Source organism: Nonomuraea sp. MTCD27 (assembly GCF_041950495.1).
Classification (GTDB): Bacteria; Actinomycetota; Actinomycetes; order Streptosporangiales; family Streptosporangiaceae; genus Nonomuraea.
In genome coordinates, this window is the sequence record NZ_JBGNUW010000006.1 from 1 (window position 1) to 57,335 (window position 57,335).

The window sequence follows — 57,335 nt, forward strand, 5'->3', positions numbered from 1 at the left end:
CCACCCCCTCCGCCCCCACGCACTCCGGCCCCACGCACTCCGACACCCCGCACTCCGGCCCCGCCGCGCTCCCCGACCCCAGCGGGCCCGGCGCCGCCGACCCGGCCGGCCCCGCCGACCCGGCCGGCCCTGCCGACCCCGCCGCCCGCCTCGTCCTCCCGGACGGGGAGGACGAGCGCGAGCGGGCGGAGTGGGTGCCGATGCTGCGCGTCCAGGGGCTGATCGAGGAGCAGGCCATCACCTCGGCCACCACGTCGGCGGCCCTGCTCCACGTCCTGGCCGACCTCCTCCAGGCCCGCGCCTCCCACTGACCGCGCCGGAGCCGCCCGGCTTTCCGCGGGTGCCGCGTGTCCGCAGGCTGACCGCCTGCGGACCTCCCACCGCACGCCGCTCCTCCCTCGGAAGGGACAGCGCGGGCAGGCGCGGTGACGTGCGGAGGGCCGGGCCCGGCGCTAGTCCTTGGCCGGTTCCGGGACCGGTTCCGGAACCGGTTCCGGGCGGCTCGCCCCGGCCGCGGCCGCCCGGAGGCGGTCCCGGCGGTTGGCCATCAGGCTGGTGATGGTGACCGTGACCAGCACGAACACGATGACCGCGAGCGAGGCCAGGGTGGGGATCTCCGGGAGCTGCGGCCAGACGCCGTGCCCCCAGTGCAGGATCAGCTTGACCCCGATGAAGGCCAGGATGACGCTGAGCCCGTGGTTCAGGTGGCGCAGCTTGGTCAGCACGCCCTGGAGCACGAAGTACAGCGCCCGCAGGCCCAGCAGGGCGAAGGCGTTGGTGGCGAAGACGAGGAACGGGTCCTCGGTGACGCCGTACACGGCCGGTACGGAGTCCACGGCGAAGACGATGTCCGTGGCCAGGATCGCGACCGCCGCCAGCGCCAGCGGGGTGAGCGCCAGCCGGCCCTTCTCACGGACGAGCAGCCGGGAACCCCGGTAGTCCTCGGTGACCGGCATGAAGCGCCGTACCAGCCGGACCGTGCGCATGGAGGAGATGTCCACCTCCTGCTCGCTCCCGGCCAGCACGTCCTTGAGGATCTTGCCGGCGGTGACGATCAGGATCGCCCCGAACAGCAGGAACGCCCACGTGCCGCTCTGCAGCGCGGCGGCGCCCAGCGCGATGAAGATCACGCGTAGCACCAGTGCCCCGACGATGCCGTACAGCAGCACCCGCCTGGCCAGCGCCGACGGCACCGCGAACGCGGACAGCAGCAACATGAAGACGAACAGGTTGTCGACCGACAGCGACTTCTCCACCACGAACCCGGTGAAGAACTCCACCGCCGTGCCCCCACCGAAGTCCAGCCACAGGTAGACCCCGAAGATCACCGGTAGCAGCAGGTAGAAGACCGACCAGCCCACCGCGTCCCGGATGCGCTCCTCGCGCTGACGGCGGGTGAGCAGCAGGTCCAGCAACAGCAGCAGCACCAGAACCGCCACCGTGATGGACCAGAGAGCCGGAGAAGCGATGGTACGCAGCTCGACGGCATGCGAAAACGTCCCCGCGGACATGGGAAACCTCCCTCGAACGCACTTATCCCGTTCGAGGTCTCCTTCACCCATGCGGGCAGCCGTCCGGGGACGCGCGGGACGTCCGTACTGACCGGGCCGACTCTTGCGAAGTACTCCCCTCGCGCGTTCAGACTAGATGAAACCCGGACATGCCTCCACCCCGAGATCGTGTCACGCGAAGCGGTCGGCGAAGGCGGCCCGGTTCGCGGACTCCGGCGTTCGGTCCCACACCGCGAACACCACCTGGTCGAACACCGCCGCGTACGCACCCGTGAGGTGCTCGTGGAAGGCCCCGGCCACCTCGCGCGGGTCGTTGCGGAACACCCCGCAGCCCCAGGCCCCGAGCACGAGCCGGCGCGCGCCGTGGTGGGCGGCCACGGCCAGCACGCGCCCGGCGCGCTCGCGCAGCGCCCGCAGGACGCTCTCGCCCCGGCCGGGGTCGCGGCGCAGCACCTGCCCGGCGTTGGGCGCCGGGGAGGTCAGGAACGACACCGGGTACGGCTCCCGCAGCAGCCGCCCGTCGTCGCCCCGGTGCACGGGCACGTCGGGGGACCAGATGACGCGGTGGCTGTAGAGCAGGTCGGTGGCGGCGCGGTGCGCGGCGTAGTAGTCGGGGGCCTGGAGCAGGCAGGGGTACAGGAGGCTGTGCCGGCACAGGTCCTCCTCCTGGGCCGTGGCCCCTCCGAGGTAGCCGCCGCCCGGGTTGCGGGCCGAGGCGAAGTTGAGCACCGCGACGCGTCCCTCCCCGCCCGGGTCGAGGTGCAGCCGCCGGGCGGCCTGGAGGCTGCCCTCGGCGGTCACCTCGAAGGACGTGCGCAGGCCGGGCCGCGGAGCGGGCGGGTCGAAGCGCGCGTCGGGCGCGTAACTCACGGTGCCGTCGATCGCCGCCTTCAGCGCCGGTCCCACGACGACGAGATCGCCGTCGCCGGTCGTGTACCCGCCCGTGTCGACGATCTCCGCGTTGGCGTCCGCGATCTCGCGCAGTCTGCGCCGTCTTCTGTCCACGCGTCCGCATGCTAGGACGCGACCGGCTCCCGCGCCGAACGGTTTTCGCGATCCGCCTTCCGACCGCCGCACGGGACGCGGTGCCACAACTCGACGTCAGAGACGGAGCTGCTGCGATGACCGTGGAGGACCGCTTCGGCCAAGGCCTTGACGAGGAGCGCAGGAACCGGGTGCTCGGCACCTTCAGCGAGACCGTGACCGACCCGGTCTCGGACTGGGCGACCGACTTCTCCCACGTGGATCCCGTATGGGGCGCCGCTGGCTCATGACCTTCGCGCGGACTCCTCCGGGGCGCGGAGCCCGGCGATGATGCGGTCGAGGTCGGCCAGGTCGCCGGGGTCCAGGGCGAGCAGGGAGCGCGGCGGGCGGGCCAGGATGCGCTCGGCCTCCTCGGCGGCGGCCCTGCCCGCCGGGGTGAGGGCGACGATCTTGCTGCGGCGGTCGTCCGGGGAGACGCTGCGGGTCACGTAGCCGCGCTGCTCCAGGTCGTCCACCATCAGCGTGGTGTACGGCTTGTCGGTGGACAGGTCGGCGGTCAGCTCCCGCATGGTCATCGGCCCGGCCAGCAGGTGACGCAGCGCCTTGACCCGGAAGAAGCTCATGCCGAGCGTCTCGGCCACCTCCTTGCGGCGGTCCTCCTGCCGCAGGACGAGGTCGTACATGCCGGCCCAGACGCGGGCCACCGCCTCCTGGTCGAGGGCATCGCTCATGGGGTGTCCGCCGTTCTGTCGGGAGCGTGGGCGAGGCGTTCAGCGGTGCGGGCGGCGCTGCCATGGGCCCAGCCGGTCGTGGTCAGGATACCGAGCAGTACGACGGCCGCCCCGCACCCGACGATGATCCACCAGCCGACGCGGCTGGCCGCCGGGAACCCGGTGGCGAACGAGCCGGACACCGCCGAGGTGACCAGCGAGCCGATGACCGCGACGCCGAGCGACTGCCCGATCTGGCGGCTGGTGGAGGCCACGGCCGCGGCCACCCCGGCCTGGGCGCGCGGCATGCCGGACACGGCGGTGTTGGTGATCGGCGCGTTCACCATGCCGAAGCCCAGCCCGAACAGCACGTACGCGGCCATGAGCCGCCAGGTGGGCGTGTCCGCCGCGAGCCCCGTCATGATCAGCCCGCTGGCCGCCATGGTGGCCCCGGCCAGCACCAGCGGCACGCGGGTCCCGGCGTTCGCGACGATCCGGCCCGACAGCGGCGCGCAGACCACGGTCAGCGCGGCCATGGGCACCGTGTAGAGCCCGGCGTGCAGGGCGGACAGGCCCAGCACGTCCTGAAGGTAGAGGGTGTTGACGAACAGGAACCCGCCCAGCGCGGCGAACGCGCACACGGCGATGACGGTGGCCCCCGAGAACGGCGCGCTGCGGAAGAAGCGCAGGTCGATCAGGGGCTCGGCGCGGCGCAGCTCGTACGGCACCAGGCAGGCCAGCGCCAGCGCCGCGACCGCGAAGCAGCCCAGCGTCCGCGGCGAGCTCCAGCCGGCCTCCGGCGCCTCGATGAAGGCGTACGTCATGGTGGCCAGCGCCACGATGACCAGCACCTGCCCGATCGGGTCCACCCGGCGCGGGCGCGGCGCGCGCGACTCCGGCACGAACAGCGCGCACAGCACGAACGCGGCCACCCCCACCGGGATGTTGATCCAGAAGATCGCCTGCCAGCCGACCGAGTCCACCAGCGAGCCGCCGACCAGCGGGCCCAGCGCCATGCTGACGCCGACCACCCCGCCCCACACGCCGATGGCCCGCGCCCGCTCGCGCGGCTCGGTGAAGGTGTTCGTGATGATCGACATGGCGACCGGGTTGAGCATGGAGCCGCCGACGGCCTGCAGCGCCCGCGCCGCGATCAGCCAGCCCAGGCTGGGCGCGAGCGAGCACATGAGCGAGCCAAGCGTGAACAGCACCAGGCCCGTCTGGAACGTACGGCGCCGGCCGACCCGGTCCCCGGTCGAGCCGGCCAGCATGAGCAGGCTCGCCAGCACCACCGTGTAGGCGTCGATGATCCACTGCAGGCCGGAGACGGAGGCGTTCAGGTCACGGCGGATGGCGGGCAGCGCGATGTTCACGATCGTGTTGTCCAGGCCGACGATGAACAGGCTCATGCAGCAGATGGCCAGGACGAGCATCCGCCGGCGGGGGCCGAGTCCGGTGGTCGACGCGGGCGAGGCGGACACCCGTCTGGTTATATGCATATAACGATTATATTCGCATAACTAAGTAGATGTCCAAATTACCCCAGGCACGATGCCGGCCGCGGCGCCCCGGCCCGGCCGGCCGGGCCGTGGCGGCGGCGGTCACTCGCGGGCGGCGATGACCGAGATGGCGCTCCGCCGCAATGCCGACCGGGCCGGCAGGAGGGTCGCGACCAGGCCCAGGACGGCCGCGAGCGCGACGATGGTCAGGTAGACGAGCGGCGGGGCGGCGAACGCGGGGGTTCCGGTGAGCGCCAGGCTGGAGGTCACCAGCGTGGTCGCGGCGATGAGCGTGCCGAGGAAGACCGCGATGGCCACGGTGATCGCGGCCTCCGTTCCGATCATCGTCAGCACCTGACGCCGCGTCGATCCCGCGAGTCGCAGCGCCGCGAACTCGCGGCTCCGGGCGGCCGTCGCCGCGGCCAGCGTGTTCACCACGGATATCGCCGTATAGAGGCCGATGAGCATGATGAACACGTAGACGGCGGTGGTCTGGGAGTCACCGCCCTTCCCGGCCTCCGCGAGGTAGGCCTCCCGGGAGAACGCGACCAGCGTGGGATGGTGCTCCGCGAGCGCGCCGAGCCTGTCTCGCGTCAGCGAGTCGTCGCCCTCGACGTAGACCGCCGCCGCGAGCGCTCCGGGTGCGTGGCGGGTGGCCAGGGCGGCGGGGACGAGCACGTCGCTCAGGCCGAGGCTCCGACCGTAAGTGGCCACGAGCCGCAGGTCTTTACGGGTGCCGTCCGGCAGCGCCACCGGCAACGTGTCGCCCACCTGCCAGCCGTTCTCCCCGGCCGCGTCCGAACTCGCCGCGATGCTGTCGCCGACGAGCGCGTCGAGGTCGCCGTGGCGCACGTCGAGATCCAGCAGCGCCGCCAGCCCGGCGGGTGCGACGGCGAGCGCCATGAGGGTGCGGGTCTGAACAGGACCACCGGCTCCCATGCCGAGGCGCACCGGGATCGGGGTCGTCGCCGCGACGGCGGTCACACCGGGGAGGCGGGCGGCGTCCCGGGTGACGGCGGGAGGCAGGCCCTGCCCGTCCGCCGAGGCGAGCACGTGATCGGCCCGGACACGCAGCCGGCTCTCCTGGAGGCTGATCATCTGCATGGTCAGCGGCATGAAGATCATGACGCAGGTGAACGTCACAGCCAGGGTGATCGGAATGCTCGCCGAGGCGATCCGCCGTGGGTCGGCTCTGACGTTGTGGGCGGCGAGGGCCCCGGCTCCTCGCCCCAGGGCGAGGATCAGCGGTGCGACCAGGCGGACCACCGGCACGATGATCAACGGCCCGAGCAGCGTAACCGTGATCATGAGGGTGAACACGACCACGAAGGCATCGCCCGATCCCTTGGCCCCGCCGGTCGCGATGCTGTTGAGGACGACGAACACGCTCAGCACCAGGAAGCCGGCACCGGCGAGCAGCCGCGGCCGGGACAGGCGCCTGACCGGGACCGCCGCCTCACGCAGCGCCTCGGTCGGGCGTACCCGCGCGGCGCGTCCTCCCGCCGAGAGGGCGGCCAGCTGGGTGAGGCCGATCCCCACCACCGCCGCCACGACCACCGGGACGATCCCGTAGACGGGGCGGAAGCCCGCGGGGGCCACCCCCAAGGACACCAGCAGGCCGGCGAGCGGCCGGGACAGTGCCAGCCCGCCCGGCACACCCGCCGCCACGGCCACCACGGAGACCACGAGAGCCTCCGCGGCGATCATGCGGCGGATCTGCCGGCCGGTGGCACCCACCGCCCGCAGCAGCGCCATCTCCCGATGCCGCTGCGTGATGAGGAGGGCGAAGGTTCCGGCGACCACGAAGATCGCGACGAATCCCGCCACCGCGCTCATGATGCCGAGGAACGCGGCCGCCGTGACGTACGCGCCGGAATCGACGGACGGTTCCGCGCGGGAGGTGTCGCTGAGCACCAGGGTCCCGTCCCCGGCGGCCTTCCGGACGCGCGCGGCCAGCTGCGCGACGTCCGCTCCCGGCTGGGCGAACACGGCCACCGCGGCGGCCCGGGCGGGCTCTCCGGACAGGCGCGCAGCAGTTTGGTCGGTGAAGAAGACGGCGGGGTGGAGCGACCCGGGCACTCCCGGATCCGCGACACCGGCCACCCGGTAGCGGCGCGTGCCGTCGGCCGCCGTGACGACGTCCGCCGCGTCCCCGACGCCGAGGCCGGTACGGACGGCGACGCCGCCGTCCAGGACGAGCTCGTCGGGCGCGGCGGGCGCGTGTCCCGCCCGCAGCCGGTACGGCGTCAGCCGGGCACTGCTCCAGCCGTGCCCCCGGATGGCGCCGCCTGCCCGCACGCCGCTCGACGGCCCGCCCACCTTGACGACCTGGCTGTAGAACGAGACGTCGGTCACGACGTCGCGTACGCCGGTCACCTGTGCGACCCGATGGGCGACCTCGAGGGGAAGCGGCGGAGGCGGCAGCGTGTCACCGACGGGATCGGCTCCGACGTCCCAGGCCCGGCTGTCCGCGGGCGCCACGGACACGTGCGGGTCGCCGACGACGACCAGGGCGGCGGCGTGGAACCGATCGGTCCCCCCGTCCCCGGTCACGGCGGCCTGCAGCAGGAAGCCTCCCGTGGTGATGACGGTCACGGCGAGCACGACGGCCAGCAGCGAGCCCACGAAGCCGGCCTTGCGGGTGCGGGCGGTTCTCAGCGCGAGACGCAACACGGCTCACGCCTCCAGCCGGGACAACCACGCCGCGGTCCGCTCGGCCGTCGGAGCGGTCATCTCGTCCACGATGCCGCCGTCGACGAGGAAGACGACCCGGTCGGCGTACGCGGCGGCCCGTGGATCGTGCGTGACCATGACCAGGGTCCGGCCGAACACGTCCACGGCCTCCCTGAGCAGGCGGAGAACGTCGCGCCCCGCCCGGGTGTCGAGTGCCCCGGTCGGCTCGTCGGCGAAGATCACTTGCGGGCGGGTGACCAGCGCCCTGGCGATGGACACCCGCTGCTGCTGTCCGCCGGACAGCTCGGCGGGAAGATGATGCATCCGCTCCGCGAGACCCACCCGCTCAGCGATCTCGTCGACCCATTTCGCGTCCGCCCGTCCGCCGTTGAGCAGGAAAGGGAGCGTGATGTTCTGCCGGGCGGTGAGCGACGGGAGGAGATTGAACGACTGGAACACGAACCCGATGCTCTCCCGCCGGAACACGGTCAGCCGGTTCTCGGACAGCTTCGCGATGTCCACCCCCGCGAGGAGAACCGCTCCGGCATCCGGCCGTTCCAGACCGGCCGCACAGTGCATGAACGTGCTCTTTCCCGACCCGGAAGGGCCCATCAGCGCGGTGAAGGTGGCGTGCGGGAAGGCCATGGAGACGTCGCGCAGCGCGGTCACCGAGGTGGGACCCGTGCCGAACGACTTGGAGACATGCTGAAGGACCACGGGGAACCCCGGCCCGGCGGGCGGCACCGGATCCGGCACCTCGGGACGGGAAGGCTCGGCGGAGCGAGTCACAGACTGATCCTGTCGATAGGAAAATGCGCGAACAGCAGCAGGAAGTACAGCGCGACGCCCGCGGCCCTTGTCCTCCGCCCATGATCGACGTCTTCCGCCCATGATCGACTGAGCCGGGGCCCGCGGCCATCCGGGACAACCCTGAGGCCACCCCTGAACGGCCCCCGCCGCCCGCCGGCCCTTCCCCGCGAGGAGTTCGGACCGCACTATCAAGTCATGCGGATCACAGCCCTGTTGGCCCTGCTCTGCGCGGTCGCGTGCGGCTCCGCCGCCCCGGGGCTGCCGTCCGTACGGCCCTCACCGGCGCCAGGCGTGCAGGCCGAGGCCACGCGGCTGGTCGAGGCCGGATCGTCGGGCGCGGTGGTGCACGTCAGGAAGGGCGATCGGACGTGGCAGGCGGCGGCCGGGCAGGCGGACACGGGGGTGCCGATGCGGACGGATCATCGCTTCAGGATCGCGAGCATCACCAAGACGTTCACCGCGACGCTCGTTCTGCAGCAGGTGGAGGAGGGGCGGCTGGCCCTCACCGACCGGGTGGACGAACTGCTGCCGGGTGTCATCAGGACGAAGGCGACCGTGGCGGACCTGCTCCGGCACACCAGCGGCATCTCCGACTACCTGCGTGACGAGCGTTTCCTGAAGGACCTGGGCGACGGCGCCCACCTCCGGCACTGGCCACCCCGAGAACTGCTGAAATATGCGGATAAAGAGGCGCAGGGCTATTCCAACACCAACTTCATCCTGCTCGGCCTGATCCTGGAGAAGGTGTCCCGCAAGCCGTACCGGGAGCTGCTGAGCGAGCGCATCACGGGCCCGCACGGCCTGACCGCGACCGAGCTGCCCGCCGACGACCTGCCCAAGGATCTCGCGCACGGAAAGCACACCGACGGAGTGGACAACGCCGAGCTGGACTCGTCGATCTTTTGGACCGCGGGCGGGCTGATCTCGACCGCGGCCGACGTGTCGAGCTTCTACCACTGGGTGTTCAGCCAGGAGGTGGGCAGGCGGCTGCGGTCCGGCGGCTTCGGAATCTTCGCCGGGACGCTCGGCTGCGGACGGCGCGTCTTCAGCCATTCCGGGTGGATCTTCGGCTACAGCGGGATGGCGATGAGCAGCGCGGACGGTGAGACGGAGGTGGTCGTCCAGCTGGCTTCCGGCCGACCGGCCGACGCCATCGCCGCGGCCGAACGGCTCATGTGCGCCCCCTGACGACGACGCCGGAGCCGCTGTGACGACCGTGTGACTGGCGTGCCGGTAGCCTTCCGCTCCGGAACGGTGTCGCGGTCGGACAGACGGGAAAAGGGCGGATGAGGGTCCTGGTGGTCGAGGATCATGCGCGGCTGGCCGACTCGGTGGCGCGGGTGTTGCGGCGCGAGGGCATGGCGGTGGACGTCGTGTACGACGGGACGGCGGCGCTCGACCGCACCACCGAGGTGGACTACGACGTGATGGTCCTCGACCGCGACCTGCCGGGCCTGCACGGCGACGATGTGTGCCGGCAGCTGATGCGCGAGCCGCGGCGTACCCGGGTGCTGATGTTGACCGCGGCCGGGACCCTCGCCGACCGGGTGGCGGGGCTCACCATCGGGGCCGACGACTATCTGCCGAAACCGTTCGCCTACCCCGAGCTGGTGGCGCGCATCCGTGCGCTCGGCCGGCGGTCCCGGACCGCTGTGCCGCCCGTCCTCGTCCACGGTGACCTGGTGCTCGATCCGGCCCGGCGGCTGGCGACCCGGGCCGGGGCCCGGCTACCGCTCAACCCCAAGGAACTGGCCGTGCTGGAATACCTGCTCACCGAGCGAGGCCGGGTCGTCTCCGCCGAGGAGCTGCTGGAACGGGTGTGGGACGAGGCCGCCGACCCGTTCACCACGACGGTCAAGGCCACGATGAACCGCCTCAGGTCGAAGCTCGGTGAGCCACCGGTCATCGAGACCGTGCCCCGAGCGGGCTATCGCATCTGAACGGATGGGATCTCTCATGAGCCTGACGGCCAGGATCTCCGGCATACGGGTCCGTCTGCGGCTCACCCTGCTGTACAGCGTGCTGTTCCTGCTCTCCGGCGCCGTCCTGCTGGCCATCACCTATCTTCTCGTCACCCAGAGCGGGTGGGGCGTCCGGATGTCCACCTCCAGCTCGTCCCCCTCCGGCGATCGGAGCGTCAGCGACGTCATCGTGGGCCACGGCGTGCCCGAGAGCCCCCCGCTGACCGAAACGGAACGCGGCCTCGTCGAGGCGGCCCAGCAGCAGGCCGTGCAGCAACACGAGGAGTTCGGGCACCAGCTGCTCGTGAAGTCGGGCATCGCCCTGGCGATCATGTCGGTCCTCTCGGCAGCGCTGGGCTGGCTGGTGGCCGGGCGGGTGCTACGGCCATTGCGGACCATGACCGACAGCATCCAGCTCATCTCGGCGCGGAACGTGCAGGAGCGGCTGGCCTTCACCGGGCCGCGTGACGAGCTCAAGGACCTCGCGGACACCGTGGACGGGTTGCTCGGCCGGCTGGAGACGGCGCTCGACTCGCACAGGCGGTTCGTCGCCAACGCCGCACACGAGCTGCGGACGCCGTTGACGCTGGAGCACGCCCTGCTGGAGGAGGCCGTGCTCGATCCGGACGCGACGGTGGAGTCGTACCGGGCGCGCTTCGAGGACCTGGTGGTCGTCAGCGAGCAGCAGGCCCGGCTCCTGGAGTCGCTGCTGGTGCTGGCCACCAGCGAACGCGGCCTGGACCGGCTGGAGAGCGTGGACCTGTCAGAGCTCGCCGGCAGCGTGCTGCGCGCCACCCGGCCGAGGGCGTGCGAGCAGGGCCTGGCCGTCGTGGTACGAGCCCGACCGGCGCGGGTCACCGGTGATCCCGCCCTCGTCGAGCGGCTGGTGGCCAACCTGGTGGACAACGCGATGAGTCACAACGTCCCGGACGGCTGGATGGAGGTCGAAACCGGCATGGCGGGCGCGGACAGCTTCCTGTCGGTGACCAACACCGGGCCACCGGTCCCGCCGGAGATGGTGGACCGGTTGCTCGACCCGTTCCAGCGGCTCGACCGCACGGCGGACGACGGTCACCACGGCCTGGGGCTGTCCATCGTGCGGTCGATCGCCGTGGCGCACTCGGCCGGCCTGAGCGTGCGCGCCCGGCCGGAGGGCGGCCTCGCGATCCGGGTGGATTTCCCGGCGGAAAAGTCACCGGCGATATCCGGGTAGCTTCCGACCCTTTTCACATTCGCCCTGGTGGCGGCCATTTTTTCGTTCGAGCGGTTGGCCGCCCTTTTTGTGCCCGTGGTGTAACCGGCCGGCGCGTAGAAAAAGACGCATGACGACGATGACGAAAAGGCGGCGTCCCCTGTTGGCCATCTCCGCGGTCACACTGGCGCTCGCATGGGGAGCGACGGGTTGCGCCCAGGATGCGGAGCCGACGGTCGCCACGGCCGGTCCCAGCGCCCGGAGCACCGCGGGCGCGGGCGGTGACAGCGAGGCCTCGCCCATCAGGTTCTCCCGGTGCATGCGCGAGCAGGGCATCACGTGGTTCCCCGACCCGCAGCCGGACGGCGGTCTGGTGGTGAGCGAGCCCGAGGGCACCGACCGCAAGAAGGTCGAGGCCGCCGAGGAGGCGTGCAAGAAGTACAGCCCCCACGGCGGCAAGCCGGGCCGCACCGACGCCGAGGGCATCGCCAAGATGCGGCGGGCGTCGCAGTGCATGCGGGAGCACGGAGTCACGAACTACCCCGACCCCGACGCGAACGGCAACGTGCGCATCGACGAGAAGTCCGGGATCTCGCCCGGGGACCCGACGGTCAAGAAGGCGCAGCAGGAGTGCCAGAAGTACTTCCCGACCGGTAAGGACAGGTGATGGGCACACGGCGCACGGTGGGCGTGGTGGCCGGTGCGCTGGCGGTCGGCACGGTCGCCGCCGCGGTCACGGCCTTCAACCTGCCGGATCCGGACGACAGCCCCCGTTCGACCGGCGGCACGCCGGCGGCCACCGCCGAGATCACCAAGCAGACGCTGGTCGACCGGGAGAGCCATGACGGCGTCCTGGCTCACGGCGACAGCACGACGATCTCGTCACGGGGCAGCGGCACGATCACCGCGCTGCCCGCGGAGGGCACGACGATCTCCCGCGGGAAGGCGATCTTCCGCCTCGACGACAAGCCGGTCACCCTGCTGTACGGGTCGCTGCCGCCGTACCGCACGCTGAAGACGGGCGTCAAGGGTGCCGACGTCAAGCAGTTCGAGCAGAACCTGTGGGCGCTCGGCTACCGGGGCTTCACCCCGGACAGCACCTACAGCTGGGCGACCGCCTCCGTGGTCAAGGACTGGCAGGACGATCTCGGGATCAGGGAGACGGGCATGGTCGAGCCGGGCCAGATCGTGTACGCCGACGGCAGGGTCCGGGTGGACTCGCTGAGCCTGCAGAGAGGAGCGGTGGTCGGGCCGGGCACCGAGATCGAGCAGGTCACCGGCACCTCGCCGCTGGCCACGGTCGTACTGGACGCGAGCTCGGGACGGCTGGCCAAGCAGGGAGCCGCGGTGCGGATCGAACTCTCGGAGGGGAAGGTCGTCCCGGGGAAGATCGAAAAGGTGGCGACGATCGTGACCAAGGCCGACGACGGCCAGTCGAACACCACGAAGTTCCAGGCGACGATCGGCTTCGACGACGACGTCAAGAGCCAGGGCATGGCGGCCGTCAGCGTCGCCTTCACCGCCGGGCGGCGTCCGAACGTGCTGGCGGTTCCGGTGGCCGCGCTGGTCGCGCTCGCCGAGGGCGGGTACGGGGTGCAGCTCGTCGAGGCAGGCGGGACGCGTTTCGTGGCGGTGGAGACCGGGCTGTTCGCCGACGGCAAGGTGGAGATCACCGGGTCCGGACTCGAGGCGGGCATGAAGGTGGCGATGCCGTCGTGACCACCGCGGACGGCGCGGTCGGTCACCCCGTGATCGAGCTCGCCCATGTCAGCAAGAGCTATCCCGGTGGGGTCGCCGCGCTGCGTTCGGTGGACATGGTCGTCGGCTACGGCGAGCTGCTGGCGATCGTCGGACCGTCCGGGTCCGGCAAGTCCACGATGCTGAACCTGATCGGCACGCTGGACCGCCCGTCGTCGGGCACCGTGCGCATCGACGGGTACGACGTGGCGTCGCTGTCCGACCGGCAGCTGTCCGCGCTGCGCTCCCGGCGAGTCGGTTTCGTGTTCCAGCAGTTCCATCTCGCGCCGGGACGGGACGCGCTGGGCAACGTCGCCGACGGCCTGCTCTACACCGGCGCGGGCAAGCGGGATCGCGAGCAGCGTGCCGAGGCCGCGCTGACGCGTGTCGGACTGGGTGCGCGGCTGACCCACCGCCCGCACCAGCTCTCCGGCGGCGAGCGGCAGCGGGTCGCCATCGCCCGCGCCGTCGCGGGCGATCCACCGCTGCTGCTCGCCGACGAGCCGACCGGCAACCTGGACTCGGTCTCCGGCGCCGGGGTGATGGAGCTGCTGCACGAGCTGCACGAGGCGGGCACGACCATTCTGGTCATCACGCACGACCGGGAGATCGCCGACAGCCTGCCGCGGCAGGTGCGGATGCGCGACGGGCAGGTGGTCTGAGATGTCGCGTCCGACCGCCCTGCCCAGCTCCCCCGATCCGGTCGACGAGCGCCGCCGGAGCGTTCCCACTGGCGACCGCGAACGGGCCGAGAACGCCCTGCGGCCCGCCCGGCTGCGCCTGTCGGACCTGATCCGGCTGGGCGGGTACGGTCTGCGTTCGCGTCCGCTGCGCGCCGTGCTCTCGGCGCTGGGCATCGCGATCGGGATCGCGGCGATGATCGCGGTGGTGGGGATCTCCGCCTCCAGCCATGCCGACCTCGACCGGAAACTCGCGAAGCTCGGCACCGACATGTTGACCGTGTCACCCGGCAGGACGATGTTCGGCCGGCCGGCCACACTGCCTGACGAGTCGGTAGCGATGATCAGGCGGATCGGCCCGGTGCGATCGGCCACGGCGACCGGCGTGGTCGGCAACGTGCACGCCTACCGCAACGACCGCATCCCGGCGGCGCAGACCGGCGGCCTGTCCGTGGTCGCGGCCAAGCTCGATCTGCTCACCACGGTCGGCGCCGAGCTCGGCCAGGGAGTCTGGATCAACGCGGCGACCGAACGGTACCCGGCGGTGGTGCTCGGCGCGACAGCGGCCGAGCGGCTGGGGGACGGTCCCACCGTCTACATCGGCGGCCGGTCGTGGGTCGTGGTCGGCGTGCTGCGGAAGGTGACGCTGGCGCCGGAGCTCGACACGTCGGTGATCATGGGATGGCCGGCGGCCACGACGTACCTGGCCTTCGACGGGCACCCGACGACGGTTTACACGCGGTCGACGGAATCGCAGGTCGAGGCGGTGCGCGAGGTGCTCGCGGCCACGGCCGACCCGTCGGCGCCGAACGAGGTGGACGTGTCGAGGCCGTCCGACGTGCTGAGCCTGCGCCGCGCCACGAACGCGACGTTCACCTCGCTGCTGCTCGGGCTGGGGTCGGTCGCGCTGCTCGTGGGCGGGATCGGGGTCGCCAACACGATGGTCATCTCGGTGCTGGAACGCCGTTCGGAGATCGGCCTGCGCCGGGCGCTCGGCGCCACGAAGGGCCAGGTCCGAACGCAGTTCGTCGCGGAGTCGCTGCTGCTGTCGCTGATCGGCGGGGCGGCCGGCGCGCTGCTGGGCTTCCTGGTGACCGGAACCTACGCCACGACCCAGCAGTGGCCCACGGTCGTACCGTTGTGGGTCCTCGCCGGCGGAGTCGGCGCGACCGTGCTGATCGGCGCCGTCGCGGGCTTGTACCCGGCGATCCGCGCCTCCCGGCTGGCCCCGACGGAAGCGCTGGCGGCGACCTGACCCGCAGGCCATGAAACGATCCCCGCCCGGCGAAGCGGCTCCTCGTCGCCTGGACAGACCCATCGAGTCCGTCATCGACACGGCGCCGGCGGCCGAGGCGGCCACGGACGCGGCGGCCGAAGCCCGCGACCGCGGCCTGCCGTTGGAGCTCGGCCGGTGCCTGCTGGTGCTCGGCACGGCGCAACGCCGCGGCCGCCTGCGCCGCGCGGCGGCCCGCACCCTGAACGAGGCCACCGCGCTCTTCGTCGGCCTTGGAGCCCGATGCTGGGCGGACCTGGCGGCCACCCAGCAGGCTCGTCTCACCCACGCCGGCGACGGCGTCCTCACTCCGGCCGAGAAGCGGGTCGCCGAACTGGTCATCCTCGGCGGCACCAACGCGGAGATCGCCGCCACGATGATGATCAGCGTCAAGACGGTCGAGGCGAACCTCACCCGGATCTACCGCAAACTCGGTGTGCGCGGCCGTCTTGACCTGGCCAGACGCGGCATCACCTGAGTGCGGTGAGGTCGTCCGGAAGTGCGCTGATGAATGGCAACGGCTCCTGGCCAGGGGTTCGAGCCTGCTGACCGGGTCGGAGGGCGTACCGAACGGCCACCGATATGGCTCATGCGGCAGGCCCGGTGGTACCCGCCCGGGTACCACCGGGTCCGCGAGGCGCCGTCAGCCGGCTTCTAGAACGAAGAACAGGAAGCTCAGGAACCTCGTGCCGGTGATCTCGCGGAACTCCTCGGGGAACAGTTCGCGGGCCTCCGGCACAAACGGCGGTTCGCTGATGACGCTGATGCGAAAGCCAGCCGCGGTGAAGGCCTCGGTCATCGCGTGCAGCGGCCGGTCCCAGAAGCGCATCTGGGCGGTCTGCCCACCCATGGTCCATTCATCGGTCCGGATACGGGTCTCGAAGTACTTGGGCTTTTTCCCGGCCATGTGCTGCCAGAGGGTGATGCAGAAAGGATGCTCGACCGAGACGAGGAGTCGGCCGCCAGGCTTCAGCACGCGTCGAAGCTCGGCCAGTGTCGGTTCCCAGTCTTCCAGGTAGTGCAGCACCAGCGACGCGATGACGTCGTCGAAGGTGTCGTCGGGGAAGGGCAGCGGGCTGGCCAGGTCGGCGACCCGCAGGTCTGCGTCGGTGCCCAGCCGCTGTCGGGCCATCTCCAGCATCCCGGCGCTCGCGTCGATGCCGGTGACGATGGCGCCTCGATCGCGCAGCTCGGCGAACAGGGGGCCCGAGCCGCAGCCGGCGTCGAGGATGCGCCGGCCGGTCACGTCCCCGGCGAGTTCCAGCATCGCGGGACGCTCGTAGTACGCGTTCAGGAGGCTGGTCTCGTTCTCGGCCGTGTACCCCTCGGCGATGCTGTCGTAGTCGTTGAATCGGGACGGATGTGCAGTCTCAACGTGATCTTCCGGCATGGTGGGCATGCGGGCCATTGTGGCCCAGTAGTTTCGGCGGCACAGACATATGGCCCGTTTGCCGTGACTGAGCGCTTCAACCGGCGGACATCGCCGCCTTGCCCTCACCAGCGAAGACGCAGCAGATCGAGCCGGCCGAAGCAGCCCGTCCCCGCCAGGGAACGCGCGGAGCTCGCCGACTCAAGCGCAGTCCGCCATCTCCGCGGTGAAGGCGCAATGCCGAGCCAGGCGCCGCCGTACTCCTGCCGGTCACGTGACCATGGCAAGTTCGACGGCCGAGACGGGACGGAAGGTGGACAGCACCGCCACCAGGTCAGCCTCAGCGATACTCGAACCGTTGAGCATGACCAGCGCATCGCCCGACCTGGCGAAGACGGTGACCCAGGAGGACTCGGCACCGGTCCGGACCCATCGGTCTCCCGGGAGCGATTTGCAGCGCAGCGGAACTCCGAAGTCCTCGGTGACCGCCAAGCAGGAATCCCGCGGGTTTCCGGCCGCGGCGGGCCAGACCGTGACCTGGATCTCGGAGAATGCCCGATTCGGCGTGGCGTCCCGCCAGTACTCCAGCCAGGTGGACGGTTCCGGCTCCTTCTTCCCGGCTGGATGGAGACCCACGTGGACCAGCCGGTAACCCTCGATCGTCGGAGCGATCAGCGGCACGCCGGCCTTTTCGAAGTCGCGGATCTCCGACCAAGCCAGGATCTGCGGCTTGTACTGCGCCGCGCCCCAGGATCCGAGGGGCACGACTCCGGTCAGGGCTACCGCCCACCAGCGATGGGGCGCCATGAACGACCACGCCGACAGGGCGAGGCCGACAGCACCACCGACCACGTAGACCGGGATGACAAGGGCCGGTAGAGGGCCGAACAGTTCCGGCACCGGCACCAGCACCGCGAGGGCATCAATGAGCAACCAGGTCGCCGAGCCCCCGACCAGACCGACCCCGCCCCAGTGCGGCAGCCCGGCCAGCCGAGCGCCCACCGTACCCAGGACTATCGCCAGGAGGAACAGGGCCGGCTGGAGGTTGGCCCCGTCGAGGTCTTCCCCGTGCATGTCCGCCCAGATGGTGGCCGTGGGGATGCCCGTCACCAACCCGACGAGGGCCGCACGCCCCAGGACAGCTTTGGTCGATAAATCCTGCATCTGCCTATTGTCGCCGGGGGGGGAGTGACCCGAACGGGTCCGTCCCCGGGCGTGCCGACAACCGTGGCCAGGTTCCAACGTGTCACGGCTCAGCATGGAGTCCATTGGCTTGGGCCAGGTATCTTGACGATTCAAATGAATGACTTTTTAAATTCGTTCATGGGACGCATCGCCGGAGTCACCGCAGCCGAGACCCGCGAGCGGTTGCTGCGCGCCGCCGCCGACGCGTTCGCCGAACGGGGGTACGACGGCACGCGCGTGGCGGACATCGCCGCGGCGGCCGGGGTGAGCAACGGCGCCCTGTACGCGCACTTCGGCTCCAAGGCTGACCTGCTCGTGGCCGCGCTGCGGGCGCACGGGCGGCGCCTGCTGGCCAGCCTGTTCGCCGCCGACCCCGACCGGTCGGCCACCGAGTTGCTGCTCGCCCTCGGCCGCGGGTTGCCGCGGCGCCGCGAGGCGCAGGGGTACCTCATCGTCGAGGCGCTGGTCGCGGCCCGCCGGGACGAGGACGTGGCCGGGCCGATGCGCGACTACATCGGTGAGCGGGCCGGATGGATCGCCGGCCTCGTACGCGTCGCCCAGGGCGATGGCGAGGTCGACACCGGGCTGTCGCCGGACGCGCTCGCGCACTTCTGTCTTCTGCTCGCGATGGGCAGCGCCCTCGTCACCCCGGACCTGCATCCGGTGGACGACGAGGAGTGGGCCGCGCTGCTCTCCCGGGTCATCACCGCTCTCGCCCCTGCCGACACCACCGCACAAACGGAGGCAACACCGTGAAACTCCAGATCAACTCCGAGCGGTGCCAAGGGCACGGCCGCTGTTACGACCTGGCGCCAGAGCTGTTCGGCGAGGACGACGAGGGCTACGGGCAGGTGCTCGGGGACGGCCTCGTGGCGCCGGGCCAGGAGCGGGCGGCGCGCCTGGCGGTGGCCAACTGCCCCGAGCACGCGATCGACACGGGCGAGGGGGTCTGACATGACGGTGGACGACCGCTTCATCGAGCGCTCCCGCGAGCCCGGGGACGACGAGCTCGCCGGCATCCGCAGCCCGATCGTCACCGGCCCGGTCTCGGACTGGGCGATGGACTTCTCCCATCTCGAGCCGGAGTGGGCCGCCGACCCGTACCCCATCATCGACGACCTGCGGGAGCGCTGCCCGATCGCGCACACCGGGCGGTTCGGCGGCGGGTGGCTGCCGACCCGCTACGAGGACGTGGCGGCGATCGCGTACGACACCGAGCGGTTCTCCTCGCGGGCGATCATCATGAGCAACTTCCGCCCGCCGGTCGAGCTGGCGCCGATGGGCAGCTCGCCGCCGATCTCGTCCGACCCGCCGTTCCACCACCACGCGCGCAAGCTGCTGCTCCCGGCCTTCACCAAGACCGCGGTGGCCAGGCGGGAGGCGGCGACGCGGGCGTTCTGCCACGAGCTGATCGACGCGTTAGAGGGGCAGGAGGTCGTGGACGCCGCCCGCGACTACGCCCAGCACATCCCCACGCGGGTGATCGCCGACCTCCTCGGCTTCCCGCCGGAGGACGGCCCGCGGTTCCGCACGTTCATCGAGCACGTGCTCGAAGGCGTCAACCTGCCGCCCGAGGAGCGGATGGCGAACATGGACGAGCTGTTCGACTACCTGCTCGCCCAGATCCGCGACCACGTGGACCATCCGCGCGACGACCTGACCACCTATCTCGTGGACGCCGAGCTGGGCGGCCGCAAGCTCGAGGCGGCCCACGTGGCGGGCACGATGGCGCTGCTGCTCATCGCGGGCATCGACACGACGTGGAGCGCGATCGGCGCCTCGCTCTGGCACCTGGCCAGGACTCCGGCCGACCGGGAGCGGCTGGTGGCCGAGCCGGGGCTGCTGCCGACGGCGATGGAGGAGTTCCTGCGGGCCTATGCGCCGGTCACGATGGCCCGGCTGGTCAAGGAGGACATGCGGTGGAACGGCGTGGACATGAAGGCGGACGACTGGGTGCTGCTGTCGTTCCCGGCGGGCAACCGGGACCCGGAGCAGTTCGACCGGGCCGGTGAGGTGGTCATCGACCGGGAGGTGAACCGGCACGCGGCGTTCGGGCTGGGGATCCACCGGTGCCTGGGGTCGCACCTGGCGCGGATGGAGCTGCGGATCGCGCTGGAGGTTTGGCTGGAGCGGGTCCCGGTGTTCGGCCTGGCCGACCCGGGGGCGGTGACCTGGTCCACCGGCCAGGTGCGCGGCCCGCGCACCCTCCCCGTCCGCATCGGGTCCTGAACCGTCGCCCCATCCCGTTCCGGCAGGGAGGTCCGGAAGCTGGAGGGGGGCGGGTCAGGGGGCTGGGGGGCAGGTGAGGCGGGCGGCGGCCCAGTCGGCGTGGTCGGCGCCGTTGCCGTCGCCGCCGTCCGTGACACGCAGCTCCAGCAGCGCGCCGCCCGCGACGTCGGCCGACAGCGGTTCCGCCCCGCCCGCCCCCGTCAGTACGCCGGAGGCGGCCCGCCGCTGCCCGTCCACCCACACCTCGAAGGCGACGGACCCGCTCCCGCCCATCTCGTCGTCCACCCCGACGTCGGCCCGGAAGGTCGTGCACCGCCCGCCGAGGTCGACGGCGATGCGTGAGGGGGCGTGGGCGCCGATGCCCTTCTCGTACGTCCGGCCGCCGATGGACAACGTCCGGCCGTCGCCGGCCGGCTGCTCGCCGTTGCTCCGGTCGCGCTCCACCGGCCCCCAGCCGTTCTCCGCCGCCGTGAACGGCAGGTCGCTGACCCAGACGCCGCCCGCGGGCAGCGGGGTGCGCAGGGTCGTCGTGGCGCGGGCGGTGACCGGGAAGCCCGCGGAGGTGGCCGTGACCGTGGCGGTCAGCTCGTGCTCGCCGAAGTCGGCGTCCGCCGGCGGGGTGACCGTGAAGGCGGCCTCGGCGGGCGTGCCCTGGGCGACCCGGCCGAGGTCGGCCGTGGCGGGCGTCACCGTCCAGCCCCGCGGCGCGGCCAGGGTGGCGCGCGCGCCGGTCAGCCCGTCGGCGCAGGTGGCCTCGACGGTCACGGTGATCCGCTCGGGCGCGCCGGGCTCCGCGTTCCCGTCGCCGGTCGCGGTGACGCCGGGCGAGCAGGGCGCGGTGGCGTCGGAGTCGACCACGCCGCCGGCCCGTACCTCCTTGGCGGTGAGGGGGCGCAGCGTCAGCGTGTAGTCCTGGGTCTTGGTGGCGGGCACGCGGTACTCGTCCAGCACCGAGTTGGGGGTCTCCCCCATGCCGGTCTCGCCGATCGCGGCGTGCAGGGTGATCCAGCCGTCGTTGCGGACGAGGGGGAGCTGGAAGTCGTACTCAGCGCGGTCCAGCTCGTCGTACCGGGTGGCGCTGACGTCGATGCCGCCGTCCGAGCGGCCGACGAGCAGCCCGGCGCGGCCGTCGTTGAGCGTGATCCAGCGGGACCCGGTGTGGTTGCCGTGGGCCTGGGGACGGGAGTAGCGCACGTACTCGTCGTCGACGTCACCCCGCCAGACGCCGGTGAAGGCGCCGCCGGCGCGGTCGTTGTACGTCTCGTGCGGGCCCTTGCCGTAGTAGGCGAGCTCGCGCATCGAGTCCGGCACCCGGACCTGTACGCCGACCCGGGGCAGGTACGGCAGCGTGGTCAGGCGGGAGCCGCTCGGGACCACCCGGTGCCGCAGGGTGATGGTGCCCCGGCCGTCGACCCGGTACGTCAGGCTCTCCTCGAACGACAGCAGGCTCTCCATGCCGGGCGCGGCGGCCGTCCCGGTGACCTCCACGACCGCGGCGTCACCGTCCAGGTCCGCCCGCACGGCGGTGACCCGCGTACGCAGCCGGTCGAGCCCCGCCCGGTGCCACACGTCGCGGTCGGCGGTGCCCCAGTCGTAGGTCTCGTTGCTGGTGGGCGGGCGGTAGACGTCCAGCCGGGGACCGGCGCGCAGCAGCTCGCGGCCCCCGGAGCTCATCGAGGTCAGGGCGCCACCCTCGAACCGATAGCGCCAGCCCTGGCCGGAGACGGTGACCGTGTCGCCGTCGCGGCGCAGCTCGGGCGTCCCGGCGGGCGGCTGGGCGATGCCGGGCACCACGCGCCCGCCGGCGGCGAACTGCTGCCAGCCGTGCCGCCAGCCCTTGGGCGCCCATCGGGGCGGGTCGGCGGCCACGGCCTCGACGTTCAGCCAGCGCTGCCGGTCCCGGGGGTTGGCCGGCGCGGCACCGAGGTCGAGGTCGGCGCTGCCGCCCGGGTCCAGCCGCAGGTCGCGGGTGCCCGACCGGAGCGTGCGGTCGACCTCCTCCAGCGACCAGCGCACCTTGACGTGGAGCGCGCCGGCCGGCTGCTCGTTGTGCACGCGTACCTTGCCGGTCGCCGGGTCGGCGGAGGTGAACCGGACGGGGGCGTGCGCCCAGGCCATCTCGGTCGTCTCCGGCTGGAGGTAGCGGTCGGAGCCGACCAGGCCGTCCGTGCCGGACAGGCTCAGGCCGAGGCTGAGGAAGTCGCCGCGCCGCTCGTACCGGTCGAAGTCGAGGGCCAGGACCGGGTCGCCGGACGGCGGCGCGGCGGCGTACACGCGGACGTCGTCGATAACGCCGCGGGCCAGCCTCGTGGGCGTGTTGTCCTGCTGGGTCTCGGCGTTGCGGCCGACGTTGACCTCGTACAGGCCGGGGGCGAGGGCGCCCGTCTGCGCGGCGGTCGCGACCTGCTGCCCGTCGACGGACAGGCGCAGCTGCGTGCCGTCGTAGGAGCCGGTGACGCGGTGCCAGGCGCCGTACCAGCCGGCGGGCACAGCGGCGGCGACGGCCTTCCAGCCCGCGCCGGTCGTGACTCCGAACTCCAGCGTCCCCGAGTCGCGCATCTGCAGCGCGTACGCCCGCCCCTTGGTCACGATGGGGAAGCTGCCCGCCCACTGGCCGGGCTTGACCCAGGCGTCCAGGGTGACGGCCTCGCCGGTGAGGTCCAGCCGGCGGTCCCTGAAGACGTCGACGAAGTCGTCCAGGCTGGACAGCTCGACGGCCTGGCCGCGCCGGCCCTGGACGGCGCGGGGCTTGCCGACGAGGAAGGTCTGGATCCGGTTGCGGGAGGAGTCGGGCGTGAGCACCAGCGGCTGGCGCAGGTTGGCCTCGGCCCAGTCCCAGATGAAGCCGCCCTGCAGGGACGGGTAGCGGCGGATCAGCTCCCAGAACCGGTCGAAGTTGCCCAGGCTGTTGCCCATCGCGTGGGCGTACTCGCCGAACACGACCGGGCGCGTGGTGGTCCTGCCGATGGAGTCCACGTAGCCGGGAGTGGGGTAGCGCGGGCCCCACACGTCGGCGTACGGGGCGTCGCCGTTGGGGCTGTTGGACTGGTGGTAGAGCAGCCGGGTGGGCTCGTTGGCGTCGGCCCACTCGGCCATCGCGTAATGCGCGGCCCCGAGCCCGGCCTCGTTGCCGGTGTCCCAGATGATGACGCTGGGGTGGTTCCTGTCCCTGACGACCATCGCGCGGAAGCGGTCGGCGAAGGCGGCCTGCCACTCGGGCCGGTCGGCCAGGCAGTTGCGCGGGCACGACTCGCGCGAGTGGGTCTCGATGTCGACCTCGTCGGCGATCCACAGGCCGTACCGGTCGGCGAGGTCGTACAGGTAGGGGTCGGAGGGGTAGTGGGAGGTGCGGACGGCGTTGATGTGCAGGCTCTTCATGAGCTCCACGTCGCGCCGCTGGGCCGCGCGGGTGACGTGGCGGCCGGTGTCGGGGTCGGTCTCGGCGCGGTTGGTGCCCTTGATGAGGATGCGCTCGCCGTTGACGAGCACCTGGCGGTCGCGCACCTCCACCTCGCGGAAGCCGACCGCCTGGGCGGTGGCGTGCAGCGGCCTGCCGTCGGGGCCGAGCAGCTCCAGGGCGAGGGCGTACAGCGTGGGTGAGTCGGCGCTCCACTTGGCCGGGTCGCTCACCTGCGCGGTGAGGGTGGCGCCGCCGGAGCCGTCCACCGGCTGCGTGACCGTGGCGATCTGCCTGCCGCGCGGGTCGGTCAGCGTGCCGCGCACGCTGTGGCCCTTGGCCGCGCCCGCCACCTGGACGCGCGCGGTGAGCGTGGCGTCGCGGTAGCGGTCGTCCAGGTCGGTGGTGACGTAGGCGTCGCGCAGGAATGTCCGCGGGGTGGCGTACATCCAGACGTCGCGGAAGATGCCGCTGTAGCGCCACTGGTCGTAGTCCTCCAGGTACGACCCCGCCCCCCACCGGTGCACCTGCACGGCCACCCGGTTCGCCCCCGGCCGCAGGGCCTCGGTCACCTCGAACTCGGCCGGGGTGTAGCCGCCCTGGTCGTAGCCGACGTACTCGCCGTTGACCCAGACGAAGTAGCCGCTGGTGACGCCCTCGAACCGGAGGAACACCCGCCGCCCGGACCAGGTGCCGGGGACGTCGATCTGGCGGACGTACGCGCCGGTCGGGTTCACGTCGCGGGGCACCCTGGGCGGGTCGTCCGGCCAGACCTCCTCGGTGATGTTGCGGAACATCGGGTGGTCGGTGAAGTCGGACTGCCAGGTGTGCGGCACCTTGGCCGTCGGCCAGCGCGACACGTCGTGGCCGGCGGCGTGGAAGCCCTCCGGCACCTCCTCGGGCCGCTGGGCGAGGTGCAGCCGCCAGTCGCCGTTGAGGGTGGCGATCCAGGGCGAGCGGGCGTCGTGCTCGGTGATGTCGGCGCCGACCGAGCGGGTGGCCGAGCGGGCGTCGGCGTACGGCCGCAGCACGGTGTGCGGGGCCTGCTGCCCCTCCGCGACCATCCCGGGATCCTCGAGGTAGCGGTGGACGTCCACCTCCGCCCGCGCGGCGCCCGCCGGCACCGCCGTCAGGAACGGAACGAGCACGGCCGCGACCGCGGCCACGAACCCGCTGAGCCTTGCTACCCGCCCGGGACCGTGCGACATCGCCACTCCTGGAAAGAGGCGCGCTGAGGGTGCTTGGTGCTGACAAGAGGGTTGACTCCCGCATGTGTAACACCGAACGGCGGCGAAGACAATCGGTTGCCGATCTCGTACGCGGCCGGGCCCTGGAAATCGGGATCCCCGTGGTGTTCGCTGGCGGGCGTACCCCCCCCCCGTCCGAGGGAGAAGCCATGACCGCCACCCCGCACCCGCTCGACCCGCTGACGCCCGCCGAGCTCACCGCCGCCCATGCCGTGCTGACCGCCTCCGGGCTGGTCAAGGAGACCACCCGCGTCGCGTACGCCGGTCTGGAGGAGCCGGCCAAGGACGCGCTGCGCGCCCACACGCCCGGGGACCCGGTCGACCGCCGGGCCCGGGTCCTGCTGCTCGACGTCGGCGGGGCCGCCCCCCGCGACGTGATCGTCTCCATCACCCGGGAGGCGGTCGACTCCGACCGCGCGCTGGACCCGGCGACCGACGGCCAGCCTCCCGTGCTGGACGCGGAGTTCGCGGTGGTCGAGGAGATCCTGTCCACCGACGAGCGGTGGATCGCCGCGCTGAAGAGCCGGGGCCTGGACGTCTCCCGGGTCCGGGTGTGCCCGCTGTCGGCGGGCGTGTACGCGGACGAGTACCCGGGCGAGGCCGGCCGCCGCATCCTGCGCGGGCTCGCCTTCGTGCAGGAGCACGAGAAGGACCACGTCTGGGCGCACCCGGTGGACGGGCTCCTCGCGTACGTGGACGTCCTCAACCGCTCCGTGGACCAGGTCATCGACCACGGCCCGGTCCCGGTGCCGGCCGTGTCGGGCAACTTCGACGACCCCGCCGTCACCGGCCCCCCGCGCACCACGCAGCGGCCCATCGAGATCACCCAGCCGGAGGGCCCCAGCTTCACCCTGGAGGGGAACCTGCTGCGCTGGGAGAACTGGTCGTTGCGCATCGGCTTCGACGCCCGCGAGGGGCTGATCCTGCACCAGATCGCCTTCGACGACAGGGACACGGGCCGCCGCCGCCCGATCGTCGACCGCGCCTCGATCGCCGAGATGGTGGTCCCGTACGCCGACCCGTCCCCGGTGCGCTCCTGGCAGAACTATTTCGACACCGGTGAGTACCTGATCGGCCAGTACGCCAACTCCCTGGAGCGCGGCTGCGACTGCGTGGGCGAGATCACCTACCTCGACGCCGTGGTCGCCGACGCGCACGGCGCCCCGCGCACGCTGCCGAACGCGATCTGCCTGCACGAGGAGGACCACGGCATCCTGTGGAAGCACACGGACCTGTGGGCGCACTCGTCGGAGGTCCGGCGGCAGCGCCGCATGGTGCTGTCCTTCTTCACCACCGTCGGCAACTACGACTACGGCTTCTACTGGTACCTCTACCTCGACGGCGTCATCGAGTTCGAGGTCAAGGCCACCGGTGTGCTGTTCACCGCGGCCTACCCCGACGGCGGGTCCGCGTACGCGGCGCAGGTCGCGCCGGGCCTGGCGGCGCCGTACCACCAGCACCTGTTCTGCGCGCGCCTGGACATGGCGGTGGACGGGCCGGCCAACCGGGTGGAGGAGGTCGACGTCGCCCGCGTCCCCATGGGCGACGGCAACCCGCGCGGGAACGCCTTCACCTACCGCAGGACGCCGCTGACCAGGGAGAGCCAGGCGCAGCGGGTGGCCGACGGAAGCGTCAACCGGGCCTGGCACATCACGAACCCGGGCTCGCGCAACGCGCTCGGCGACCCGGTGGCGTACGCGCTCCACCCCGAGGGCAAGCCGCTGCTGCTGGCCGACCCGGGCTCCTCCATCGCCGCGCGGGCCGCGTTCGCCACCCGGCACCTGTGGGTCACCGCGTACGACCCGGCCGAGCGCTACCCGGCCGGCGACTTCGTCAACCAGCACCCGGGCGGCGCGGGGCTGCCCGCGTTCGCCGCCGCCGACCGCGACCTCGACGGCCGCCCGCTGGTCGTCTGGCACGTCTTCGGGTTCACCCACGCGCCCCGGCCCGAGGAGTGGCCGATCATGCCGGTGGACCACGCGGGTTTCCGGCTCAAGCCGGTCGGCTTCTTCGACCGCAACCCGACGCTGGACGTCCCCGCGCACCACGGGCACGAATGCGGGTGATGGTGGAAGGGTGACGGTCGGAGGGTGACGGTCGGAGGGTGACGGTCAGGGCGCCGCGGGCACGGGCGCTGCGGTCGAGGTGCGGGCCATCAAATCGGGCTGGAAGATGACCTGGCGGTGCTCGTGCCCGGCGGGCTGGTTGGCCTCCTCCAGCAGGAGCGTGGCGGCGGTGTGGCCGAGCTGCTCGCGCGGCTGCCGGATCGACGACAGCGGCACCGCGGCCGCCGCGGCGAAGTCGATGTCGTCGTAGCCGAGGATGGCCAGGTCGGCCGGAACCCGCAGGCCGCGCAGGGTCATCTCCTGCAGCACCCCGATCGCGACCAGGTCGTTGGCGCAGAAGACCGCGGTGGGCCGCTCGGCGGGGGGCAGGTCGGCGATCTCCTTGCCGACGGCGCGGCCGGTGGCGACGGTGAGGTCGGGCAGGCGGATGACGGTCATGGTGTCGTGGGGGCCGAGCACGGCGGCCAGGCCGTCGTGCCGCTCGCGCACCTGGCGGACGGTGAACGGGCCGCCCGCGAAGGCGATGTGGCGGTGTCCCCGCTCGCGTAAGTGCAGGCCGGCCAGCCGCCCGCCGAGCACGTCGTCCACCGCGACGGCGCAGCCGTGGCTGTGGCGGGCCGAGCTGTCGAACCGCACCACCGGGATGCCGCGCGCGATGAGCCGGCTCAGCCGCTCCTCCTCGCCGCTGTCGTTGACCGGCGTGATCAGCACGCCGAGCGGGCGCTGCTCCTCGAACGTCTCCAGCAGCCCCGCCTCGCGGGCGGCGTCCTTGTTGCTGTTGAAGACCATCACGGTCAGCTCCGAGCGCTGGGCGACGGTCTCGACGCCGCGCAGGACGTCGATGAAGAACGGGTTGGCCAGGTCGAGCGCGACCACCCCGATGGTGCGGCTCCGGCCGGCGCGCAGCTGCCGGGCGGAGCCGTTGCGCACGTAGCCGAGCCGCTCGATCGCCTCCCGCACGCGGCGCAGGGTGTCGGGGGCCACCATCTCGGGCCGGTTGAGCACGTTGCTCACGGTGCCGACGGAGACCCCGGCGAGCCGGGCGACCTCTTTGATGCTCGACATCGTTCCTCGTGTCCCGTGAGCGGCGACGACGGGCGGGGTGGGGATCGTTCCAGGTCGTCGTCGGTGTGATCATAGCGCAGGCGGTTCCGGCCGGTCCGGCACGATTCGCTTCCCGCCGGGAGGCGCTCTCCACCCGCTTCCGGCCGGGAGGCGTTCTCCACCCGCGGGTGGAGAACGGGGAAGATCCACCCCGGGTCCGAGGTCCGGCGGGCCCGGCCGCGCCACCTTGGAGGGGTTCGCATGAGTCCTGACCGAGGGAGCGTCGTCGATGTCGCACGGGAAGCGCGCCGGAGCACGGGTGTGGCGGATGGTGGCGAGCGGGGTGCTGAACGGGCTGGTGCCGCTGGCCGCGTACGCGCTGGTCCGCCCGTACGCCGGATCCGACGCCACGGCGCTGGCCATCGCGGCGGGCATCCCCGTGGCCTGCACCGCCGCCGTGTTCGCCGCACGGCGGCGGATCGACCCGATCGGCGTGGTCGCCGTGCTCGGGTACGGCGTGGCCCTGCTGGCGCTGCTGCTCAGCGGCGGGAACCCGCTGGTGCTGAAGCTGCACGAGGCGGTGCTGACCGGGCCGCTGGGCGTGGCCGGGCTGGTCTCCGTGGTCGTGGGCCGGCCGCTGTACCTGGTGGCGCTGCGCCGGGTGGCGCGGCGGAACCCCGCGGCGGCGGCCATGCTGCGCCGGCCCGACATCCGCCGCGTCGCGGCCGTGCTGACCACGATCCTCGGCGGCACGCTGGCGATCCACGCGCTGGTCATGCTCGTCCTGGCGGTGCGGCTGCCCACGGGCACGTATCTCGCGGTCGCCCGGCCGATCGGCTGGGCGCTGCTGGCGGGCGGGGTGGGGATCCTGCTCTGGTATCGCGCCCGCCTTCGTGCCCGCCGGGAGGCCGCCTCGCGGTGACGTGCCGGACGTTTACGGGGTTGACCGTCGTGGGCATCCATGTCTAGATCAAAAAGGTTCGCCCCTTCCTCACCCCCCAGGAGGACCCCCGCATGGGACCGGCAGGAATGCGTACGTCGCAGTCCAGTGAGCGCAGGGGTCAGGCGTTACGGATCTCCACGGTGCTGGCCGGCCTCCTCCACCTGGTTCTCGCCGGCCTGCTGATCGCCATCCCCGGCAGCTCCCCCACCCTCGACGCGCTGCCTGTCCCGGAAGGTGACAAGGAGCGCGCGCGGCGGCCGGTGGCGGCCCTCAGCCCGCGCCCGGCCACCTCGCCGGTCGAGCATCCGGCCCCTCCTCGCCGCGCCACCGTCCCGGGGACCTCGGCCCCGCCGGCCACCCCCGAGCCCACCCCGACCCCCACCCCCGCGCCCCTGCGGGGTACGCGGGACGTGCCGCCCGTCGCCGGCCGCACGTCGCCGCCGCGGGTGGTGTCGAAGGCCGCCCCCAAGACCCCGCCTCCGACCAGGAGACCGACGCCCCGCCCCACCAGGACCACGGCGCCGGAGCCGGGCCCCACCTCCGAGCACACCCCGCCCGGCCAGACGCGCGAGCCGCCGGGGCTCGGGGGCAGGACCGACGGGCCCGTGAACGAGCCCGTGAACGAGCACGCCGACGAGCACGCCGCCCAGCCGCCGGCCACCCCGCCGGGCCAGGCCCGCAAGTAGCGCCCGCCGGGCAGCCCGCCTTCCCGGCCGCCACGGCGAGGCGACCGGTGGATGCGCTGCCGCGGGAGGCGCCCGGACCGGCTCCTCCGACGCTCCTGCCGCGACGTCCTCCCCGCAGCGCGACCCCATAAGGGCTGCTCGGCGGGCACCGGTAGATTCGCTCCGGAGAGATTTAAGGAGCCCCCGTGACCATTCCCCATCTGACCGGCGTCCATCCGGCCTGGCTGCCCCCCGAGGCGTTCCGCGCGATCGGTTCGCGCCGCACTCTCGTGCTCGGCGACGACTCCGCGCTCGCCGCGACCGTGCGGGCCGAGGTGGCGGACGCCTGCGAGCGGTACGGCGGCGGGGTGGCCGCGCCGGGAGAGGCGTGCGACCTCGTGCTCGCGCTGTCGTCGGCCGGCCCGTTGCCGCCCGCCGTGGCGGCGGTCAGGGGGCCGGCGGCCGGTCCTGAGGGCTTCGTGCTGGGCCGCCTGGACGGTGTCACGGTGGTGCTCGCCGACGACCCGGCCGGGCTGCTGTACGGGTGGTTCGAGGTGGTCCGGCTCGGCGAGGCGGCGTTCGGCGCGGAGCGGCCGGCCGAGGCGCACCGGCCGGCGTTGCGGCGGCGCATGCTGGACCACTGGGACAACATCGACGTGCATCCGGTGATGGGCCAGGTCGAGCGCGGTTACTCGGGCGGGTCGATCTTCTGGCACGACGGTGTGCTGCGGGCGGACCTGACCCGGGTGCGGGCCTACGGGCGCCTGCTGGCCGCGACCGGGATCAACGCGGTCGCGGTGAACAACGTCAACGTGCACGCCGCCGAGGCCCGCCTGCTGACCGACCGGCTCGGCGAGGTGGCCGCGATCGCGGCGGAGCTGCGCCCGTACGGCATCCGCGTGCACCTGTCGGTCAACTTCGCCTCCCCCATCGCGCTCGGCGGGCTGGACAGCGCCGACCCGCTGGACGAGGGCGTGCGGGAGTGGTGGGCGCGGACGACCGAGCGGGTGTACGCGACGATCCCCGACTTCGGCGGTTACGTGGTGAAGGCCGACTCGGAGGGGCAGCCGGGCCCGTTCGCGTACGCGCGCAGCCACGCCGACGGCGCCAACATGCTCGCCGACGCCCTGGCGCCGCACGGCGGGGTCGTGCACTGGCGCGCTTTCGTCTACAACCACCGGCAGGACTGGCGCGACCGCTCCACCGACCGGGCCCGCGCGGCCCACGACCACTTCGCCCCGCTCGACGGGCAGTTCAGGGACAACGCGATCCTCCAGGTCAAGTACGGCCCCATGGACTTCCAGGTGCGCGAGCCGGTGTCACCGGTGATCGCGGCGATGCCGGGCACCCGCCTGGCGGTGGAGCTGCAGGTGACGCAGGAGTACACCGGCCAGCAGCGGCACGTGTGCTACCTGGCCCCGATGTGGAGCGAGGTGCTCGGGTTCCGCTTCTGGGGGCCCGAGGGCCGCACGGTGGCGGAGGTGGCCGGCGATGGCGGCCTGGTCGCGGTGTCCAACGTGGGCGACGACCCGTACTGGACCGGGCACCCGCTGGCCCAGGCGAACCTGTACGCGTTCGGCCGGCTCGCCTGGGCGCCGCGGCTCGACCCGGCCGCGATCCTCGACGAGTGGATCGGCCTGACGTTCCCAGAGGTAGGCCCAGAGACGGGCCCAGAGAAGACGGGCAGGGCGGTGCGGAGCACGCTGCACCGGATGATGGACGGCTCCTGGCGGACGTACGAGCGCTACACGGCCCCGCTCGGCGTCGGCTTCATGGTCCGCCCCGGCCACCACTACGGCCCCGACGTGGACGGATACGAGTACACGCCGTGGGGCACCTACCACTTCGCCGACCGCGACGGCGTCGGCGTGGACCGCACCCGCGCCTCGGGCACCGGCTTCACGGGGCAGTACCCGGCGCCGTGGTCGGAGGTCTACGAGTCGCTCGCCGACTGCCCGGACGAGCTGCTGCTGTTCTTCCACCACGTGCCGTACGAGCACGTGCTGCGCAGCGGCACGACCGTCGTCCAGCACATCTACGACACCCACTTCGCGGGGGCCGAGGAGGCGGCCGGGATCCGGCTGCTGTGGGAGAAGCTGGCGGGCGAGGTGGACCCGGCGCTGCACGAGCGGGTGCGGGAGCGGCTCGACGAGCAGGTCCGCTCCGCGGAGGAGTGGCGCGACCAGGTCAACAGCTATTTCCTGCGCAAGTCGGGGGTGCCCGACGCCCGCGGGCGGCGCATCTACTGACGCGTGAACCTCTGCTGGACCTCGGTGATCATCGAGCGGCTGTTCCACAGGAGCGTCGCCACGAGCACCGAGGCCAGCAGGGACAGCACCGCCTCGGAGGCGATCAGCGTGACGCCGCCCGCCACGACGAGCAGGCAGGCGTTGGCCAGGGTGGCGGCGGGGAAGCGGCCGAGCGACCAGGCGGCCAGCCGGGCCACGTCCACCGCCCTGAACGCGAACAGCGACGTGACGACCAGCGCGTTGGCCACCCAGAGCGTCGAGCCGGCCGCGATGACGACCTGCAGCACCGCCCACCAGCCGGGGACGCCGGCGGCGGAGAAGTTGCCCAGGTTGGTCCCGAGCACGGTCAGCAACAGCAGCCAGGGCACCCAGATCTTCATGACCCCGCCGAAGTTGGCCCGGTAACCGCGCCAGAACGCCGCCGCCGGGCGCAGCTCCGTCAGCTCGCGGCGGCGGTGGCGCAGCGCGTAGAGGGCGGCGGAGATCGCCGGGCCGGCCGGGAGCAGGCACGCGGCCATCAGGGGGACGTTGCTGGCGTGCCGGTCGAGCAGGACGAGCCCCACCAGGCCGGGCACGGCCGTGAGCAGGACCAGCAGCTCGACGGTCAGCAGGGTGTAGATCAGCGCGGAGGCCCGTGAGAGCGGCCCCGTGCCGAACTGCCGTGCCGCTCCGACGTCGCTCATCCCGCGTCCTCCTCCGGGCCGGGCAGCCGCCCGCCGCTCATCGCGCGCCCTCTCCCAGGCCGAGTATCCGGCTGTCGTCCCACCACGGCGGGGTCTCGTCCGCCACCGGCGTCAGCTCGACCAGCGTCACCTCGTGGCGGTCGAGCGACAGGTCGAGATCGAGCGACCCGCCGGCGACGGGCAGGTTCCGGTGGCGGCGGACCGGTTCCGCCGCTTCCCGGAGGATATCGAGCTGTCTGGGGTGTGGTGACCGGGGACGTCCCATCTCGCACCAGGCTGCCCAGGCGTTGCCCATCTCCTCGCTCACCGACGAGCGCAGCATGAAGGCCGAGTCCGCCGCCATCGGGATCGACAGGCGCACGGTGTGACCGGCGACGGCGGGCCCGCCGGTGACGTCCACCGGCGCCCAGGCCAGCACGGTGACCCGGCCGGTGTCGTTCCGGGTGACCAGGTGGTCCTCGCCCCTGGTCAGGAGCTGGTCGCCCATGCGGGCCATGAAGGCGTACAGGTGGTAGGTGGGCTTCTTGATCTGGCGGTGGGTGAGCAGGCCGAAGCCGCCGTGGAAGATCGAGGTCGGGATCCCGACCTCCTCGAACATGTCGCTGAAGGTCCAGTACGAGAAGGAGTCCACCAGCTCGCCCCCGGCGGCCAGGACGGGCGCGAGGTAGGCGGCGTTGAAGGCCGTGTCGTGGACGGGGTTGTCGGGGCGGTAGGAGGAGTTGAACTCCGTGATGTGCACGGGCAGGTCCGCCAGCGGGCCGCCGCGGAGCTGGCGGCGCGGGGTGGCGAACTGCTCCAGCAGCTCGGCGGCGGGCCTCATGGTCTGGTGCACGCCGAACGGCACGTGCTGGGCCGGGCCCGAGGTGTAGGCGTGCCGGCTGACGAAGTCGACCGGCACGTCGCGGGCGGTGACGAAGTCGGCGAAGCGCGGCATCCACTCGTCGGAGCCAGGCGAGATGGACGGGCCGCCGACCTGCAGCGACGCGTCCACGTCCTTGATCGTGCGGGCGGTGACCTCGTACAGGCGGTGGTAGGCGGCCTCGTCGGCGCCCTGCCAGAACTCCTTGAGGTTGGGCTCGTTCCAGACCTCGATCGGCCAGCGGCGCACCTGGTCGAGGCCGTACCGGTCGATGAGGTGGGTCACGGTGGCCCGGACCAGCTCGGCCCACTCCTGCCACGAGCTCGGCGGGGTGACGTTGCCGCGCCACCAGAACACGGTCTGCTCGCCGGAGGCCAGCCCCGAGGGCATGAAGCCCAGCTCTACGAAGGGCTGGATGCCGAGCTCCAGGTAGGCGTCGACCACCTGGTCCACGTACGTGAAAGAGTGCCGGACGTGGCGGGCGCCCCCGTACTCGTAGGGCCGGTGGACGCCCACGCCGTCGCTCAGCAGGCCGTGGCCGCGGATGTGCCGGAAGCCGATGTCCCGCTGGACCAGCGCCAGCGAGTCCTGGTAGTCGCGCCGCAGCGCGAGCTCGAAGCGTCCCGTGCCGACGCAGAAGCGCCAGGCGTCGGACAGCCGCCCGGAGGGCTCGCCGGGTACGAGGTTGCGCATGGATCGATCCTTGAAAGAGACGGCCGGGCCGCCCCGGCAGGAGGGGACGGCCCGGCCTGCGGGAAATCAGCTGCCGTGTGCCTTCTTGAACCGCTCGTAGGCGGTGTTGATCAGGTTGACGTACTGGGTCGAGCTCTTGGCCTCGAGCTCCTTGACGTAGGCGTCCCACTCGCCGAGGTCGCGCTCGCCGAGGATGAACTTGAGCGTGTTCTGGGTGACGTGGTCCTTCAGCGGCGTCTCCCACATGGAGGCCTGCTCGCGCTCCTCCTCGCTGAGCGGGGCGGCTGGCTCGACCGGCCACTGCTTCCTGGTGTTCATCACGTTCTGGAACTCCATCTCCTCGTCCGAGAACGTGGACTGGAGCAGTTTGGTGGGGCCGCCGTAGGCGAACACGCCGTTGCCGAAGCCGAAGTCCTTCTGCAGGTGCTTGGGGGCGCCGGGGTTGAGGCCGACGTAGTCGACGTCATCGGCCAGCTTGTACTTGCCGGAGGAGTCCTTGGTGAACGTGGTGCCCTCGACGCCCCACTTGGCGAACTCCATGCCGGCCTCGGAGTACCAGAGCCAGTCGATGAACTGCATCATGGCGACGAAGTTCTTGTTCTCCGTGGCCTTCTTGGAGATCATGATGCCGTTCTCCAGGCGGGTGGCGAACTTGAACTCGCCCGCCGGGCCGAGCGGCACCGGGATCTTGACGATCTTGGCGTCCTTGTCGTTCTCGGTCAGCGCCGCCCGGTAGTCGTTGATCAGGACCTGCGCGTTGGTGCTGATCACGAAGGACTTGCCCGAGATGAACTTCTGCTTGGCGGCCTCGTCCTGCTGGGTGAAGCTCTCGGGGTCGAGCAGCTTCTCCTTCACCAGCTTGTTGAGGTACTCGATCGCCTGCTTGTATCCCGGCATGGCGCCTGTGTAGACGAACTTGCCCTGGGCGGCGTCGAACATCGCGTGCTGGTACTCCCAGCCGCCCTTGCTGCCGAACGCCTGGGCGATGAGCTTGATCAGGTTGCCGCCCGGCGTGGGCACGCCCCACCGGTCGGTCATCGGGTAGAGGTCCGGGTACTCGGCCTTCATCGCCTTGAGCATGTTGTAGAAGTCGTCCAGCGTCTTGGGGACTTCCAGCTTGAGCTTCTCCAGGATGTCGGTCCGCACCGCGAAGGAGTAGTCGGCCCAGGCGGCCTCGTGCAGGCCGGGCAGCAGGTAGATCTTGCCGTCGGTCTGCATGATCGAGTTAAGCTCGGGCTGGAGCTGCCACTTGGCGACCTTCTCCTGGAAGTTGGGCATCAGGTGGAAGTAGTCGCTGACCGGCAGGATGGCCCCGGAGGAGACGAACGCCTCCTCCTGCGGGTGGTAGGTCTTCGGAATGATCAGCGGGGCGTCGCCGGACGCGATGAGCAGGCTGCGCTTCTTCTCGTAGTCGCTGAGCGGCACCTCGATCGGCTTGATCGTGACGTTGGTCCGCTTGGTCAGCTCCTGCCAGAACAGCCAGTCGGCCTTGTTCGGGTAGAACGAGTGGTTGTTGTAGAGCACGTCGAACGACAGCGGCTCGGTGGCCTTGAACTGCTGGCCGACGCCGTAGCCCGCCATCGAGCCCGCCTTGTTGGCCGCGTCCGTGGCCTTCGCCGGGGTCTCGCTCTCGCTGCCGCAGGCGGTCAGGGCGAGGGAGGCGAAGGCACCGAGACCGATGATCGCCTGACGCCGCGAGATTTCGCGCATGGGGGGAATCCTTTCCCGTGATTCTGCTGGGGTTTGTGAGGCGCCGGGAGGTCAGCCCTTGACCGCGCCGAGCATGACGCCGGAGACGAAGTACCGCTGGACGAACGGGTAGATGACCAGGATCGGCAGGACGGTGAGGACGATCGTCACCGCCTGGATGTTGGCCCCCACCTGCGTCACTTCCGCGGCCGCCGCGCCGAAGGAGTCGGCACCGGTGGCTCCGGCGATGAGGTTGCGCAAATAGACCGTCACCGGGAACATGTCCGACTCGTTCATGTACAGGAACGCCGCGAACCAGGAGTTCCAGAACGAGACCGCGTAGAAGAGGATCATCGTGGCGATGACCGCCTTCGACAGCGGCAGCACGATCCGCCACAGGATGCCGTAGGTGTTCAGGCCGTCGATGGCGGCGGCCTCCTCCAGGTCCTGCGGCAGGCTCTCGAAGAAGGCCTTCATGACCAGGAGGTTGAACACGCTGATGGCGTTGGGCAGGACGATGGCCCAGATCGAGTTCTTCAGGCCCAGGCCGCTGATCAGCACGTAGTTCGGGATCAGGCCGCCGGAGAAGAACATGGTGAAGACCGCGACGCCGACGAGGAACTTGCGGCCCTTGAGCTGCTTCTTGGACAGCACGTACGCGTAACACGTCGTCATCACCATCGCGATGAGCGTCGCGACGACGGTGTACACCACCGTGTTGCGGTAGTTCGTCCAGAACATCGGGTCCGACGCCACGATCTTGTACGTCGTCAGGTTGAACCCCTTGGGAAGGAGGTTCACCTCGCCCGCGCTGATGGCGGTCTGGGAGCTGAACGAGCGGGCCAGGATGTTGACGAACGGATAGAGCGTCACCACCACGACGAGGGTCAGGGCGACCCCGTTGAACCACTGGAAGACGCGGTAGCCGCGGGTCATCTCGTGCGTTGTCACCACAGGCTCGTCCCAACTGTGCGGCGGGAGATCACATTGGCCGAGAGGATCAGGACCAGGCCGACCAGCGCCTCGAACAGGCCGATGGCCGCGGCGTAGCTGAAGTTGCTGGCCTCCAGGCCCATCCGGTACAGGTACGTGGAGATCACGTCGGCGGTCGGGTACGTCAGCGGGTTGTACAGCAGGAAGACCTTCTCGAAGCCCACCGCCATGAACGTGCCGATGTTGAGGATCAGCAGCGTGACCGCCGTCGGCCGGATGCCCGGCAGCGTCACGTGCCAGATCTGCCGCCACCGGCTCGCGCCGTCCATCCGGGCGGCCTCGTAGAGCTGGTCGTCGATGGTGGTCAGCGCGGCGAGGTAGAGGATGGTGCCCCAGCCGACCGTCTGCCAGATCTCCGAGCTGACGTAGATCGTCCGGAACCAGCCCGGGTCCTGCATGAACGAGATCTTCTCGCTGCCGACGAAGGCCAGTAACGAGTTGATCGGCCCGTCGATCGACGTCATCTGCATGACGAGACCGGCCACGATCACCATCGACAGGAAGTGCGGCAGGTACGACACCGACTGCAGGAACCGCTTCAGCGTGCGCCGCCGGACCTCGTTGAGCAGCAGGGCCAGCACGATCGGCAGCGGGAAGCAGAAGATCAGGGTCAGCGCGCCCAGGACCAGGGTGTTGGTGAACACGTTCCAGAACGTCGGGTCGTTCAGGAACATCTTCACGTAGCGCAGGCCCACCCACTCCTCGCCGAAGATGCTGCCGCCCGGCTCGAACTTCCGGAAGGCGATGATGTTGCCCAGCATGGGGGCGTACCGGAAGATCAGGAAGAACAGCAGCGGCAGGATCGCCAGCGTGTAGAGCTGCCAGTCGCGGCGCAGCGCGCTGCGCCAGGAGCCGGCGCTCTGCCGCCGGCGGCGCCCGGGCGCGGGTGGCGCCTCCTGCTCCGCCGGCCTGCTGACCTCCAGCGTCTCGGGTGTGCTCATCCTCGGCCCTCCGGTGGGTTGCGGTCGATGTGCGCCGGCGCCTGGAGGTGCCGCCGGTGGCCGACCTCGCGCTCCGGACCGGTCAGGCGCAGCGGCAGCGTCGCCGCGGCCGCCGCGCAGGAGCGGCCGAGCCGCAGCTCCACCTCGCCCGGCTCGACGATGCGGCGCCCGTGGACCCCGGTGAACGACGTGACGTCGGCCGGGACCGTGAAGGTCACCCGGGCCGCCTCTCCCGCCTCCAGCGGCACGCGGGCGTAACCGATCAGGCGGACCTCCGGCCTGGTCGTCTGCGCGACCGGGTCGTGCAGGTAGAGCTGGACGACCTCCGCGCCGGAGCGCGACCCGGTGTTGCGGACCGTGACCTCGACGGCCACCTCGCCGTCCACCGCCCACTCCGCGACGTCGCCCCGGACCCGGGCCTGGCTCCACTCGAACGTGGTGTAGCTCAGGCCGTGCCCGAACGGGTACGCGGGCGTCGGGTCCACCGACGACACGTCGGAGCGGCGGCCGAGCGGCGGCGCCAGGTACGTCGCCGGCAGGCCGCCCGCGTCGCGCGGCACGCTGACGGGCAGCCGGCCCGACGGGTTCACCGCGCCGGTCAGCACCTCCGCCAGCGCCTGGCCGCCGCGCTGGCCGGGGAAGAAGCCGAACAGGACGGCCTTGGCCGCGTCGACCTCGGACGCCAGCGCGTACGGGCGGCCGGCCAGCAGCACCAGCACCACCGGGGTGCCGGTCGCGAGCACCGCCCGGACCAGCTCGGCCTGCACGCCCGGCAGGCGCAGGTCGGTGGCGTCGCAGCCCTCGCCGGAGGTGCCGCGCCCGAACAGCCCGGCCCGGTCGCCGACGGCGAGCACGCACACGTCGCTCCGCCCGGCGAGCGCGACCGCCTCGGCGAAGCCGGAGGTGTCGTCGCCGGTGACGGCGCAGCCCGGGGCGTAGGCGAGGCCGGGGACCAGCCGGCCGAGCGACTCGCGCAGCGTCGGCAGGTCCAGCCCGAGGCCCTGCTCGGGGTGCGGGCCCACGTGGTTGGGGAAGGCGTAGCAACCGAGCATCGCCATCGGGTCGTCGGCGACGGGACCGATGAGCGCCACCTTCCCCGCGGGGTTCAGCGGCAGGACGGCGTCGTCGTTGCGCAGCAGCACGATGGCCTCGCGGGCCAGCCGCAGGGCGAGCTCCCGGCTCTCCTCGTCGTCGAGCCGCACCTCCTCGGCCGGCCCGGGCAGCGGCTGCCAGCCCTCGTCGAGCAGGCCCTGCTCGGCCTTCTGCGTCAGCACGCGGCGCAGGGCCCGGTCGACCAGCGCCTCGTCCACCGTCCCGGCCTTGAGCGCCTCGATGAGCGGGGCGCCGAACGTGTCCACCGTGGGCAGCTCGACGTCGATCCCGGCCTTGAGCGCGAGCCCGGCCGCTTCCCCGGCGTCCGCGGCGACGCGGTGCAGCCGCTCCAGGAACCGGACCGCGAAGTAGTCGGCGACGAGGGTGCCCTCGAAGCCCCACTCGTCGCGCAGCAGCCCGGTGAGCAGGCTCTCGTCGGCCGCCACGGGGACGCCGTCGATCTCGGCGTACGAGTGCATGACCGACCGGGCGCCGCCCAGGCGCAGGGCCATCTCGAACGGCGGCAGCACGACGTCCGCCAGCTCCCTGGGCCCCATCGGGACGGGGGCGAGGTTGCGGCCGCCGCGGGAGGCGGAGTAGCCGGCGAAGTGCTTGAGGGTGGCGACGATCCCGGCGGCCTCCAGGCCGCGCACGTAGGCGGCGCCGAGCGTGCCGACGAGGTACGGGTCCTCGCCGATCGTCTCCTCGGTACGCCCCCAGCGGTAGTCCCTGGTCACGTCCACCACCGGGGCCAGGCCCTGGTGGATGCCCGCGGCGCGCATGGACCGGCCGATCCGGCCGGCCACCTCCTCGATCAGCCCGGGGTCGAAGGAGGCGCCCCAGCTCAGCGGCGCCGGGTACACGGTCGCCCGCCAGGCGGCGAAGCCCGTCAGGCACTCCTCGTGCACCTGGGCCGGGATCCCGAACCGGCTGGCCCGGACGATCTCGGCCTGGGAGGCCGCCAGCGAGCGGGCGCCGGCGACGGGATCGACCGGAGCCGTCCCGAAGGGCCGCGTGAGCTGGCCCAGCCCCTGCCGGACGGCGTCCTCCCACTCGGGCCCGTCACCCATGTCGGTCTGGTGTGGGGCGACGCCTCCCCCCGATGCGTCGGCGCCGACCCACACCCCCACGAGCTGGGCGACCTTCTCCTCAAGGGTCATGAGCGGGACGAGCGCGTCGGCCCGCTCGGCGGGCGACAGCCGCGTGTCCCGCCATAGCTCGCTCTCGCCGGACGCCGAGCTTGTGTCGATTGGTACCTGGCCCCTCATGCCATCCCTTCGGGCTATGACGGCGCCGGCCCGCGGCGAGAGCGGGGGGTGTAACGCGGGGGTGACGCCGAAACTTTCAAGCAGTTCTCTTTAATATTGCGGCAACATAAGGGGACCGCTGTGGCGTGTCAAGAGTGCTGCCAACTGCTATGTTGCAGGTCCCACCGCCGGCCGAGCCGCTCCAGGTCCGGAGCTTGCCGGGGTGGAATGGGCGACAAGTTGCCCGAAAGTTTCGGAAAACTCGGAGTGGGACTCGCGATGACAGACACCGCTGCCGGCGGCCCGCGTGGGGCCGTCTTGACGTCCCGCGTTGACAAGCAGGTTACCGGTCACCGGACACCGGCTCTCATGGCCTCCGCATTTCGGAAATGTCCGGCAGCGCGGCTGCGCCATCCGAGCGCGGCGGCGAGCCGGCCGAGATACAGCGCCACCGGGCCGAGGCTGACCAGCCCGCTACCGGCGCCGGCGAGCTCCCCCTCGGCGGGCAGCAGCCGGTCGTAGAGGCGCTCCATCGTCGGCCGGTCGGCCGCCTCGATCGCGGCGAGCGCGTGCAGGCAGGTCCTGGCCTCGAAGAGCAGGTCACGCGGGGAGTCGGGGACGGTGCGGGCGGCGGCCAGCGCCTCCTCGCGACGGCCCCGGGCGAGCAGGACCAGGGGACGGGCCCACCTCTCGTACGGCCCCCAGTCCGCCTCCGCCGGCACGGCCCCCGCGTCTCCCCCGTCGAGACAGAGCAGGGCGAGCGGCAGCATGCCCTCCTCCACCCCCGCCATGCCGGTGCCGCTGAGCCGGGCGGCGGCCGCACGGTACGCGGCGCGCGCCGCGCCCTCCGGGCCGCCCGTCACGGCCAGCCGGAGCGCGGCGTACCAGGTGGTGAACACCCCCACCAGCGGGAGGTCGTACCGTGCGGCGAGCCGGTCGGCCGCGGCGGCGTGCCGGTCGGCGGCCTCCAGGTCGGCGAGCGCGGCCCGGGCCTGGAGCAGGATCAGGTGCCCGAGCACCTCGAACGTCACCAGGCTGTCGTGGGCGGCCAGGCCGAGCAGTTCCTCGCCGATCGCGGCCCGCTCCGGCGCCAGCCCGGCGCGGTGGAAGGTCTGCATGTAGCGGCCGTTGAGCGCGTACGCCAGCAGGGTGCGGTCGCCCAGGCGGCGGGCGATCGCCTCGGCCTCGCGCGCGGCCTGGTCACCCCGCCGTCCGGCGTCGGCGCGCCGCTCCATCGCGATGGTGATGAGCAGGCGGGCGCGCTCGCTCTCGTGGCCGGGGGGCAGGGCGGCCAGCGTACGCTCGGCGGCGGCGACGAGGCCGGCCGACAGGGCCGGGTCGTCGTTGGAGGTCCAGATGGCGGGCACGTCGAAGGAGCCGATCACGGCGGCGGTCAGCACCGGATCACCGAGCGCCTCGGCCGCCCCGACCGCCTCCGCGCGGTACCGCCGCGACTCGTCCAGCTCCCCGGTCACCGCCAGCGCCCTGACCAGCCCCATGACCGCCTCCAGCCGCCCCGGCCCACCCCCGGCCCACCCCGAGCCGCCATCCACGCCGCCGCCCGGGAGGGGGCCGTCGTCCGCGCGGTCCAGGGCGGTGAGCGTCTCGCGCCACAGCCGGACCGCCTCGTGCGGGGCGAACCTCCGCTCCGCCCGCTCGGCCGCGGCACGCGTGTAGTGGGCGGTGCGGGCGGCGCCCGCCCGTCCCTCCGCGCGCAGGCAGTGGTGGGCGATGGTCTCCACGTCGCCGGGCCGGGCGCGTTCGAGGATCCCGGCGACGCGTGCGTGCCAGCGGGCGCGGCGGGCACGCGGGATGTCGTCGTACAGCGTCTCGTGCACCAGCGCGTGGGCGAACCGCAGCCGGTCGGCATCCTGCTCCACCAGGAAGCCGGCGATCAGCGCGGACTCGACGGACTCCAGCACCCGCTCCTCGCCCCCGTTCGAATCCCCGGACAGGGAGATCAGCACGTCGAGATCGACCTCCTGCCCGAGGACCGCGGCCTGGCGGAGGTGCGTACGGGCGGCGTCGGTGAGCGCGGCCAGGCGGTGCCGGATGACGTCGCGAACCCCGGCCGGGACGGTGTGCAGCGCCGCGTCGCCCTCGCTCTCCCACACGCGGGTGAGCTCCCGGACGAAGAACGGGTTGCCCGCGCTGCGCGCGTGGATCGTGCGCGCGCCGGCGTCGGGCATCCCGCGGCCGGTGATGGCCCGGACCAGCTCGCCCACCTGCGCTTCGGTCAGGCCGCCCAGGTAGATCCGCGCCGGTTCGGCCCGTGCGGCCCGGCCCAGCGCTTCCCCCAGCCCGGCGGAGATCTCGGTCGAGCGGTAGGTCGCGACGATGAGCACGGGTGCGGCGCCGAGGCCGGTGGCCAGCGTGGTGAGCAGGGCCAGGGTCTCCTCGTCCGCCCAGTGCAGGTCGTCGAGGACGAGGAGGATCGGACCCTGCCCGGCCGCGGTGGCGGCCAGGTAGGAGGCGATCGCGCGATGCCTCCTGAAGCGGGCGGCCAGGCGATCGTCCCCCGGGCCGGCTGTCGCGTCGGTGCGCGCGGGCCCGTCCGCCGGTGCGGGTGGGGTGGCGCCGGCGGAGGGGGTGAGGTGTTCACGCATCTGGGTCCAGGGCCAGGCCGGCGGCGCGCCGCCGAGCTCGGGGCTGGCGCCCCAGGCCGTGCTCCAGCCCTTGGCCTCCAGGCGCCGCGCCAGCGCCCCGGCCAGCGCGGTCTTGCCCGCGCCCGCCGCGCCGGACAGCAGCGCGAGCCGCGCCCGCCCCGCCGCCGTGACCTCCGCCGCGACGCCCTCCAACTCGGCCAGCTCCGCGACCCGCCCGACGAACGGATGCCCGGCCCACCCCAGCCCACCCTCAGCAGCGTCCGGCCCGCCGGACTCGCCCCCGCGCACGCCCGGCCCGGAATCGCCGCCGCGCCCCGTGCCCGGCTCCTCGGTCCCCTCACCAGGACGCTCGAACAGGTGGGGCGCGTGGGTGAGGATGTCGGACTCGAGCCGCCGCAACCCCTCCCCCGGATCCACCCCGAGCTCGGCCTGCAGCGTCTGCCTGGCCCGCCGCAACGTCGCCAGCGCATCCCCCTGACGCCCCGTCCGGTACAGCGCCAGGGCCAGCAGCCGCCACCCGTCCTCCCGCAACGGATGCCCGGAGACGTGCGCCTCCAGGTCCGGTACGGACTCGGCGGCCAGCCCCGAGGCCAAGGCCGCCTCGGCGCGGCGTTCCACGGCCAGCAGCCGCAGCTCGTCCAGCCGGGCGGCCTCCCCCCTGGCCCAGTCCTGCTCGGCGAACTCCGCGTACGCCGGCCCCCGCCACCACCCCAGCGCCTCGTCGAGCACCGCGCGGGCCTCGTCGGCGGCACCGCCGGCCAGCAGGCGCGCCGAGGCGGCGACGGCGGACTCGAACCGCGCGGCGTCCACCGCCTCGGCGCGCAGCGCGTAACCCGGGGGCGAGGTGACGAGAAGCCGGGAGGGTGTGCGGGGCGGGCGCGACGGCTCGAGCGCCTTCCTGAGCGCCCCGACGAACGTCTGTACGGCCCCCAGCGCCCCCTCAGGCGGATCCTCCCAGAGGTCGCCGATCAGCCACGACACCGGCACGACCCGCCCCTTGGCCACCAGGAGCCGCGCCAGGACGGCCCGGTGCCGAGGCCCCTTGAGGTGGACCGGGCCGCGCTCGTTCTCGGCCGTCAGGGGGCCCAGCACACCAAATGTCACCATCGCCGTCCAACCTATCCGCCCAGGTGAGCAGGGCTGACCCGGCGCTGATCGGGTGCTGATCGGCGGGCGGCAGGCTGGCCGCATGGACAAGGACACGACACCTCGGATCAGCGGATTCAGCCGCCGCCGCGTCACCGTCGCCGACGGCGTGGCGCTCAACGTCGCCGTCGGCGGCACCGGCAGCCCCGTCGTGCTGCTGCACGGCTTCCCCCAGACCCACCTGATGTGGCGGCACGTCGCCGCCGACCTGGCCGCCGACCACACCGTGATCTGCCCCGACCTGCGCGGGTACGGCGACAGCGACAAGCCCGCCGACGACGGGCACGCCTACTCCAAGCGCACGATGGCCCGGGACGTCGTCGCCCTGGCCCGCGCCCTGGGGCACGACCGGTTCGCGCTGGCCGGGCACGACCGGGGCGCGCTGGTCGCCGTCCGCGCGGGGCTCGACCACCCGGACGTCGTCACCCACCTGGCCGCGCTGGACGTCCTGCCGACCCTCGACTCCTGGGAGGTCATGCACGGCCGGTCGGCCGCCGTCGGCTTCCACCTGTACCTGATGGCGCAGCCGCCGGGCCTGCCCGAGGCCATGATCGGCGCGTCGGCGGACGCGTTCTTCGGCCATTTCCTCGACCTCTGGACCTCCGACCCGAACGCCATCCCCCCGGACGTGCGCGCGGCGTACCTGAAGGCGTCCCGCGAGGCCGTCCCCTCGATCGTGGCCGACTACCGGGCCACCGCCACGGTCGACGTCGAGCACGACGAGGCCGACCGGGCGGCCGGCGCCAAGTTGCGGATGCCCGTCACGGTGCTGCAGCAGGACTGGGGCGCGGCGCTCGGGTTCGACGCCGCCGGCCGGTGGCGGGCCTGGGCCGGGAACCTGGACCACCGTACGGTCACCTGCGGCCACTTCATGGCCGAGGAGGCCCCGGCCGAGGTGGTCAAGGCGCTGCGCGACCTGCTCAAGAGGTGAACTGACCTCTTGATCTAAGCGGTAGACCGTCTACCATCTTCGGTATCCGGTATGGAGCTGATCGAATGGCACCACTCGAAGAGGCCATCCGCCTGGAGGCGGTCTACAAGGCGTTCGTTCCGCGAGGCCGTTCCGCGCAGCCGCTGCTCGCCCTGGAGGACGTGAGCTTCGCGGCGCGCCCCGGCGAGTTCATCAGCCTGGTCGGCCCGTCGGGCTGCGGCAAGTCCACGGTGCTCAACCTGCTGGCCGGGCTCATCCAGCCGTCCGCCGGGCAGGTCGTGCACCACGGCCGGCCCGTCACCGGGGTGAACACCGAGGTCGGCTACATCACCCAGGACGACAACCTGCTCCCGTGGCGCTCGATGTCACGCAACGTCGAGTACGGCCTGGAGCTGCGCCGCGTGCCCAAGGAGGAGCGGCGCCGCCGGGCCCGCGAGTTCATCGAGCTGGTCGGGCTGACCGGCTTCGAGAACCACTACCCGCACGAGCTGTCCGGCGGCATGCGCAAGCGGGCCGGGATCGTGCGCACGCTCGCGTACGACAGCGACGTCGTCCTCATGGACGAGCCGTTCGGCCCGCTCGACGCGCAGACCCGGGTGATCCTCCAGGACGAGCTGCTCAAGCTGTGGGAGCTGCGGCGGCCGACCGTCCTGTTCGTCACGCACGACCTCGTCGAGGCCATCGCGCTCAGTGACCGGATCATCACGTTCACCTGCCGCCCCGGCCGCATCAAGCGCGAGTACGAGGTGGGCCTCCCCCGGCCGCGCGACGTGTTCCACATCCACGATCTCCCGCAGTTCAGGGAACTGTACGACGCGTTGTGGGACGACATCCGCATGGAGATCGCGGCGACATGACGCTCCCCGACGCCCGCGTGGCCACGATGCCCGCCACCGCGGGGGTGCTCGGCCGGGCCGCCGCCCGCTCCCGCGCCGCCGCGGCCCGGGAGCGGCTGCTCGTGCGGTCCGGGATCGTGCTGCTGGGCGCGGCGCTGCTGCTGATCTGGGAGTTCGGCGTGCCACTGGTCGTCGAGCGCCGGTACGTCAGCAGCCCCTCGGAGGTCGCGGCCCGCCTGGTGGAGCTCGTCGTCGACGGGCAGTTGTGGGGGCACATCGGGGTGACGCTGGGCGAGGCGGGCGCCGGCTACCTGATCGGCATCGCGGTGGGGCTGGCGGCGGCGCTGGTCCTGGTGGCCGTGCCGGTGCTGGACGAGATAGCGGGGCCGTTCCTGGCCGCGTTCTACTCCATCCCGAAGATCGCGCTCGCGCCGATGTTCATCATGTGGTTCGGGCTCGGCCTGCTGCCGAAGATCCTGCTGGCCGCGCTGATGGTGTTCCTGATCGTGCTGGCCAACACCATGGCGGGGGTGCGGGGCATCAGTCCCGGCCTGGTCGAGGTGTCGCGGGTGATGGGGGCCCGGGGCGCGACGCTCGTGCGTACGGTCGTCCTGCCCGGCGCCGCGCCCGCCGTGGTGGCGAGCATCCGGCTGACCTTCTCGCGCGCCATGGTCGGCGCGATCCTCGGCGAGTTCATCGCGGCGACCCAGGGGCTGGGCTTCCTGATCGTGCGCTCGTCGCGCCAGTTCGAGACCGCGACCGTCTTCGCCGGGATCGTGGTCGTGGCCGCCCTGGTCATGCTGGTCAACGCGGCCATCCGGGCGGTGGAGGCGCGGGCGCTGCCGTGGTGCGCGGACAGGCCGCACGGATGAGCGGGCGGACGGCCGAAGGAGCGACGAGCGAGCAGGTGCTCGACGGGGTGCGGCGGCGGCACGCGCGGCGGCGCCGGGCGCGGCGGGCGCTCGTGTGGGCGGGGCGGATCGGGGCGGCGGCCGGGGCCGTGGTGGTGTGGGACCTCGTCTCCGGCACCCTGGTCCGGCCGTTCTTCATCAGCAGTCCGCAGGCCGTGGCCGCGCGGCTGCTCGACTGGTTCGGTTCGGCCGACTTCTGGTTCCACGCGCGGTTCACGCTCACCTCGACCGCGCTGGGCTTCCTCTCCGGGGCGACGCTGGCCGTGCTGCTGGCCTGGCCGCTGGCGCTGCGCCGGGTGGCCTACCGGGTCGTGGAGCCCTACTTCCTGATCGCGTACTCGATCCCGGCGGTGGCGCTCGGGCCGGTCTTCATCCTCTGGTTCGGCATCGGGCTGGCGCCCAAGATCGTGCTGGCCGCGTACTTCGTGTTCTTCGTGGTCTTCATCAACACCGTCGAGGGCATCCGGCAGGTGCCGCAGGGGTTGCTCGACGTCACCCGGGTGATGGGCGGCACCCGGTGGGCCACGATGCGGTCGGTGCTGCTGCCGGGCGCCCTGCCGTACGTGCTGGCGGCCCTGCGCGTCACCCTGCCGGCGGCCATGATCGGCGCGGTGGTCGGGGAGTTCATCGCCTCCAACCGCGGCATCGGCTACCTGACCAGGGCGGCGGCCGGGCGTTACCAGACCGCGGGGGTCATCGCGGGGACGATCGTGCTGGCCGCGATCGTCCTGCTCCTGTCCATGTCCCTGCGTCCCCTGTCCCGCGTGCTGCGCTGGCGGCCCGAGGTCAGGCTGCGCGGCGACGACGTCGTGTAGAGGGCCCTGCGAGTCGAGGAGGTCGGTTCGGATGAGGTTGGCGGCGATCGCGGTGCTCGTCCTGGTGACCGCCGGATGCGGCGGTGGCGGCGAGCCGGCCCAGGAGGCGAAGCGGATCACGATCGCGTCGGCGCCGAACGTGTTCCTCTCCGCCCTGTACGTCGCCCAGGACGACGGCCTGTTCGCCAAGGAAGGGCTCACGGTCGAGATCGTGGAGGTGGAGAGCGGCAACGACAGCATCGCCGCGCTCGCCTCGGGCCAGGCCCAGTACGCCGACGTCGGGTTCGAGGACCTGGCCGAGCTGAGCAAGGCGGGCGACGACTCGGTGGTCATGGCGCACGACATCCTCGACCGGGTCACGCTCACGCTCGTCATGCGCAAGGAGGTCGCCGAGCGCAAGAACGTCACCGCGGCCTCGCCGCTGCGCGACCGGCTGGGCGCGCTCAAGGGGCTCAAGATCGGCATCACCTCGCCGGGCTCCCCCACCGACACGTACATGCGCTACTACCTGGGCTCGGTCGGCCTCGACCCGGAGCGCGACGTGGAGCTCGTGCCGCTCGGCGGCGGGTCGGCGCTGCTGGCCGCCCTGGAGAAGAGCCAGATCGACGCCTACCACCTGTCGCCGCCGACGCCGTATGTGGCCGCCGAGAAGGGCTTCGGCGTGGTCCTCATCGACGGGCCCAAGGGCGAGGTGCCGGAGCTGGACAAGTTCGACTACACCGCGTGGGCCACCTCGCGGCAGTGGGCCGAGGAGAACGCCGCGACCGCCACCGCCTTCAGCCGCGTGCTGGCGCGGGCCACCACGAAGGTCAAGCAGCAGCCGGAGGCGGTGGCCGGCCAGATCATGGACGACCTGGGCAGCAGCGACCGGGCGACGGTGCTGCGCACGGTGCGGGCGATGTCCTCCGCGCTGTCCGACAAGGGGTGTTTCGACCCGGCGGTCGTCCAGCGCACGCTCGATGTCATGCTCAGGCTGAAAATCCTCGAGGAGAAGGCGGACGCGGCCGAGGGCCGCCTCTGGACGAACAAGTACAACGGTTGCTGAGGAGCGAGATGCGCATCATCAGGTACGACGACGCGGGCACGGTGCGGTGGGGGGTGCTCGACCCCGACGGAACGGTACGCGCCGCCCAGGGTGACCCCTTCACGGAGCTGGTCCCCGGCGCGGTCGTGGGCAACGTCGAGGACCTACGCCTGCGCGCCCCCGTCACCCCGAGCAAGATCGTCTGCGTCGGCCGGAACTACGCCGACCACGCGGCCGAGTTCGGCAACCCGGTGCCCAAGGAGCCGCTGATCTTCCTGAAGCCGCCGTCCTCGATCGTCGGCCCCGGGGACGAGGTCGTCTACCCGTCGCTGTCCGGGCGGCTCGACCCGGAGGCGGAGCTGGTCGTCGTGATCGGCCGCGCGGGGCGGCGGGTCGCCGCCGAGGACGCGATGTCGCTGGTGTTCGGCTACACGATCGGCAACGACGTCACGGCCCGCGACATCCAGAAGAGCGACCCCCAGTGGACGCGCGGCAAGGGCTTCGACACCTTCTGCCCGCTGGGGCCGTGGGTGGACACCGACTTCGACCCGTCGGACGTCCGCGTCACCTGCACGGTGAGCGGTGAGGTGCGCCAGGACGGGCGTACGCGGGACTTCATCTTCGACATCCCCACGCTGATCGCGTACGTGTCGGCGTTCTCCACCCTGGAGCCCGGCGACGTGATCATGACCGGGACCCCGCCCGGCGTGCGCCCGGTCCAGGCCGGTGACACGATGACCATCGCGGTGGAGGGGCTGGGCGAGCTGAGCAACCCGGTGGTGGCGGAGGCCCCGTGAGCTGCCGGGTGGCGCCGGCGAGGTGCGCCTTATAGTGGCTTGCGTGACGACCGTCGTGCTGAAGCCCGGCCCGCCCGCGCGCACCGCGCACGCCTTCGTCTACGAAACGCTCCGGCGGGCGATCCTCGGCGGCGACCTGCCGCTCGGCTACCGGCTCGTGCAGGCCGACGTCGCCGCCCAGCTCAAGGTCAGCATCACGCCCGTGCGCGAGGCCCTGCGCGACCTGGCCGGCGAGGGCCTGATCAGGATCGACGCCCACAAGGGGGCGATGATCCGCGAGCTCGACATGGCCGAGGTCAGGGAGATCTACGAGCTGCGCCGCATGCTGGAGCCGGTCTCGATCCGCAAGGCCGTCGAGCGCATCACCGACGACGAGCTCGACCGGGCGGCCGCGCTGCTGGAGCTCATGGAGGAGGAGCGCGACCCGGGGCAGTGGGTGGAGCTCAACCGCCAGTTTCACGCCGTCTTCGGCGACGCGGCGCGCTCGCCCCGGCTGTGCGCGATCCTCAAGGGCCTGCGCGACGGCGCCGCCGTCTACGTCGGCCTCTCCCTGCGCGGTCAGGAACGGGCGCGCAGGGAGCAGGCCGACCGCGATCATCGCGAGCTGCTGGCGGCCTTCAGGCAGCGGCGCGCCGAGGCCGCCGTGGAGATCGTGCTGCGCCATCTCGACGCCACCATGGCGGCCATCGGGCGGCTGGCCTAACCGCTGCTCGTGGGCTGCGGCTCGTCGTACTCGACGGCGTAGTCCTGCTGCGAGCGGTCCTTCAGCGCGTACGCGGCCACGACGCTGATCGCGGCGCAGATCGCCATGTAGATGGCGATGGACAACGAGCTCTGGTAGGTGGCGTACAACCAGACCGCGATCAGCGGCGCGGGGCCGCCGGCCGTCAGCGAGGCGAGCTGGTAGCCGAGCGAGGCGCCGCTGTAGCGCAGCCGCCCGGTGAAGCTCTCGGCGATGAACGTGGCCTGCGGGCCGTACTGGATGTCGTGGATGGGCGCGGCCAGCACGATGGCCAGGAAGACCAGCGCGGGGACGCGGGTGTCGAGCAGCGGCCAGTAGATGAACGACCAGACCACCATGAGCGCGGCGCCGATCATGTACAGCCGCCGGCGGCCCACGAGGTCGGACATGTAGCCCCAGAACGGCACGGTGAACAGCGAGACGACGCCGGCGGCGATGACGTACGTGTAGACGTCGCTCGCCTGGAAGCCCAGCGTCTTCGTGGCGTAGGTGAGGATGAAGACGGTGAAGATGTAGAACGGCGCCTGCTGGCCGGTGCGCAGCAGCGCGCTCAGCACGATCTCCCGCCAGTTCATGGCCAGCACCTGGCGCACGGGCACGCGCTCGACCCTGTTCTCCCTGACGACCTTGGCGAAGACCGGCGTCTCCAGGATGCCGAGCCTGATGTACAGGCCCACGGCCGCCATCACGATGCTGAGCAGGAACGGGATGCGCCAGCCCCAGTAGGGGTCGAGCGGCTGGAAGATCTGCAGCGCCAGGTAGCCGAGCACGAGCCCGACGGGGACACCGAACTGCGGCCAGCTGCCGAGGAAGCCGCGCTTGCCGCCGCGCGTCTTGCCCCACTCGGTGGCCAGCAGGACGGAGCCGCCCCATTCGCCGCCGACGCTGATGCCCTGCAGCAGGCGCAGGAGGGTGAGCAGGATGCCGCCCCAGATCCCGATCTGCTCGTAGGTGGGCACCAGGCCCACGAGAGCGGTCGCGATGCCCATGGTCAGGAGGGTGATGATCAGGGTGGCCTTGCGTCCGATGCGGTCGCCGTAGTGGCCGAAGATCGCCGCGCCGATGGGGCGGGCGGCGAAGCCGCCGAAATAGGTGCCGAGGGCGAGCAGGAGTCCGGTCGTCGGGTCGTTGGTCGGGAAGAACAGCTCCGCGAAGATGGTGCTGGCGGCGAAGCCGTAGAGGAAGAAGTCGTACCACTCGATCGAGGTCCCTACGGCGGAGGCGATCACCGCCCGGACCAGTTGCCGTCTCTTCTGCTGACCTGTCGCGTCGAGTCCTTGCTGCTCAACCATCTACCGCTCCTGGGGTAGGTCACGCGTTAACGGTGACGGTACATGATGCATCATCGATGGTCACCAGCCGGAAATGGCGGGGATCCCGGCTTTCCCGCACCTGCCGGAGGTTGCGATCCTGCCTGGTTGCGGGCGCGGTTCGGGGGTAGCGGGAGGACTACTGTCCGAGAGGAGGACCGCGATGCGTCCCATCGTCACCGCCGCGATCGTCGTGGCCCTGGCCGCCACCGGCTGCACGAACTACGGCTTCGACAAGGCCAACCGGGTCCCGCAGAACGACGGGGCCAACGCCGACGTGGCGGGCGTGAGCCTGCGCAACGCCTTCCTCCTGCGCGGCAACGCGGACCCGCCCGCCGCCGGCACTCCCGAGGCGCTCTTCGCGGTGCTGGTCAACGACTCCGCCCGGCCCGTCCAGCTGGAGCGGATCACCGTCGACGGCGGCGGCTCGGTGCAGCTCGCCGGCCCGGTCATGCTGCCGCCGAACCAGCCGGTCGGCACCGGCAACCAGCCCATCGGCACGGTCAGCGGCGTGCGCGCCAACACGGTGCCCATGACGTTCATCTTCAAGGACGCCGACGCCATTCGCGTGTCGGTGCCGGTCAAGACGCGGACCGACCATTTCGCCAACCTGCCGTCCGCCCCGGCGGGCCCCGTTACGCCGGCGCCCGCGCCGCCGTCGCCCACCAGGCCGATCAGCCCGCCGCCGAGCCCGTCCCCCACCGGTTGAGGTGACGCCGGGCCTTGGCCGGGGACCGCGCGACGGCCTCGATCACTTCCCGTCGCCGCAGCCGAAATGCCTGCCTCAGCCGAGCGACTCGCCCAGGGCCCTGGCCGCCTGGGTGACGAGCTTGCCGTATTCGGCGCGGAGCTCCTCCGGCATGCGGCTGGCCGGGGTGGAGACGCTGAGGCTGGCGACCGGCCCGTCGGGGCCCAGGACGGCGGCGGCGACGGCGGCGATGTCGGAGCGCCACTCGCCCCGGTTGTCGGCGTACCCGCGGGCGAGCACCGCCTCCAGCTCGGCCCGCAGGGCGCCCGGGTCGATGATCGTGGTGTCGGTGTAACCCGGCAGCTCGCCGGCGGGGCGGTGCAGGTGGGCGAGCACGGCCTTGCCGTTGGCCGAGGCGTGCAGCGGCAGCCGGATGCCCAGCGGCAGCACGATGCGCAGCGGCTTGTCGGTCTCCAGCCGCTCGATCAGCACGACCGCGTCGCCCTCGGGCACCATCAGGTGGATCGTCTCCCCGGTGCGCTGGCGCAGCTCCTCCATGACCGGCATGGCCGCGTCGCGCAGCCCCAGCTCGGTCCCGCGCGCGACCTGTAACGCCTTGCTGGTCACCTGCCAGCGCGTGACCTCGCCCCCGGCCGGTCTGATCCAGCCCGCCTCGTGCAGCGTCCTCAGCGAGCGCTGCACCGTGCTCTTCGGCAGACCGAGCCCACGGGCCAGCTCGCCGACGCCGATGGGCTGGCGGGCGGCGACCTCTTCGAGCACTCGGAGGGCGGTGATCACGTTCTGCATGCATTGACTCCTCTGCGGGCCGATTTTAATGTTAATGAACCGCACAGCGGCACGCCGTGCCGTGTGATGGCACGGAGGTGGAAAGAGAGTGGGCCGGCACTTCCTGCAGATCCCCGGGCCGACCAACGTCCCCGACCGGGTGCTGCGCGCCATCGCGCAGCCCACGATCGACCACCGGGGGCCGGAGTTCGCCCGGCTGGCGGGCGAGCTGCTCGAACGGCTGAAGACCGTCTTCAGGACGACCGGCCCGGTGGTCGTCTATCCGTCGTCGGGCACGGGAGCCTGGGAGGCGGCGCTGGTCAACACGCTGTCGCCGGGAGAACGGGTCGTGGTGTTCGAGACCGGGCACTTCTCCTCGCTGTGGTGCGAGATGGCCGCCCGGCTGGGGCTGGTCGTGGACCTGATCCCGGGCGACTGGCGGCACGGCGCCGACCCCGACGTGCTGGCCGAGCACCTCACCCCCGGCGTCGCCGCCGTCATGGTGGTGCACAACGAGACCTCGACCGGCGTGCGCAGCCGGATCCCCGAGCTCAGGGCGGTCATCGACCGGGCCCGGCATCCGGCGCTGCTGCTGGTCGACACGATCTCGTCGCTGGGCTCGATGGACTACCGCCACGACGAGTGGGGCGTGGACGTGACCGTCGGGTGCTCGCAGAAGGGGCTGATGCTGCCGCCCGGCATGGGGTTCAACGCGGTCAGCGAGAAGGCGCTGGCGCACCGGGGGCGGCTGCCCCGGTCGTACTGGGACTGGGAGCCGATCATCGCGGCCAACCGGCAGGGCTTCTTCCCGTACACGCCGCCCACCAACCTGCTGTACGGCCTGCGCGAGGCGCTCCTCATGCTGGAGGAGGAGGGCCTGGACGCGGTCTTCGCCCGGCACGACCGGCACGCCGAGGCGACCCGGCGGGCCGTGCGCGGCTGGGGGCTGGAGGTGCTCTGCGCCGACGAGCGCGAGCACTCCAGCTCGCTCACGGCCGTGATGATGCCCGACGGGCACGACGCCGACGCGGTCAGGCGGCTGATCCTGGAGCGCTACGACATGTCGCTCGGCACCGGGCTCGGGCGGCTCGCGGGCAAAATCTTCCGGATCGGGCATCTCGGCCATTTCAACGATCTGATGCTCGCGGGCACGCTGAGCGGGGTCGAGATGGGGCTGAGCGCGGCCGGGGTGCCGATCAAGGAGGGCGGCACGCGGGCGGCGCTGGCCTATCTGGAGGGCGGTCGATGAGCCTGGCCCGCACGCTGGCCCCGCTCCTCGCCGGCGACGTCCGGGACGACCCCTACACCAGGCACCTCTACTCCTCCGACGCCAGCATGTACGCCATCGAGCCGCTCGCCGTCGCCTTCCCCCGCCACGCCGACGACGTGCAGGCCCTGGTGGCGGCCTGCGGCGAGCTGGGCGTGCCGGTGCTGCCGCGCGGGGCGGGCACCAGCCTGGCCGGGCAGACGGTGGGCGCGGCCGTGATCGTGGACTTCTCCCGGCACATGAACCGCATCCTGGAGATCGACGGCCGGACCGCCCGGGTGCAGCCCGGCGTGGTGCAGGACCAGCTCAACCGGGCGGCCCGCAAGCACGGGCTGATGTTCGGGCCCGACACCTCCACCAGCAACCGGGCCACGATCGGCGGCATGATCGGCAACAACTCGGCCGGCAGCCACTCCGTCCTGTACGGCTCCACGATCGACCATGTCCAGGCACTGCGGGTGGTGCTCGCCGACGCCACCATGCCCGACCTGGCCACCGACGCCCGCCTGACCGAGGCGGTCGCCGGCGTCCTGAGCGGGCTCGACCTGTCGGGCTTCCCGCGCTTCTGGCGCCACTCGGGCGGCTACCGCCTCGACGCCGCCGCCGGCCTGACCGAGCCTGCCTGGACCGAGTCCGCCTTGACCGAGGCTGCCTCGACCAGGCCGGAACTGACCAGGCCGGACTTGACCAGGCCGGACCTGACCAAGCTGATCGTCGGCTCGGAAGGCACCCTGGCCGTGGTGACCGAGGCCACGGTGGGCCTGGTGGACCTGCCGCGGGCGAAAGCCATCGCCGTCGGGCACTTCACCTCCACCCCGGCGGCCATCGCCGCCACCGCCGACGCCCTCTCCTTCGACGCCGCCTCGGTCGAGCTCCTGGACAAGGCCATCCTCGACCTGTCCAGGCGGCGGGTGGACTACGCGGGGCTCGGCGACATCCTGGAGGGCGATCCGGCGGCGCTGCTGTTCGTGGAGTTCTTCGGCGACACCCCGGCCGAGGTCGCCGACCGCGTGGACAAGCTGGCCGCCACCTGGAAGTCCAACGGCCACGGCTACCACACGCTCAGGGCGGTCACCGCGCAGCAGCAGGCGGCCGTGCTCAAGGTCCGCAAGGCGGGGCTCGGGCTGCTGATGGCCTCCAGCGTGGGCAGCCGCAGGCCGCTGGCGTTCGTCGAGGACACGGCCGTGCCGCCGGAGCGGCTGCTGCCGTACGTCGAGGAGTTCGCGGGGATCCTCGAGCGCCACGGGCTGAGCGCCGGCTTCTACGGCCACTGCTCGGTCGGCTGCCTGCACATCCGCCCGTTCGTGGACCTGCGCGCGCCCGGCGAGATCGGCACCATGCGGGCGGTGGCCGAGGAGATCGCCCAGCTGGCCGCCCGGCACGGCGGCGTGAACTCCAGCGAGCACGGCGACGGGCTGGCCCGCTCCGAGTTCAACCGGCAGCTGTTCGGCGACGCCGTCTACGAGGCGATGCGGCAGGTCAAACAGGTCTTCGACCCGCACGGCCGGCTGAACCCGGGCAAGATCGTGGACGCGCCGCCGATGACCGACCACCTGCGCGACCCGGCGATGCCCGAGCCGCGCCCGCTGGCCACGGCCTTGACGTTCGACGGCGGCATGCACGCCGCGGCCGACCGGTGCATGAACGTGGGCGTCTGCCGCAAGGACGACACGGGCGTCATGTGCCCGTCGTACATGGCCACCCGCGAGGAGGAGCACTCCACCCGCGGCCGGGCCAACGCCCTGGTCAAGGCGCTGTCCTCGCCCGACCCCCGGTGGGCGCTGGGCGACGAGCGGCTGCACGGCATCCTGGACCTCTGCCTGGAGTGCAAGGCGTGCCAGTCCGAGTGCCCGCTCGGGGTGGACATGGCGGCGCTGAAGAGCGAGTTCCTCCACCAGTACCAGGAGCTCCACGGCGTGCCGGTGCGCGCGCGGCTGTTCGGGGCGATCAGGACGCTCAACCGGCTCGGCTCGGCCACCGCGCCGCTGTCGAACTGGCTGGCCGGCGCCCTGCGCGGCCCGCTCGGCCTGAGCCGGCGCCGCCCGCTCCCCCGCTTCCACCGCGACCACCTGCTCCGCTGGCACGCCCGCCGCCCCCAACCCGCCGGCACCGCCGACACCTCCGGCACTTCGGGCACTTCGGGCACTTCGGGCAAAGAGGTCATCCTGCTGGCCGACTCCTTCACCACCTACAGCGAGCCGGCCATCGGCCGCGCCGCCGTCGAGCTGCTGGAGCGCGCCGGCTACCGGGTACGCCTGGCGGCCGAGGGCTGCTGCGGCCGCTCCAGCATCTCCAAGGGCCTGCTCGACCGGGCCCGGACGATGGCCGAGGCGATGGTCACCCGCCTGGCCGCCTCCGACGCGCCGATCGTGGGCCTGGAGCCGTCCTGCCTGCTGACCCTCAAGGACGAGTACGCCGCCCTGCTCCCCGGCGATCCGCGCGTGGCGGCGGTGGCGGCCCGCGCCCGGCTCATCCCCGAACTGCTGGCGGAGGCGATCGACGACGGCTCGCTCGTGCTGGGCGACGCGCTGCGCGGGCGCGAGATCCTCCTGCACGGCCACTGCCACGAGAAGGCCGTCACCGGCACCGCCGCCACGCGGGCGCTGCTGTCCAGGATCCCGGGAGCGGAGGTGACGGAGATCGACGCCGGCTGCTGCGGCATGGCCGGATCGTTCGGCTTCGAGGCCGAGCACTACGACCTGTCCATGAAGATCGGCGGCCTCCGGCTCTTCCCGGCGATCGCCGCGTCCTCACCCGACACGCTGCTCGCGGCCACGGGGGTCTCGTGCCGCCAGCAGATCGCCCACGGCGCGGGACGCCGCGCCCGCCACCCGGTCGAGCTCGTCCATCGGGCGGCCGGCCTGCACTGACGTTCGGGGGAGATCGGAGTAAGCAGTGTCCGCAGAGCTCCTGTCCATTCTCGCCCTCATCGCCATGTTCGTCGTGGCCACCATCTTCCCCGTGAACCTCGGGGCGCTGGCACTCGTCGGCGCCTTCCTGGTCGGCACGCTGGCCGCCGGCATGAGCACCGACGACATCCTCGGCGCCTTCCCCGGCAGCCTGTTCGTGATCCTCGTCGGGGTGACGCTCCTGTTCGCGATCGCCACCAACAACGGCACGGTGGACTGGCTCGTACGGGCTGCCGTGCATCTCGTACGAGGCCGGCTGGCCGCCATCCCGCCGGTCGTGTTCGTCATCTCGGCGCTGCTGACGGCCGTGGGCGCGCCCGCGCCGGCGGTGGCGGCGATCCTGGCGCCGATCGCGTTCGGGTTCGCGGCCGACTACCGGATCCATCCGATGCTGATCGGGCTCATGGTGGCGCACGGGACGCAGGCGGGCGCGTTCTCGCCGATCAGCGTGCTCGGCGGGATCGTGAACGGCGTCACCAGGGACTCGAACCTGCCGAGCGACAACCTGGTGCTGTTCCTGTCGAGCTTCGCCTTCAACGCCGCCGCGGCCGTGGCCGTCTTCTTCGTCTTCGGCGGCCTCGGCCTCGTGCGCCGGGGCGCCATCGGCTCCGCCACCCCCGACCCCCTCGATGAGGAGCCCGGCCCGTCCGAGGGCGGGACCGGTGGCGGGGTGGGCACCGCCGTCGCCCGCGACACCGTGACCGGCGGGAGCCTGCGGCTCACCGCGCACCAGGCGCTGACGCTGACCGGCATCGTCGCGCTCTGCCTGGCCGTGCTGGTGTTCAAGCTGGACGTGGGCCTGACGGCCGTCACCGTCGCGGTCATCCTCTCCCTCACCTCCCCCAAGACCAACAAGGGCGCCGTGGAGAAGGTGGCCTGGCCGACCGTGCTGCTGATCTGCGGCGTCGTCACGTACGTGGGCGTCCTGCAGGAGATCGGCACCGTC

General features: G+C 72.3%; 47 protein-coding genes (1 of these 47 running past the window's edge). 28 read left to right on the forward strand and 19 right to left on the reverse strand.

The window, feature by feature from the left end; all coding sequences use genetic code 11:
• Positions 1-311: hypothetical protein (locus tag ACBJ59_RS18980; RefSeq protein WP_375111528.1), on the forward strand; the 311-nt coding region annotated here is incomplete at its 5' end.
• Positions 312-452: 141 nt separating this feature from the next.
• On the opposite strand, the gene ACBJ59_RS18985 is transcribed toward ACBJ59_RS18980, so the two are convergent.
• A complete protein-coding gene (locus ACBJ59_RS18985; protein WP_375111529.1) occupies positions 453-1,511 on the reverse strand; it encodes a TerC/Alx family metal homeostasis membrane protein in 1,059 nt (352 codons plus the stop codon).
• A gap of 171 nt (positions 1,512-1,682) precedes the next feature.
• On the reverse strand, positions 1,683-2,516 hold the full coding sequence (locus tag ACBJ59_RS18990; RefSeq protein WP_375111530.1) for a TIGR02452 family protein: 834 nt from the start codon (positions 2,514-2,516) through the stop codon (positions 1,683-1,685).
• Positions 2,517-2,632: 116 nt separating this feature from the next.
• On the opposite strand from ACBJ59_RS18990, the gene ACBJ59_RS18995 reads away from it, so the two are divergent.
• Positions 2,633-2,785, forward strand: coding sequence for a hypothetical protein (locus tag ACBJ59_RS18995; protein WP_375111531.1), 153 nt, complete (start codon positions 2,633-2,635; stop codon positions 2,783-2,785).
• Here the strand turns inward: ACBJ59_RS18995 and ACBJ59_RS19000 are convergent.
• From ACBJ59_RS19000 to ACBJ59_RS19015, 4 genes are all read right to left on the reverse strand, one after another.
• The gene (locus tag ACBJ59_RS19000; RefSeq protein ID WP_375111532.1) at positions 2,780-3,226 is read right to left on the reverse strand and encodes a MarR family winged helix-turn-helix transcriptional regulator; all 447 of its coding nucleotides are present in this window, start codon (positions 3,224-3,226) and stop codon (positions 2,780-2,782) included. The two genes, ACBJ59_RS18995 and ACBJ59_RS19000, sit on opposite strands and share 6 nt — an antisense overlap.
• Positions 3,223-4,704 carry an MFS transporter gene (locus ACBJ59_RS19005; RefSeq protein ID WP_375111533.1) on the reverse strand — a complete coding sequence of 494 codons (1,482 nt, stop codon included), beginning with the start codon at positions 4,702-4,704 and terminating at the stop codon, positions 3,223-3,225. Before ACBJ59_RS19005 ends, ACBJ59_RS19000 begins: the two co-directional genes overlap by 4 nt.
• A 102-nt stretch (positions 4,705-4,806) precedes the next feature.
• The gene (locus tag ACBJ59_RS19010) at positions 4,807-7,377 is read right to left on the reverse strand and encodes an FtsX-like permease family protein (protein ID WP_375111534.1); all 2,571 of its coding nucleotides are present in this window, start codon (positions 7,375-7,377) and stop codon (positions 4,807-4,809) included.
• Positions 7,378-7,380: 3 nt separating this feature from the next.
• Positions 7,381-8,166: an ABC transporter ATP-binding protein gene (locus tag ACBJ59_RS19015; protein ID WP_375111535.1), complete on the reverse strand. Its 786-nt coding sequence runs from the start codon at positions 8,164-8,166 to the stop codon at positions 7,381-7,383.
• A gap of 216 nt (positions 8,167-8,382) precedes the next feature.
• Between ACBJ59_RS19015 and ACBJ59_RS19020 the strand changes: the two genes are divergently transcribed.
• From ACBJ59_RS19020 to ACBJ59_RS19055, 8 genes are all read left to right on the forward strand, one after another.
• Positions 8,383-9,375 (forward strand): serine hydrolase domain-containing protein, encoded by a 993-nt coding sequence (locus ACBJ59_RS19020; RefSeq protein ID WP_375111536.1) that lies wholly within the window; start codon positions 8,383-8,385, stop codon positions 9,373-9,375.
• A gap of 98 nt (positions 9,376-9,473) precedes the next feature.
• On the forward strand, positions 9,474-10,127 hold the full coding sequence (locus ACBJ59_RS19025) for a response regulator transcription factor (protein ID WP_375111537.1): 654 nt from the start codon (positions 9,474-9,476) through the stop codon (positions 10,125-10,127).
• A 16-nt stretch (positions 10,128-10,143) separates the two neighbouring features.
• A complete protein-coding gene (locus ACBJ59_RS19030; RefSeq protein ID WP_375111538.1) occupies positions 10,144-11,361 on the forward strand; it encodes a sensor histidine kinase in 1,218 nt (405 codons plus the stop codon).
• Between the two features lie 109 nt (positions 11,362-11,470).
• Entirely contained in the window at positions 11,471-12,007 is a 537-nt protein-coding gene (locus ACBJ59_RS19035; RefSeq protein WP_375111539.1) for a hypothetical protein, read from the forward strand.
• Positions 12,007-13,059, forward strand: a complete 1,053-nt coding sequence (locus ACBJ59_RS19040) for a peptidoglycan-binding protein (RefSeq protein WP_375111540.1) — start codon at positions 12,007-12,009, stop codon at positions 13,057-13,059. The genes ACBJ59_RS19035 and ACBJ59_RS19040 overlap by 1 nt, the downstream gene beginning before the upstream one ends.
• Positions 13,056-13,739 carry an ABC transporter ATP-binding protein gene (locus tag ACBJ59_RS19045; RefSeq protein ID WP_375111541.1) on the forward strand — a complete coding sequence of 228 codons (684 nt, stop codon included), beginning with the start codon at positions 13,056-13,058 and terminating at the stop codon, positions 13,737-13,739. The genes ACBJ59_RS19040 and ACBJ59_RS19045 overlap by 4 nt, the downstream gene beginning before the upstream one ends.
• Position 13,740: 1 nt before the next feature.
• Positions 13,741-15,012 (forward strand): ABC transporter permease, encoded by a 1,272-nt coding sequence (locus tag ACBJ59_RS19050; RefSeq protein WP_375111542.1) that lies wholly within the window; start codon positions 13,741-13,743, stop codon positions 15,010-15,012.
• Positions 15,013-15,022: 10 nt separating this feature from the next.
• A complete protein-coding gene (locus ACBJ59_RS19055) occupies positions 15,023-15,508 on the forward strand; it encodes a helix-turn-helix transcriptional regulator (protein ID WP_375111543.1) in 486 nt (161 codons plus the stop codon).
• Between the two features lie 165 nt (positions 15,509-15,673).
• On the opposite strand, the gene ACBJ59_RS19060 is transcribed toward ACBJ59_RS19055, so the two are convergent.
• The gene (locus tag ACBJ59_RS19060; protein WP_375111544.1) at positions 15,674-16,438 is read right to left on the reverse strand and encodes a class I SAM-dependent methyltransferase; all 765 of its coding nucleotides are present in this window, start codon (positions 16,436-16,438) and stop codon (positions 15,674-15,676) included.
• A gap of 231 nt (positions 16,439-16,669) precedes the next feature.
• Positions 16,670-17,563, reverse strand: a complete 894-nt coding sequence (locus ACBJ59_RS19065) for a hypothetical protein (RefSeq protein ID WP_375111545.1) — start codon at positions 17,561-17,563, stop codon at positions 16,670-16,672.
• A gap of 159 nt (positions 17,564-17,722) precedes the next feature.
• Here ACBJ59_RS19065 and ACBJ59_RS19070 point away from each other — a divergent pair, with 159 nt between their 5' ends.
• The 3 genes from ACBJ59_RS19070 to ACBJ59_RS19080 are packed head-to-tail and all read left to right on the forward strand — an operon-like array spanning position 17,723 to position 19,813.
• On the forward strand, positions 17,723-18,340 hold the full coding sequence (locus ACBJ59_RS19070; RefSeq protein ID WP_364123718.1) for a helix-turn-helix domain-containing protein: 618 nt from the start codon (positions 17,723-17,725) through the stop codon (positions 18,338-18,340).
• Positions 18,337-18,537, forward strand: coding sequence for a ferredoxin (locus ACBJ59_RS19075; RefSeq protein WP_375111546.1), 201 nt, complete (start codon positions 18,337-18,339; stop codon positions 18,535-18,537). Before ACBJ59_RS19070 ends, ACBJ59_RS19075 begins: the two co-directional genes overlap by 4 nt.
• 1 nt (position 18,538) lies before the next feature.
• Entirely contained in the window at positions 18,539-19,813 is a 1,275-nt protein-coding gene (locus tag ACBJ59_RS19080; protein ID WP_375111547.1) for a cytochrome P450, read from the forward strand.
• 54 nt (positions 19,814-19,867) lie between these two features.
• Here ACBJ59_RS19080 and ACBJ59_RS19085 read toward each other — a convergent pair whose 3' ends face one another.
• A complete protein-coding gene (locus ACBJ59_RS19085) occupies positions 19,868-24,418 on the reverse strand; it encodes a glycoside hydrolase family 2 TIM barrel-domain containing protein (RefSeq protein WP_375111548.1) in 4,551 nt (1,516 codons plus the stop codon).
• A gap of 188 nt (positions 24,419-24,606) precedes the next feature.
• On the opposite strand from ACBJ59_RS19085, the gene ACBJ59_RS19090 reads away from it, so the two are divergent.
• Complete coding sequence (locus ACBJ59_RS19090; RefSeq protein ID WP_375111549.1) at positions 24,607-26,523, forward strand: primary-amine oxidase; 1,917 nt, start codon at positions 24,607-24,609, stop codon at positions 26,521-26,523.
• A gap of 45 nt (positions 26,524-26,568) precedes the next feature.
• Here the strand turns inward: ACBJ59_RS19090 and ACBJ59_RS19095 are convergent, their stop codons facing one another.
• Positions 26,569-27,588, reverse strand: coding sequence for a LacI family DNA-binding transcriptional regulator (locus ACBJ59_RS19095; protein ID WP_375111550.1), 1,020 nt, complete (start codon positions 27,586-27,588; stop codon positions 26,569-26,571).
• Between the two features lie 268 nt (positions 27,589-27,856).
• Here ACBJ59_RS19095 and ACBJ59_RS19100 point away from each other — a divergent pair, with 268 nt between their 5' ends.
• From ACBJ59_RS19100 to ACBJ59_RS19110, 3 genes are all read left to right on the forward strand, one after another.
• A complete protein-coding gene (locus tag ACBJ59_RS19100) occupies positions 27,857-28,489 on the forward strand; it encodes a VC0807 family protein (protein ID WP_375111551.1) in 633 nt (210 codons plus the stop codon).
• Between the two features lie 92 nt (positions 28,490-28,581).
• A complete protein-coding gene (locus ACBJ59_RS19105; protein WP_375111552.1) occupies positions 28,582-29,196 on the forward strand; it encodes a hypothetical protein in 615 nt (204 codons plus the stop codon).
• Positions 29,197-29,381: 185 nt separating this feature from the next.
• Entirely contained in the window at positions 29,382-31,424 is a 2,043-nt protein-coding gene (locus ACBJ59_RS19110; protein ID WP_375111553.1) for an alpha-glucuronidase, read from the forward strand.
• Here ACBJ59_RS19110 and ACBJ59_RS19115 read toward each other — a convergent pair.
• The 7 genes from ACBJ59_RS19115 to ACBJ59_RS19145 form a co-directional block, all read right to left on the reverse strand.
• Positions 31,418-32,107, reverse strand: coding sequence for a DUF624 domain-containing protein (locus ACBJ59_RS19115; protein ID WP_375111554.1), 690 nt, complete (start codon positions 32,105-32,107; stop codon positions 31,418-31,420). The genes ACBJ59_RS19110 and ACBJ59_RS19115 overlap by 7 nt on opposite strands.
• Positions 32,108-32,144: 37 nt before the next feature.
• Positions 32,145-33,659 carry a hypothetical protein gene (locus tag ACBJ59_RS19120; RefSeq protein ID WP_375111555.1) on the reverse strand — a complete coding sequence of 505 codons (1,515 nt, stop codon included), beginning with the start codon at positions 33,657-33,659 and terminating at the stop codon, positions 32,145-32,147.
• Between the two features lie 66 nt (positions 33,660-33,725).
• Positions 33,726-35,369 (reverse strand): extracellular solute-binding protein, encoded by a 1,644-nt coding sequence (locus ACBJ59_RS19125; RefSeq protein ID WP_375111556.1) that lies wholly within the window; start codon positions 35,367-35,369, stop codon positions 33,726-33,728.
• A gap of 51 nt (positions 35,370-35,420) precedes the next feature.
• Positions 35,421-36,299, reverse strand: coding sequence for a carbohydrate ABC transporter permease (locus ACBJ59_RS19130; RefSeq protein ID WP_364123694.1), 879 nt, complete (start codon positions 36,297-36,299; stop codon positions 35,421-35,423).
• Entirely contained in the window at positions 36,296-37,282 is a 987-nt protein-coding gene (locus tag ACBJ59_RS19135; RefSeq protein ID WP_375111557.1) for an ABC transporter permease, read from the reverse strand. Before ACBJ59_RS19135 ends, ACBJ59_RS19130 begins: the two co-directional genes overlap by 4 nt.
• A complete protein-coding gene (locus ACBJ59_RS19140) occupies positions 37,279-39,642 on the reverse strand; it encodes a glycoside hydrolase family 3 N-terminal domain-containing protein (RefSeq protein WP_375111558.1) in 2,364 nt (787 codons plus the stop codon). Before ACBJ59_RS19140 ends, ACBJ59_RS19135 begins: the two co-directional genes overlap by 4 nt.
• Positions 39,643-39,971: 329 nt before the next feature.
• Complete coding sequence (locus ACBJ59_RS19145) at positions 39,972-43,334, reverse strand: BTAD domain-containing putative transcriptional regulator (RefSeq protein WP_375111559.1); 3,363 nt, start codon at positions 43,332-43,334, stop codon at positions 39,972-39,974.
• A gap of 82 nt (positions 43,335-43,416) precedes the next feature.
• On the opposite strand from ACBJ59_RS19145, the gene ACBJ59_RS19150 reads away from it, so the two are divergent.
• From ACBJ59_RS19150 to ACBJ59_RS19180, 7 genes are all read left to right on the forward strand, one after another.
• The gene (locus tag ACBJ59_RS19150) at positions 43,417-44,304 is read left to right on the forward strand and encodes an alpha/beta fold hydrolase (protein ID WP_375111560.1); all 888 of its coding nucleotides are present in this window, start codon (positions 43,417-43,419) and stop codon (positions 44,302-44,304) included.
• 65 nt (positions 44,305-44,369) lie between these two features.
• Positions 44,370-45,161: an ABC transporter ATP-binding protein gene (locus ACBJ59_RS19155; protein ID WP_364123684.1), complete on the forward strand. Its 792-nt coding sequence runs from the start codon at positions 44,370-44,372 to the stop codon at positions 45,159-45,161.
• Positions 45,158-46,012 carry an ABC transporter permease gene (locus tag ACBJ59_RS19160; RefSeq protein WP_375111561.1) on the forward strand — a complete coding sequence of 285 codons (855 nt, stop codon included), beginning with the start codon at positions 45,158-45,160 and terminating at the stop codon, positions 46,010-46,012. Before ACBJ59_RS19155 ends, ACBJ59_RS19160 begins: the two co-directional genes overlap by 4 nt.
• The gene (locus ACBJ59_RS19165; RefSeq protein WP_375111562.1) at positions 46,009-46,866 is read left to right on the forward strand and encodes an ABC transporter permease; all 858 of its coding nucleotides are present in this window, start codon (positions 46,009-46,011) and stop codon (positions 46,864-46,866) included. The genes ACBJ59_RS19160 and ACBJ59_RS19165 overlap by 4 nt, the downstream gene beginning before the upstream one ends.
• A 31-nt stretch (positions 46,867-46,897) precedes the next feature.
• Positions 46,898-47,911, forward strand: a complete 1,014-nt coding sequence (locus ACBJ59_RS19170; RefSeq protein WP_375111563.1) for an ABC transporter substrate-binding protein — start codon at positions 46,898-46,900, stop codon at positions 47,909-47,911.
• Between the two features lie 8 nt (positions 47,912-47,919).
• Positions 47,920-48,687, forward strand: coding sequence for a fumarylacetoacetate hydrolase family protein (locus tag ACBJ59_RS19175; RefSeq protein WP_375111564.1), 768 nt, complete (start codon positions 47,920-47,922; stop codon positions 48,685-48,687).
• Between the two features lie 43 nt (positions 48,688-48,730).
• Positions 48,731-49,390, forward strand: a complete 660-nt coding sequence (locus tag ACBJ59_RS19180) for a GntR family transcriptional regulator (protein WP_375111565.1) — start codon at positions 48,731-48,733, stop codon at positions 49,388-49,390.
• Here ACBJ59_RS19180 and ACBJ59_RS19185 read toward each other — a convergent pair.
• Complete coding sequence (locus ACBJ59_RS19185) at positions 49,387-50,721, reverse strand: MFS transporter (protein WP_375111566.1); 1,335 nt, start codon at positions 50,719-50,721, stop codon at positions 49,387-49,389. The genes ACBJ59_RS19180 and ACBJ59_RS19185 overlap by 4 nt on opposite strands.
• Positions 50,722-50,902: 181 nt before the next feature.
• Between ACBJ59_RS19185 and ACBJ59_RS19190 the strand changes: the two genes are divergently transcribed.
• On the forward strand, positions 50,903-51,448 hold the full coding sequence (locus ACBJ59_RS19190) for a hypothetical protein (RefSeq protein WP_375111567.1): 546 nt from the start codon (positions 50,903-50,905) through the stop codon (positions 51,446-51,448).
• A 75-nt stretch (positions 51,449-51,523) separates the two neighbouring features.
• Here the strand turns inward: ACBJ59_RS19190 and ACBJ59_RS19195 are convergent, their stop codons facing one another.
• Positions 51,524-52,234 (reverse strand): IclR family transcriptional regulator, encoded by a 711-nt coding sequence (locus tag ACBJ59_RS19195; protein WP_375111568.1) that lies wholly within the window; start codon positions 52,232-52,234, stop codon positions 51,524-51,526.
• An 88-nt stretch (positions 52,235-52,322) separates the two neighbouring features.
• Between ACBJ59_RS19195 and ACBJ59_RS19200 the strand changes: the two genes are divergently transcribed.
• The 3 genes in view from ACBJ59_RS19200 to ACBJ59_RS19210 are tightly spaced (at most 25 nt apart) and all read left to right on the forward strand, a layout consistent with a single transcriptional unit that may run on beyond the window.
• On the forward strand, positions 52,323-53,462 hold the full coding sequence (locus tag ACBJ59_RS19200) for a pyridoxal-phosphate-dependent aminotransferase family protein (RefSeq protein ID WP_375111569.1): 1,140 nt from the start codon (positions 52,323-52,325) through the stop codon (positions 53,460-53,462).
• Positions 53,459-56,350, forward strand: coding sequence for an FAD-binding and (Fe-S)-binding domain-containing protein (locus ACBJ59_RS19205; RefSeq protein WP_375111570.1), 2,892 nt, complete (start codon positions 53,459-53,461; stop codon positions 56,348-56,350). The genes ACBJ59_RS19200 and ACBJ59_RS19205 overlap by 4 nt, the downstream gene beginning before the upstream one ends.
• 25 nt (positions 56,351-56,375) lie before the next feature.
• On the forward strand, positions 56,376-57,335 hold the 5' portion of the coding sequence (locus ACBJ59_RS19210) for an SLC13 family permease (RefSeq protein WP_375111571.1). The gene runs 372 nt beyond the window's last position; the window shows 960 of its 1,332 coding nt (coding positions 1-960); the start codon lies at positions 56,376-56,378; its stop codon lies off the right edge, out of view.

Excerpts from the sequence above, each read along its gene's own strand:
- ACBJ59_RS19195 (WP_375111568.1), bottom strand. The coding sequence starts at position 52,234 with ATGCAGAACGTGATCACCGCCCTCCGAGTGCTCGAAGAGGTCGCCGCC.
- ACBJ59_RS19070 (WP_364123718.1), top strand. The coding sequence starts at position 17,723 with ATGGGACGCATCGCCGGAGTCACCGCAGCCGAGACCCGCGAGCGGTTG.
- ACBJ59_RS19000 (WP_375111532.1), bottom strand. The coding sequence starts at position 3,226 with ATGAGCGATGCCCTCGACCAGGAGGCGGTGGCCCGCGTCTGGGCCGGC.
- ACBJ59_RS19020 (WP_375111536.1), top strand. The coding sequence starts at position 8,383 with ATGCGGATCACAGCCCTGTTGGCCCTGCTCTGCGCGGTCGCGTGCGGC.
- ACBJ59_RS19080 (WP_375111547.1), top strand. The coding sequence starts at position 18,539 with ATGACGGTGGACGACCGCTTCATCGAGCGCTCCCGCGAGCCCGGGGAC.
- ACBJ59_RS19125 (WP_375111556.1), bottom strand. The coding sequence starts at position 35,369 with ATGCGCGAAATCTCGCGGCGTCAGGCGATCATCGGTCTCGGTGCCTTC.
- ACBJ59_RS19145 (WP_375111559.1), bottom strand. The coding sequence starts at position 43,334 with ATGGTGACATTTGGTGTGCTGGGCCCCCTGACGGCCGAGAACGAGCGC.
- ACBJ59_RS19170 (WP_375111563.1), top strand. The coding sequence starts at position 46,898 with ATGAGGTTGGCGGCGATCGCGGTGCTCGTCCTGGTGACCGCCGGATGC.
- ACBJ59_RS19050 (WP_375111542.1), top strand. The coding sequence starts at position 13,741 with ATGTCGCGTCCGACCGCCCTGCCCAGCTCCCCCGATCCGGTCGACGAG.
- ACBJ59_RS19185 (WP_375111566.1), bottom strand. The coding sequence starts at position 50,721 with ATGGTTGAGCAGCAAGGACTCGACGCGACAGGTCAGCAGAAGAGACGG.
- ACBJ59_RS19105 (WP_375111552.1), top strand. The coding sequence starts at position 28,582 with ATGGGACCGGCAGGAATGCGTACGTCGCAGTCCAGTGAGCGCAGGGGT.
- ACBJ59_RS19190 (WP_375111567.1), top strand. The coding sequence starts at position 50,903 with ATGCGTCCCATCGTCACCGCCGCGATCGTCGTGGCCCTGGCCGCCACC.
- ACBJ59_RS19160 (WP_375111561.1), top strand. The coding sequence starts at position 45,158 with ATGACGCTCCCCGACGCCCGCGTGGCCACGATGCCCGCCACCGCGGGG.
- ACBJ59_RS19155 (WP_364123684.1), top strand. The coding sequence starts at position 44,370 with ATGGCACCACTCGAAGAGGCCATCCGCCTGGAGGCGGTCTACAAGGCG.
- ACBJ59_RS19150 (WP_375111560.1), top strand. The coding sequence starts at position 43,417 with ATGGACAAGGACACGACACCTCGGATCAGCGGATTCAGCCGCCGCCGC.
- ACBJ59_RS19115 (WP_375111554.1), bottom strand. The coding sequence starts at position 32,107 with ATGAGCGACGTCGGAGCGGCACGGCAGTTCGGCACGGGGCCGCTCTCA.
- ACBJ59_RS19085 (WP_375111548.1), bottom strand. The coding sequence starts at position 24,418 with ATGTCGCACGGTCCCGGGCGGGTAGCAAGGCTCAGCGGGTTCGTGGCC.
- ACBJ59_RS18995 (WP_375111531.1), top strand. The coding sequence starts at position 2,633 with ATGACCGTGGAGGACCGCTTCGGCCAAGGCCTTGACGAGGAGCGCAGG.
- ACBJ59_RS19095 (WP_375111550.1), bottom strand. The coding sequence starts at position 27,588 with ATGTCGAGCATCAAAGAGGTCGCCCGGCTCGCCGGGGTCTCCGTCGGC.
- ACBJ59_RS19205 (WP_375111570.1), top strand. The coding sequence starts at position 53,459 with ATGAGCCTGGCCCGCACGCTGGCCCCGCTCCTCGCCGGCGACGTCCGG.
- ACBJ59_RS19005 (WP_375111533.1), bottom strand. The coding sequence starts at position 4,704 with ATGCATATAACCAGACGGGTGTCCGCCTCGCCCGCGTCGACCACCGGA.
- ACBJ59_RS19135 (WP_375111557.1), bottom strand. The coding sequence starts at position 37,282 with ATGAGCACACCCGAGACGCTGGAGGTCAGCAGGCCGGCGGAGCAGGAG.
- ACBJ59_RS19165 (WP_375111562.1), top strand. The coding sequence starts at position 46,009 with ATGAGCGGGCGGACGGCCGAAGGAGCGACGAGCGAGCAGGTGCTCGAC.
- ACBJ59_RS19065 (WP_375111545.1), bottom strand. The coding sequence starts at position 17,563 with ATGCAGGATTTATCGACCAAAGCTGTCCTGGGGCGTGCGGCCCTCGTC.
- ACBJ59_RS19030 (WP_375111538.1), top strand. The coding sequence starts at position 10,144 with ATGAGCCTGACGGCCAGGATCTCCGGCATACGGGTCCGTCTGCGGCTC.
- ACBJ59_RS18985 (WP_375111529.1), bottom strand. The coding sequence starts at position 1,511 with ATGTCCGCGGGGACGTTTTCGCATGCCGTCGAGCTGCGTACCATCGCT.
- ACBJ59_RS19060 (WP_375111544.1), bottom strand. The coding sequence starts at position 16,438 with ATGGCCCGCATGCCCACCATGCCGGAAGATCACGTTGAGACTGCACAT.
- ACBJ59_RS19140 (WP_375111558.1), bottom strand. The coding sequence starts at position 39,642 with ATGAGGGGCCAGGTACCAATCGACACAAGCTCGGCGTCCGGCGAGAGC.
- ACBJ59_RS19120 (WP_375111555.1), bottom strand. The coding sequence starts at position 33,659 with ATGCGCAACCTCGTACCCGGCGAGCCCTCCGGGCGGCTGTCCGACGCC.
- ACBJ59_RS19055 (WP_375111543.1), top strand. The coding sequence starts at position 15,023 with ATGAAACGATCCCCGCCCGGCGAAGCGGCTCCTCGTCGCCTGGACAGA.
- ACBJ59_RS19035 (WP_375111539.1), top strand. The coding sequence starts at position 11,471 with ATGACGACGATGACGAAAAGGCGGCGTCCCCTGTTGGCCATCTCCGCG.
- ACBJ59_RS19040 (WP_375111540.1), top strand. The coding sequence starts at position 12,007 with ATGGGCACACGGCGCACGGTGGGCGTGGTGGCCGGTGCGCTGGCGGTC.
- ACBJ59_RS19025 (WP_375111537.1), top strand. The coding sequence starts at position 9,474 with ATGAGGGTCCTGGTGGTCGAGGATCATGCGCGGCTGGCCGACTCGGTG.
- ACBJ59_RS19100 (WP_375111551.1), top strand. The coding sequence starts at position 27,857 with ATGTCGCACGGGAAGCGCGCCGGAGCACGGGTGTGGCGGATGGTGGCG.
- ACBJ59_RS19175 (WP_375111564.1), top strand. The coding sequence starts at position 47,920 with ATGCGCATCATCAGGTACGACGACGCGGGCACGGTGCGGTGGGGGGTG.
- ACBJ59_RS19090 (WP_375111549.1), top strand. The coding sequence starts at position 24,607 with ATGACCGCCACCCCGCACCCGCTCGACCCGCTGACGCCCGCCGAGCTC.